Origin of the sequence: Rhodococcus sp. Z13 (genome assembly GCF_025837095.1) — a bacterium.
GTDB classification, from domain to species: domain Bacteria; phylum Actinomycetota; class Actinomycetes; order Mycobacteriales; family Mycobacteriaceae; genus Rhodococcus; species Rhodococcus sacchari.
On the sequence record NZ_CP107551.1, the window covers coordinates 2,239,264 to 2,296,552 of the forward strand.

51 protein-coding genes, 2 tRNA genes and 1 pseudogene (2 of these 54 running past the window's edge) are annotated in these 57,289 nt (G+C 70.7%); 21 read left to right on the top strand and 33 right to left on the bottom strand.

Annotated elements, in window-relative coordinates:
• Positions 1-1,136, bottom strand: the 5' portion of a protein-coding gene (locus tag OED52_RS10265; RefSeq protein ID WP_264154519.1) for an SDR family NAD(P)-dependent oxidoreductase. Its footprint begins 334 nt before the window's first position; the window shows 1,136 of its 1,470 coding nt (coding positions 1-1,136); its start codon is at positions 1,134-1,136; its stop codon lies off the left edge, out of view.
• A gap of 89 nt (positions 1,137-1,225) precedes the next feature.
• Here OED52_RS10265 and OED52_RS10270 point away from each other — a divergent pair, with 89 nt between their 5' ends.
• Positions 1,226-1,459: a PLDc N-terminal domain-containing protein gene (locus OED52_RS10270; protein WP_264154520.1), complete on the top strand. Its 234-nt coding sequence runs from the start codon at positions 1,226-1,228 to the stop codon at positions 1,457-1,459.
• A 59-nt stretch (positions 1,460-1,518) separates the two neighbouring features.
• Here the strand turns inward: OED52_RS10270 and OED52_RS10275 are convergent.
• Positions 1,519-1,604 (bottom strand) — tRNA-Leu (locus OED52_RS10275).
• A 275-nt stretch (positions 1,605-1,879) separates the two neighbouring features.
• A tRNA-Leu gene (locus OED52_RS10280) sits at positions 1,880-1,965 on the bottom strand.
• Between the two features lie 131 nt (positions 1,966-2,096).
• Here OED52_RS10280 and OED52_RS10285 point away from each other — a divergent pair.
• Complete coding sequence (locus tag OED52_RS10285; RefSeq protein WP_264154521.1) at positions 2,097-3,449, top strand: M20/M25/M40 family metallo-hydrolase; 1,353 nt, start codon at positions 2,097-2,099, stop codon at positions 3,447-3,449.
• Positions 3,450-3,472: 23 nt separating this feature from the next.
• Positions 3,473-4,015 carry a YbhB/YbcL family Raf kinase inhibitor-like protein gene (locus OED52_RS10290; protein ID WP_264154522.1) on the top strand — a complete coding sequence of 181 codons (543 nt, stop codon included), beginning with the start codon at positions 3,473-3,475 and terminating at the stop codon, positions 4,013-4,015.
• A 67-nt stretch (positions 4,016-4,082) separates the two neighbouring features.
• On the opposite strand, the gene OED52_RS10295 is transcribed toward OED52_RS10290, so the two are convergent.
• The 8 genes from OED52_RS10295 to OED52_RS10330 all read right to left on the bottom strand — a co-directional run bounded on the left by OED52_RS10295 (position 4,083) and on the right by OED52_RS10330 (position 11,327).
• Positions 4,083-5,153: a quinone-dependent dihydroorotate dehydrogenase gene (locus OED52_RS10295; protein ID WP_264154523.1), complete on the bottom strand. Its 1,071-nt coding sequence runs from the start codon at positions 5,151-5,153 to the stop codon at positions 4,083-4,085.
• Between the two features lie 58 nt (positions 5,154-5,211).
• Positions 5,212-5,466, bottom strand: a complete 255-nt coding sequence (locus OED52_RS10300) for a DUF5703 family protein (protein ID WP_264154524.1) — start codon at positions 5,464-5,466, stop codon at positions 5,212-5,214.
• Positions 5,466-6,473: an NHL repeat-containing protein gene (locus tag OED52_RS10305; protein ID WP_264154646.1), complete on the bottom strand. Its 1,008-nt coding sequence runs from the start codon at positions 6,471-6,473 to the stop codon at positions 5,466-5,468. The genes OED52_RS10300 and OED52_RS10305 overlap by 1 nt, the downstream gene beginning before the upstream one ends.
• A 138-nt stretch (positions 6,474-6,611) precedes the next feature.
• Entirely contained in the window at positions 6,612-7,490 is an 879-nt protein-coding gene (locus OED52_RS10310) for a heme ABC transporter ATP-binding protein (RefSeq protein WP_413247760.1), read from the bottom strand.
• Entirely contained in the window at positions 7,481-8,575 is a 1,095-nt protein-coding gene (locus tag OED52_RS10315; RefSeq protein ID WP_264154525.1) for a FecCD family ABC transporter permease, read from the bottom strand. The genes OED52_RS10310 and OED52_RS10315 overlap by 10 nt, the downstream gene beginning before the upstream one ends.
• A 7-nt stretch (positions 8,576-8,582) precedes the next feature.
• Positions 8,583-9,629, bottom strand: coding sequence for a heme/hemin ABC transporter substrate-binding protein (locus OED52_RS10320; RefSeq protein WP_264154526.1), 1,047 nt, complete (start codon positions 9,627-9,629; stop codon positions 8,583-8,585).
• A gap of 3 nt (positions 9,630-9,632) precedes the next feature.
• Positions 9,633-10,298, bottom strand: coding sequence for a biliverdin-producing heme oxygenase (locus tag OED52_RS10325; protein WP_264154527.1), 666 nt, complete (start codon positions 10,296-10,298; stop codon positions 9,633-9,635).
• Positions 10,299-10,388: 90 nt separating this feature from the next.
• Positions 10,389-11,327 (bottom strand): aldo/keto reductase, encoded by a 939-nt coding sequence (locus OED52_RS10330; RefSeq protein WP_264154528.1) that lies wholly within the window; start codon positions 11,325-11,327, stop codon positions 10,389-10,391.
• Positions 11,328-11,552: 225 nt separating this feature from the next.
• Between OED52_RS10330 and OED52_RS10335 the strand changes: the two genes are divergently transcribed.
• From OED52_RS10335 to mshC, 5 genes are read left to right on the top strand one after another with little or no spacing between them, the layout of a single operon-like run.
• Entirely contained in the window at positions 11,553-12,386 is an 834-nt protein-coding gene (locus OED52_RS10335) for an undecaprenyl-diphosphate phosphatase (protein WP_264154648.1), read from the top strand.
• Positions 12,387-12,422: 36 nt separating this feature from the next.
• Complete coding sequence (locus OED52_RS10340) at positions 12,423-13,151, top strand: histidine phosphatase family protein (RefSeq protein WP_264154529.1); 729 nt, start codon at positions 12,423-12,425, stop codon at positions 13,149-13,151.
• A 45-nt stretch (positions 13,152-13,196) separates the two neighbouring features.
• Positions 13,197-13,787: a DUF3090 domain-containing protein gene (locus OED52_RS10345; RefSeq protein ID WP_264154530.1), complete on the top strand. Its 591-nt coding sequence runs from the start codon at positions 13,197-13,199 to the stop codon at positions 13,785-13,787.
• Between the two features lie 4 nt (positions 13,788-13,791).
• Positions 13,792-14,586 carry an SCO1664 family protein gene (locus OED52_RS10350; protein WP_264154649.1) on the top strand — a complete coding sequence of 265 codons (795 nt, stop codon included), beginning with the start codon at positions 13,792-13,794 and terminating at the stop codon, positions 14,584-14,586.
• Positions 14,587-14,641: 55 nt separating this feature from the next.
• Positions 14,642-15,883: a cysteine--1-D-myo-inosityl 2-amino-2-deoxy-alpha-D-glucopyranoside ligase gene (mshC, locus tag OED52_RS10355; RefSeq protein WP_264154531.1), complete on the top strand. Its 1,242-nt coding sequence runs from the start codon at positions 14,642-14,644 to the stop codon at positions 15,881-15,883.
• Positions 15,884-15,963: 80 nt separating this feature from the next.
• Here mshC and OED52_RS10360 read toward each other — a convergent pair whose 3' ends face one another.
• The 3 genes from OED52_RS10360 to OED52_RS10370 all read right to left on the bottom strand — a co-directional run bounded on the left by OED52_RS10360 (position 15,964) and on the right by OED52_RS10370 (position 19,404).
• Positions 15,964-16,674, bottom strand: a complete 711-nt coding sequence (locus OED52_RS10360; RefSeq protein ID WP_264154532.1) for a hypothetical protein — start codon at positions 16,672-16,674, stop codon at positions 15,964-15,966.
• 266 nt (positions 16,675-16,940) lie between these two features.
• Positions 16,941-17,795, bottom strand: coding sequence for a helix-turn-helix domain-containing protein (locus OED52_RS10365; protein WP_264154533.1), 855 nt, complete (start codon positions 17,793-17,795; stop codon positions 16,941-16,943).
• A gap of 373 nt (positions 17,796-18,168) precedes the next feature.
• Positions 18,169-19,404 (bottom strand): MFS transporter, encoded by a 1,236-nt coding sequence (locus OED52_RS10370; protein ID WP_264154534.1) that lies wholly within the window; start codon positions 19,402-19,404, stop codon positions 18,169-18,171.
• Positions 19,405-19,598: 194 nt separating this feature from the next.
• Between OED52_RS10370 and OED52_RS10375 the strand changes: the two are divergent.
• The 6 genes and pseudogenes from OED52_RS10375 to OED52_RS10400 form a co-directional block, all read left to right on the top strand.
• A pseudogene (locus tag OED52_RS10375) lies at positions 19,599-19,820 on the top strand (transposase); the annotation flags it as partial.
• Positions 19,760-20,932 carry an IS1380 family transposase gene (locus OED52_RS10380; RefSeq protein WP_264154650.1) on the top strand — a complete coding sequence of 391 codons (1,173 nt, stop codon included), beginning with the start codon at positions 19,760-19,762 and terminating at the stop codon, positions 20,930-20,932. The pseudogene OED52_RS10375 and the gene OED52_RS10380, both read left to right, overlap by 61 nt.
• Before the next feature lie 752 nt (positions 20,933-21,684).
• Complete coding sequence (locus OED52_RS10385; RefSeq protein ID WP_145690968.1) at positions 21,685-22,488, top strand: IS5 family transposase; 804 nt, start codon at positions 21,685-21,687, stop codon at positions 22,486-22,488.
• Between the two features lie 124 nt (positions 22,489-22,612).
• On the top strand, positions 22,613-23,275 hold the full coding sequence (locus tag OED52_RS10390) for an enoyl-CoA hydratase-related protein (RefSeq protein WP_264154535.1): 663 nt from the start codon (positions 22,613-22,615) through the stop codon (positions 23,273-23,275).
• On the top strand, positions 23,272-23,931 hold the full coding sequence (locus tag OED52_RS10395; RefSeq protein WP_264154536.1) for a TetR/AcrR family transcriptional regulator: 660 nt from the start codon (positions 23,272-23,274) through the stop codon (positions 23,929-23,931). The genes OED52_RS10390 and OED52_RS10395 overlap by 4 nt, the downstream gene beginning before the upstream one ends.
• Positions 23,932-23,995: 64 nt before the next feature.
• Positions 23,996-24,445: a hypothetical protein gene (locus tag OED52_RS10400; RefSeq protein WP_264154537.1), complete on the top strand. Its 450-nt coding sequence runs from the start codon at positions 23,996-23,998 to the stop codon at positions 24,443-24,445.
• Between the two features lie 16 nt (positions 24,446-24,461).
• On the opposite strand, the gene OED52_RS10405 is transcribed toward OED52_RS10400, so the two are convergent.
• Positions 24,462-25,931 (bottom strand): Mur ligase family protein, encoded by a 1,470-nt coding sequence (locus OED52_RS10405; RefSeq protein ID WP_264154538.1) that lies wholly within the window; start codon positions 25,929-25,931, stop codon positions 24,462-24,464.
• 120 nt (positions 25,932-26,051) lie between these two features.
• Here OED52_RS10405 and OED52_RS10410 point away from each other — a divergent pair, with 120 nt between their 5' ends.
• Positions 26,052-27,560, top strand: coding sequence for a protein adenylyltransferase SelO (locus tag OED52_RS10410; protein WP_264154539.1), 1,509 nt, complete (start codon positions 26,052-26,054; stop codon positions 27,558-27,560).
• Between the two features lie 3 nt (positions 27,561-27,563).
• Here the strand turns inward: OED52_RS10410 and OED52_RS10415 are convergent, their stop codons facing one another.
• A complete protein-coding gene (locus tag OED52_RS10415; protein ID WP_264150841.1) occupies positions 27,564-28,004 on the bottom strand; it encodes a VOC family protein in 441 nt (146 codons plus the stop codon).
• Positions 28,005-28,174: 170 nt separating this feature from the next.
• Here OED52_RS10415 and OED52_RS10420 point away from each other — a divergent pair, with 170 nt between their 5' ends.
• Genes OED52_RS10420 through OED52_RS10430 form a run of 3 tightly spaced genes read left to right on the top strand, consistent with a single transcriptional unit; the run spans position 28,175 to position 32,957 of the window.
• Positions 28,175-29,419 carry an ABC transporter substrate-binding protein gene (locus OED52_RS10420; protein WP_264150842.1) on the top strand — a complete coding sequence of 415 codons (1,245 nt, stop codon included), beginning with the start codon at positions 28,175-28,177 and terminating at the stop codon, positions 29,417-29,419.
• A 29-nt stretch (positions 29,420-29,448) separates the two neighbouring features.
• Positions 29,449-32,229, top strand: coding sequence for a branched-chain amino acid ABC transporter permease/ATP-binding protein (locus OED52_RS10425; RefSeq protein WP_264150843.1), 2,781 nt, complete (start codon positions 29,449-29,451; stop codon positions 32,227-32,229).
• Complete coding sequence (locus OED52_RS10430; protein ID WP_264150844.1) at positions 32,226-32,957, top strand: ABC transporter ATP-binding protein; 732 nt, start codon at positions 32,226-32,228, stop codon at positions 32,955-32,957. Before OED52_RS10425 ends, OED52_RS10430 begins: the two co-directional genes overlap by 4 nt.
• A 37-nt stretch (positions 32,958-32,994) precedes the next feature.
• Here the strand turns inward: OED52_RS10430 and OED52_RS10435 are convergent, their stop codons facing one another.
• The 13 genes from OED52_RS10435 to OED52_RS10495 form a co-directional block, all read right to left on the bottom strand.
• Positions 32,995-34,290 (bottom strand): acyl-CoA dehydrogenase family protein, encoded by a 1,296-nt coding sequence (locus tag OED52_RS10435; RefSeq protein WP_264150845.1) that lies wholly within the window; start codon positions 34,288-34,290, stop codon positions 32,995-32,997.
• Between the two features lie 33 nt (positions 34,291-34,323).
• Positions 34,324-35,376 (bottom strand): phosphotransferase family protein, encoded by a 1,053-nt coding sequence (locus OED52_RS10440; RefSeq protein WP_264150846.1) that lies wholly within the window; start codon positions 35,374-35,376, stop codon positions 34,324-34,326.
• 96 nt (positions 35,377-35,472) lie between these two features.
• Positions 35,473-37,332 (bottom strand): GAF domain-containing protein, encoded by a 1,860-nt coding sequence (locus OED52_RS10445; RefSeq protein WP_264150847.1) that lies wholly within the window; start codon positions 37,330-37,332, stop codon positions 35,473-35,475.
• A gap of 79 nt (positions 37,333-37,411) precedes the next feature.
• Complete coding sequence (locus OED52_RS10450) at positions 37,412-38,656, bottom strand: bifunctional 3,4-dihydroxy-2-butanone-4-phosphate synthase/GTP cyclohydrolase II (RefSeq protein ID WP_264150848.1); 1,245 nt, start codon at positions 38,654-38,656, stop codon at positions 37,412-37,414.
• A 5-nt stretch (positions 38,657-38,661) separates the two neighbouring features.
• Positions 38,662-39,156, bottom strand: coding sequence for a flavin reductase family protein (locus tag OED52_RS10455; RefSeq protein WP_264154651.1), 495 nt, complete (start codon positions 39,154-39,156; stop codon positions 38,662-38,664).
• A 63-nt stretch (positions 39,157-39,219) separates the two neighbouring features.
• Positions 39,220-40,317 (bottom strand): LLM class flavin-dependent oxidoreductase, encoded by a 1,098-nt coding sequence (locus tag OED52_RS10460; protein ID WP_264150849.1) that lies wholly within the window; start codon positions 40,315-40,317, stop codon positions 39,220-39,222.
• Positions 40,318-40,362: 45 nt separating this feature from the next.
• Positions 40,363-40,785 (bottom strand): nuclear transport factor 2 family protein, encoded by a 423-nt coding sequence (locus OED52_RS10465; RefSeq protein ID WP_264150850.1) that lies wholly within the window; start codon positions 40,783-40,785, stop codon positions 40,363-40,365.
• Positions 40,786-40,929: 144 nt separating this feature from the next.
• The gene (locus OED52_RS10470; RefSeq protein ID WP_264150851.1) at positions 40,930-41,655 is read right to left on the bottom strand and encodes an SDR family NAD(P)-dependent oxidoreductase; all 726 of its coding nucleotides are present in this window, start codon (positions 41,653-41,655) and stop codon (positions 40,930-40,932) included.
• Complete coding sequence (locus OED52_RS10475) at positions 41,652-43,607, bottom strand: LLM class flavin-dependent oxidoreductase (protein ID WP_264150852.1); 1,956 nt, start codon at positions 43,605-43,607, stop codon at positions 41,652-41,654. The genes OED52_RS10470 and OED52_RS10475 overlap by 4 nt, the downstream gene beginning before the upstream one ends.
• A 76-nt stretch (positions 43,608-43,683) precedes the next feature.
• Positions 43,684-45,321 (bottom strand): long-chain fatty acid--CoA ligase, encoded by a 1,638-nt coding sequence (locus tag OED52_RS10480; protein WP_264150853.1) that lies wholly within the window; start codon positions 45,319-45,321, stop codon positions 43,684-43,686.
• Positions 45,318-46,358, bottom strand: coding sequence for an LLM class flavin-dependent oxidoreductase (locus OED52_RS10485; RefSeq protein WP_264150854.1), 1,041 nt, complete (start codon positions 46,356-46,358; stop codon positions 45,318-45,320). The genes OED52_RS10480 and OED52_RS10485 overlap by 4 nt, the downstream gene beginning before the upstream one ends.
• Before the next feature lie 126 nt (positions 46,359-46,484).
• Positions 46,485-47,237, bottom strand: coding sequence for an SDR family NAD(P)-dependent oxidoreductase (locus OED52_RS10490; RefSeq protein WP_264150855.1), 753 nt, complete (start codon positions 47,235-47,237; stop codon positions 46,485-46,487).
• Positions 47,238-47,412: 175 nt separating this feature from the next.
• Complete coding sequence (locus OED52_RS10495) at positions 47,413-48,318, bottom strand: phosphatidylinositol mannoside acyltransferase (RefSeq protein ID WP_264150857.1); 906 nt, start codon at positions 48,316-48,318, stop codon at positions 47,413-47,415.
• Positions 48,319-48,377: 59 nt separating this feature from the next.
• Here OED52_RS10495 and OED52_RS10500 point away from each other — a divergent pair, with 59 nt between their 5' ends.
• A complete protein-coding gene (locus tag OED52_RS10500) occupies positions 48,378-48,854 on the top strand; it encodes a hotdog fold domain-containing protein (RefSeq protein WP_264150858.1) in 477 nt (158 codons plus the stop codon).
• Positions 48,855-48,858: 4 nt separating this feature from the next.
• On the opposite strand, the gene OED52_RS10505 is transcribed toward OED52_RS10500, so the two are convergent.
• From OED52_RS10505 to OED52_RS10520, 4 genes are all read right to left on the bottom strand, one after another.
• Entirely contained in the window at positions 48,859-49,182 is a 324-nt protein-coding gene (locus tag OED52_RS10505) for a type II toxin-antitoxin system Phd/YefM family antitoxin (protein WP_264150859.1), read from the bottom strand.
• Positions 49,183-49,278: 96 nt separating this feature from the next.
• Positions 49,279-53,445, bottom strand: coding sequence for a TIGR02680 family protein (locus OED52_RS10510; RefSeq protein WP_264150860.1), 4,167 nt, complete (start codon positions 53,443-53,445; stop codon positions 49,279-49,281).
• Positions 53,442-54,845, bottom strand: a complete 1,404-nt coding sequence (locus OED52_RS10515; protein WP_264150861.1) for a TIGR02678 family protein — start codon at positions 54,843-54,845, stop codon at positions 53,442-53,444. The genes OED52_RS10510 and OED52_RS10515 overlap by 4 nt, the downstream gene beginning before the upstream one ends.
• Complete coding sequence (locus OED52_RS10520; RefSeq protein ID WP_318841925.1) at positions 54,842-56,296, bottom strand: TIGR02677 family protein; 1,455 nt, start codon at positions 56,294-56,296, stop codon at positions 54,842-54,844. The genes OED52_RS10515 and OED52_RS10520 overlap by 4 nt, the downstream gene beginning before the upstream one ends.
• Positions 56,297-56,469: 173 nt before the next feature.
• On the opposite strand from OED52_RS10520, the gene OED52_RS10525 reads away from it, so the two are divergent.
• Both OED52_RS10525 and OED52_RS10530 read left to right on the top strand, forming a co-directional pair.
• A complete protein-coding gene (locus OED52_RS10525; RefSeq protein WP_264150863.1) occupies positions 56,470-56,943 on the top strand; it encodes a hypothetical protein in 474 nt (157 codons plus the stop codon).
• A gap of 37 nt (positions 56,944-56,980) precedes the next feature.
• Positions 56,981-57,289, top strand: partial view of a PucR family transcriptional regulator gene (locus OED52_RS10530; protein WP_264150864.1) — the beginning only. 1,095 nt of this gene lie beyond the right edge of the window; 309 of the gene's 1,404 nt are visible here — the first part of the coding sequence; the start codon lies at positions 56,981-56,983; the stop codon falls past the right edge of the window.

Genomic DNA, 57,289 nt, shown 5'->3' on the forward strand with positions numbered 1-57,289 from the left:
TTGACGACGTACTTGCGGCGCGCCGGGGACGCGGCGAGCACCGGCCGCAGCCGGTTGACCAGGATGAACGGTGCCACCGAGTTGCACAGCTGCACCTCGAGCAGTTCGAGGGGCTCGACCTCGCCGACCGTCTGCACCCAGCTGTTGGTGTCCACCAGATCGGGCAGCAGCCCACCGGCGTCGACGGCCACCCCGGCGGCGATCCGCTCGGGCGTGGCCGACCCGGCGACCATCGCCAGGGAGGTCAGCGACTGCGCCGTCAGTTCCGCGGGCAGCGATCCCGCCAGCGCGGCGGGATGCGCGTCGGACGGCTTGCCGAAGGTGAGCACCTCCGGGCGCGGACCCGCGGGCAACGGATCGGCCTCGGCCTCGGCGAGCGCCGAATAGGCGCCGGGGGAGCGGCGCACCGTCTGGGCGGCGTTGTTGATGAGGATGTCGAGCGGGCCCTGCGCGGCGACGTCGTCGGCGAGCGCCACCACCTGTGCGGGATCACGCAGGTCGATGCCGATGATCCGCAGCCGGTGCAGCCAGTCGGCGCTGTCCTCGAGGGCGGAGAACCGGCGGATCGCGTCATTCGGGAAACGGGTGGTGATGGTGGTGTGGGCGCCGTCGCGCAGCAGCCGCAACGCGATGTACATGCCGATCTTCGCGCGGCCGCCGGTGAGCAGGGCGCGCTTGCCCCGCAGGTCGGCGCGGGCGTCGCGCTTGGCGTGGTTCTCCTCCGCGCAGGACGGGCACAGCTGGTGGTAGAAGGCGTCCACCTGGGTGTACTTGTCCTTGCACACGTAGCAGTGCCGCGGACGCAACAGGGTGCCGGCGCTGGCCCCGCGGACGGTCGACACCAGCGGCAGCCCCGCGGTCTCGTCGTCGATGCGGGTGGGGGAGGCGGTGGCGGTGGCGGACAGCACTTCCCGGTCGGCGGCGACCCGCTGCTTGCGGGCCTCGTTGCGCCGCAGCCGCTTGAACTTCTTGAACATGTGGCCGACGGCGCGCTGGACGGTGATCGCATCCGGATGGTCGGCGTCGAGGCCGGCGGCCTGGTCGAGCACCCGCAGGCAGGTGGCGAGATCGTCGGGATCGATACGGGTGACGGTTGCGGTCTCGGCCGCGTGCGGGGTGTCGCTGTGGAGGTTCATCTGCCTTTTCCGGTGTGGTGCTGTATCCCCGATCGTATCGGGCATGATGAGCGTGTTCGTACGCCCCTGAGCTGTATGGAGGAACACAGATGGCGAGTCCGCGCCTGCCCCGCAAGAAGAAGTTCTCCGAGATGAGCCGCCCCCAGCAGGTGTTCGTGGTCGTGCTCGCCGTCGTGCAGATCACGCTCGCCTCGGCTGCCTGGATCGATCTCGCGAAGCGCCCGGCCGACAAGGTCAACGGCAGCAAGGCGCGCTGGGCGCTGACGATCGCGGTGAACTTCGTCGGACCCATCCGGTACTTCCGTTCCGGCCGGCGCGACTGAGCCCCGACGAACAGAAGGCCCCGAACCGGAATCCGGTTCGGGGCCTTCGTGTTTCGGAGTGTCCGAGGGGGGACTTGAACCCCCACGTCCGTTAATAGGACACTAGCACCTCAAGCTAGCGCGTCTGCCATTCCGCCACTCGGACCGACGCCCGCACGGGGCATGTCGGTAGAACCCGCTCCCGCGGGCGCTGAGAAAACAGTAGCGCATGGGGCGCCTGATTCCCAAAACGCCACTTCAACCCCAGTTTCGGGGCCCGGCCGTCCACCCGCACCCCGTGGATCCACGCGTCTGTTCGTCGTCCGCTGCGCCCATCGCCGCAACGGACGACGAGAATCGGAGCGACCGCCGCCGGAACGAGAAACGACGAAGGCCCCGAACCAGAAGTTCGGGGCCTTCGTCGTCTGTCTCGACTCAGAGTGTCCGAGGGGGGACTTGAACCCCCACGTCCGTTAATAGGACACTAGCACCTCAAGCTAGCGCGTCTGCCATTCCGCCACTCGGACCGAAGCCGTTCCCGCTCTCGCGGGCGCTGTGAAAGAGTAACCCACCGCGCCGCCGGACCCAAATCGCTGTCCTCACCTGCGGTGATCCGAACTCTCGTAGGCGTCGGGCGGGCGGTGGTAGACATACGGCCATGGCCATACACACCAGCGCCCACCAGCCGTCCCGGGCCGAGGAGGAGGTCGTCGACCTCGTCTCCCGCCTCATCCGCTTCGACACCTCGAACACCGGCGAACCCGACACCACCCGCGGTGAACGCGAGTGCGCCGAGTGGGTCGCCTCCCTGCTCGAGGAGGTCGGCTACGAGACCACCTACGTCGAATCCGGGGCGCCCGGCCGCGGCAACGTCTTCGCGCGCCTGCCCGGCGCCGACCCGCACCGCGGGGCGCTCATGCTCCACGGCCACCTCGACGTCGTGCCCGCCGAGGCCGCCGACTGGAGCGTGCACCCCTTCTCCGGCGCCGTCGAGAACGGCTACGTGTGGGGTCGCGGCGCGGTGGACATGAAGGACATGGTCGGCATGATGATCGCCGTCGCCCGGTACTTCAAGGCCGAGAACATCGTGCCGCCCCGCGATCTGGTGTTCGCCTTCGTCGCCGACGAGGAGGCCGGCGGCAGGTACGGCTCGCAGTGGCTGGTGGAGAACCGCCCCGACCTGTTCGAGGGCGTCACCGAGGCCGTCGGCGAGGTCGGCGGGTTCTCCCTGACCGTGCCCCGCCCCGACGGCACCGAACGGCGCCTGTACATGGTCGAGACCGCCGAGAAGGGCATGGGCTGGATGCGGTTGACCGCCACCGGCGTGGCCGGGCACGGCTCGTTCCTGCACGAGGACAACGCCGTCACCGTCCTGTCCCGCGCCGTCGCCCGCCTCGGCGCCCACACCTTCCCGCTCGTCGTCAACGATTCCGTCGCCGAGTTCCTCGCCGTGGTGAGCGAGGAGACCGGACTCGACTTCGATCCGGCCTCGCCCGACCTCGACGGTGCCCTCGCCAAACTCGGGTCGATCGCCCGCATCGTCGGCGCGACCCTGCGCGACACCGCCAACCCCACGATGCTCGACGCCGGCTACAAGGCCAACGTCATCCCGCGCACCGCCCACGCCGTCGTCGACTGCCGCATCCTGCCCGGCCGGCTCGCCGAGTTCGAACGCACCGTGGACGAGCTGATCGGCCCGAACGTCACCCGCGAGTGGATCACCAGCCTCGACTCCTACGAGACCACCTTCGACGGCGATCTCGTGGACGCGATGAACGCGGCGATCCTCGCGCACGATCCCATCGGCCGCACCGTGCCCTACATGCTCTCCGCCGGCACCGACGCCAAGGCGTTCGCCAAGCTCGGCATCCGCTGCTTCGGTTTCGCGCCGCTGCAGCTGCCGCCCGAACTGGACTTCGCGGCCCTGTTCCACGGTGTCGACGAGCGGGTGCCCGTCTCGGCGCTGCGCTTCGGCACCCGTGTCATGGAACACTTCCTCCTGCACGCCTAGAAACGAATCACGGAAGGACCGGAATGGCTTTCGATTACGACCCGTACAGCTTCCTGCCCGAGCTGCCCACCTTCGAGGTCACCAGCACCGACTTCGCCGACGGCGAGGAGTGGAAGCTGCCCCAGGCCAGCGGCGCGTTCGGGATCCCCGGCGGCGGCGACGTCTCCCCGCAGCTGTCCTGGTCCGGCTTCCCCGCCGAGACCAAGAGCTTCGTGGTGACGATCTTCGACCCGGACGCCCCCACCGCCTCCGGGTTCTGGCACTGGGCCGTGGCGAACATCCCGGCGAGCGTCACCGAACTGCCCGCCGGTGCCGGCACCCCCGGCTCGGACGCACTGCCCGAGGGCACGGTGACCCTGCGTCACGACGGCGGTGACTTCGGGTTCATCGGCGCCGCCCCGCCGGCCGGCCACGGCCACCACCGCTACATCGTCGCGGTGCACGCCCTCGACGTCGAGAAGCTCGACGGGGTCACCCCGGACTCCACCCCGGCCTTCCTCGGCTTCAACGTCTTCGGACACGCCATCGCGCGCGGCCTGCTCACCGGCACCTACGAGGTCCGCTGACACACCGTCGCACGACGACGAACGGGGCCCGGGTCGCACAGACCCGGGCCCCGTTGCGTGGGAACGATCAGACGCGCGCGGCGGCACCCACCGCGTCGGCGATGGACCGGTAGCCCTGCGCCCGCAGCTTGCGGGCGATACCGCGGTTGATGCGACGCGCCCAGAACGGGCCGCCGTAGATGAACCCGGTGTAGCCCTGCACCAGCGACGCGCCGGCGAGGATGCGCTCGTAGGCCTGCTCCGGCGTCTCGATGCCACCGACGGAGACCAGCACGAGCCGGTCACCGACCCGCGCGCGCAGGCGCCGCAGCACCTCGAGGGAACGTTCGGCCACCGGCGCACCCGACAGGCCGCCGGCCCCGATCTCGTCGATGCGGCTGCGCGGGGTCTTCAGCCCGTCGCGGCGGATGGTGGTGTTGGTCGCGACGATGCCCGCCAGCTCCAGCTCCAGGGCGAGGTCGGCCACCGCGTCGACGTCCTCGTCGGACAGGTCGGGGGCGATCTTCACCAGCACCGGCACGGTGACGGTGTCGAGCACCGCCTGCAGGATCGGGCGCAGCGACTCGACGGCCTGCAGGTCGCGCAGCCCCGGGGTGTTGGGGGAGGAGACGTTGACGACGACGAAGTCGGCCAGCGGGCCGAGCAGCCGGGCGCTCTCGGTGTAGTCCTCGGCGGCCTGCTCCGCGGGCACGATCTTGGTCTTGCCGATGTTCGCGCCGATCGGCACGGTGCGCCGGCGCTGCCGCAGCCGGTTGGCGGCCTCCCCGGCACCGTGGTTGTTGAAACCCATCCGGTTCACGATCGCGCGGTCCTCGGGGAGCCGGAACAGGCGCGGGGCCGGGTTGCCGGGCTGTGCCTGCGCGGTGACGGTGCCGACCTCGGCGAAGCCGAAGCCGAGCGGCCCCCACGCGTCGACGCCGGTGGCGTCCTTGTCGAAACCGGCGGCCAGACCGACCGGGCCGGGGAACTCCACACCGAAGACGGTGTTGCGGAGGATCGGGTCGTCGGTGACGAGGACCTTCGCCACCAGCGCCCGGATCGGCCCGAAGCGGGTCACCCAGCGCATCGCGAGGAACGCCAGGTGGTGGGCTCGTTCCGGCGGCAACAGGAACATGAGCCGCAGAAGAAAGCGATACACGAACTACTCCCTGCAAGCCCGGACCGGGGTGGTCCGGGATCTGGTCATCGACGGTGTGTCAGCGAACGGTGGGTTCGGGGACGTGATGGGCGGTCTTGCGGCGGCGCAGCAGCACCCGCCGGCTCCCGTCCGGATACAACCGCACCCGGGTGAGTTCCCAACCGTGGAACTCGGCGGAGATCGCCAGGCGCATCGAGGCACTCACCCGGGACACGTCCCGGGGCAGCTTCAACGGCACGTACTCGTATTCGTCGTTGCTGGTGTCCCAACCGACCGGCAGCCGGGTGAGCCGTCCGATTCGCTCGTTCGCCATCACTGTCCTTCGATCGGGATCCGTTGCAGTCCGTCACCGGTCGCCGAGGCGATCACCAGTGCCGCATCGTCCGGGTCGACGGCGATCGAGTTCGGTTGCCGCACCGTGGCGAAGCGGTGGCGTTCCTGCGGGATCCCGGTCGACAGATCGTAGCCCACGACCTCGTTGCTGCCGGTCAAGGTTACCCACACCAGATCGCGTGTTCCGTCGTATGTCACAGCGTAGGGCGCAGGTCCGACGGGATAACGCTGCCGCAGCATGATCGTGTCGAGCGTGTAGACGAGCAGCTCCCCGTCGGTGGTGTCGGTGACGGTCACACGTCCGAACGGATCGGTGACCAGCTGGGTGGCGCCGTCCCCGGCGCGCAGCGCGGCGCCGAGCCGCCGGTCGTCGAGGTCGAGTTCGGTCAGCGAGGTCTGGCGCCGGTCGAGGACGGCGACCCCGTCGTCGGTGACGGCGAACGCGTCGGCGGAGGCGAGCCCGCCGATGGAACCGGTCCGGTCTCCGGTGGCGGGGTCGACGAGGAGGACCCGGCCGTCGTCGGTGCCGACGAGCCACGTCCCGTCCTGCAGCACCGCCACCGACACGGCGGTGGCGTCGACGAGGACCTCCTCGACCCTCCCGTCCGCGACGTCGACGCGGGCGACGAAGCCGGCGGCGGGGGCGAGGACGGTGCCGGCGGGACCGGGTGCGAGGGTCGTAGCGGTGCTCGGCAGGTCCACGGTGCGCGGGGTGGCGGTGGCGTCGTCGAACAGCAGCACCTGCGCGCCGTCGAGGCTCAGCGCAGCGAGGGTGCCGGTGCCGGGCTCGACGACCAGGCTCGCGATAGCCGTGTCCAGCGGCCGCACGTCACCGGCGGGAGCGGGACCGACCTCGGGGGCGGCGGCGGGGGTGGCGGGTTCGATGGTCTGCAGGCCCTCGGAGCCGTTCTCCGACGAGCATCCGGTCAGTGCGGCCAACGCGATCGCGCTCACCATCGTGGCCGCTCGGATCCCGGCTCTGCCCATCGTCATCGCTCCTCGTGACTCGCTCGACTCGCGTTCCGGACACTTCCGGCGTCCGGCACGCCACCCTCCCAGTGTTGCCGATGCCCGGCCGCGGCGGGGCAGGGGGTTCGCCGCCGCCGCGCGGATGTGACCTGCCGCTCAGCCCGCCGTGGTGGGCGCACTGTGAGGACTGCGCCGGGGCAGCACCAGTGGGGTACCGGTTTCCGGATGGGCGGTGACGGTGACCGGATACTGGTAGACCCGGCCGAGCAGGTCCTCGGTGAGCACCTCGGTGGGGGAGCCGTCGGCGACGATGCGGCCCTGTTCGAGCACGCAGATCCGGTCGGCGTAGGCGGCGGCGAGCCCGAGATCGTGCAGCACCACCACCACGGCGTGCCCGTCGTCGGCGCGGCGGCGCACGACCTGCATGACCGCCTCCTGGTGGCCGAGGTCGAGGGCGGCGGTCGGTTCGTCGAGCAGCAGCGTCTCGGTGTCCTGCGCGAGCACCCGGGCCAGGGCCACGCGGGCGCGTTCGCCGCCGGACAGCGCCGGGAACGGCCGGTCGGCGAGGTGGGTGACATCGCAGGTCGCGAATGCTTCGGCGACGAGACGTTCGTCGTCGTCCTGCCGGGGGGTGCGGTCCCAGGCGGCCCGGCCCATCTGCACGACCTGCCGGGCGGTGAAGGGGAAGCCGACGGTGTGCTGCTGCGGCAGCACGGCGCGGCGGCGGGCCAGCGCGAGCGACGACCAGCCGTCCAGCGGCCGCCCCTCGATCTCCACGCTGCCGCCGCTGAGCGGATGGTCCCCGGACAGCGCGGCGAGCACGGTGGACTTGCCGGCGCCGTTGGGGCCGACGAGGGCGACGACCTCACCGGTGCGGACCGCGAAGTCGACGCCGTGGAGGATCTCGCGGTCGCCGCGCCGCAACCGCAGACCGGTGCCGCGCATGGTCACGGTCCCCGGCGCGGAGCGGGAGGGGAGGTCGTCGCGGCCGGGCAGACGGGGGACGGGCAGGCGGGGGAGCAGGTTCACGCCCAGCCTCCCTGCCGGGCCCGGGTGCGGCGCAGCATGAGGAAGAAGACCGGTCCGCCGATGAGCGCGGTGATCATGCCCAGCGGCAGGTCGGCGTTCTCGACGAGGGTGCGGGCGCCGAGGTCGGCGGCGAGCAGCACCACGGCCCCGGCGAGCACGCTGGCCCACACGAGGGTGCGGTGCGCCGGACCGAGCGCCAGCCGCATCAGGTGCGGCACGACCAGGCCGACGAACATGATGATGCCGGTGAACGCGGTGGCGCCGCTGACCAGCACCGCCACCGCGAGGATCGCCAGCTGCCGGACGCGTTCGACGTCGACACCCAGGTGCCGGGCGACGCTCTCCCCGAGGGCGAGCAGGTCGAGTTTCGGGGCGAGCAGCGCCGAGACGACCACCCCGGCCAGGGTGAGCGGCGCGACCACGGCGACGATGTTCCAGGTGGCGCCGCCGAGGCTGCCGAGCTGCCAGAACACGATCTGGTCGCGGGCGGCGGGGCTGGCGACGAAGGTGAACAGCGCGATCAGACCCCCGGCGACGGCGTTGACCGCGACACCGGTGAGGATCACGGTGACCACCTCGGTGCGGCCGTTGGACCGCGACAGCGCGTAGACCATCACGGTGGTGAGCAGACCCGACAGCAGCGCCGCCCCGGCGAGCGCCCAGCCGGCGGTGAACACCCCGCCGAGCACGATCACCGCGGACGCGCCGACCGCGGCGCCGGAGGACACCCCGATGACACCGGGTTCGGCGAGGGGATTGGCAAAGATGCCCTGCAGCAGCGCACCGGCGCAGCCGAGGGCGGCGCCGACGAGCATCGCCAGGACCACGCGGGGGAAGCGCACCTCCCACAGCGTCACCTCCCCGGCGGGGTGCGCGGGCAGCGGACCGAGGTCCAGGCCCATGCGGTGCAGCAGGCTGCCGACCACCTCGGCGGGACCGGTGGGCACCTGCCCGAGGCAGGCGGACACGATCGCCAGCACGACCAGGACGGCGACCAGCAGGACGAACACGACGGTGGTGCGTCCGGCACCGGCCTTCTTCAGAGCTCTGTCGGGAAGGCCGGTGGACTCGGTGACCTCGTTCACGGACATGCCGCGATCACGACTCGTCGGCCGGATAGAAGGCCTCCACCAGGGCGGCGAGGACCCTGCCCGACTGCGGGCCGAAGCTCAGCAGGATCGAATCGTCCATGTCCACGATGGTGCCGGTCTTCCCGGCCGGTGTCTGCGCCACACCCGGCAACCGGGCCATGCCCTCGGCGCCGCCGACGGACTCGAGGCTGTGGGTCATCACGAGGATGATGTCCGGCGACGACGCGATCATCGCCTCACTGGTGATGGGCACGAACTCCGAGTCCAGGCCCGCGAGGACACCGGCGTCGCGACCCCCGGCGGCGGCGATCAGGGCGTCCGCGCCGGAACCGGGACCGCCGAGCATCTTGATCGCCGAGCCGCGCAGGTAGAGGAAGGCGACGGTCGGTTCCGGGTGCTCGGCCGGGATCGAGTCCTTCGCCGCATCGATCTCGGCAAGGGTGCGGTCGGCGAGGGCCCTGCCCTCCTCGGGGACCCCGAGGGCTGCAGCGACCGACTCGATGTCGGCCGCGACCGTGTCGAGGGAACGTTCCGGGTCGACGAAGACCACGGGCACCCCCGCCGCGCGGATCTGCTCCTGCACGGCCAGCGGCCCGATGGAGGTGTCGGTGAGCACCACGGTGGGGTTCAGGTCGAGAATCGCCTCGGCGTTGAGCCCGTGCCCGCCCGGGGTGACGTTGGGGACGTCCTCGATGGCGGGGAACGACGGGGTGGAGCGGCCGACGAGGTTGTCGCCGAGACCGAGCGCGTAGACGGTCTGGGCGAGGGTGCCGGAGCGGTCGGCCGCGACGATCCGGGACACATCGGTGATCGTGGTCTCGACGCCGTCGGCCCCGCGGACGGTGGCCGGCAGTGCCGGTTCCGGGTCGGTGGTGATCGGTTCGGGTTCGGCGTCGACGACGGCGGTACGCGGTCCGGTGACGACCTCGGTCTCGACGGTCTCCCCACCGGTGGAGGGGCTGCTGCACGCACCGACGACGGCGACGGTGAGCACCGCGAGCAGCGCGGTCAGCAGACGGGCGGCGGAACGCGTCGGTGCTTCGGGGCCGGCCATCGGTCAGGCCTGCACCCGGTAGCGGTCGATGTCGCGGGCGAGATCGGCGAACAACGCGCCGTTGAGCCCGTACACGAGGATCGCCTCGTCGATGACCGCCTGCTGCTGGCCGGCGTCGAGCGGGGCGGCGTCGAGCTTGGCGCGGTAGTCGTCCTTGAACGGCTTGGTCTTGGGGATGTCGTCGAAGATGTAGAAGCGCAGGCCGTCGCGTTCGTAGCCGTAGGCACGTTCGAGCATGCGCCGGATGATCTGACCGCCGGACAGGTCGCCGAGATAGCGCAGATAGTGGTGGGCGAGGAACGCCTCGGGGGAGGTCGCGGCGACCGTTTCGAGCCGGTCGACGTAGGCGACGGTGGCCGGCAGCGGGGCGATGCGCGTCCGCCAGTCCGGGCCGATCAGGAAGTCGAGATCGGCCTCGAGTGCCGCGGTACGCAGCAGCTCGTCGCTGAGGAACGGGCCGACGATCGGGTCGTCGGTGTAGCCGCGGCCGATCCGTTCGAGGCTGTCGTAGACGAACCAGGTCTGGGCGATGAGCTCGGCGTGGGCCTCGGTCGACAGCTTGCCGCCGAGCAGTTCCGAGACGAACACCGAGTTCTCGGTGGCGCTGTGCGCCGCCTGCGTCTCCAACCGGATGCGTTCGGCGAATCCGACGACTTCGGTTGCGGTCATCGACCGACCTCCCTCACGTAGCACCTGCCCGAATCTAACATCGCAGGCTAGCCTAACCTTCGCGATCCGGACGGTCAGGAGTCCCGAGAACTACGCACTCACGTCGTCGAGAGCCGCGGCGATCGCCGGCGGCAACGCCAATTCCTCGGCGACGAGCACCCCGGTGAGCTGCGCGAGATCCCGCGCCCCCACGAGCGTCGACGCGACGTGCGGCCGGTCGCGCACCCACGCCAGCGCCACCGCCAGCGGGGACGTGCCGAGGCCGTCGGCGGCGGTGACCACCGCGTCGACCACCCGCACCGCCGACTCGGTGAGATAGCGGCGCACCTCCTCGGTGTGCACGTCGTCGGCGCCGCGCGAATCCGCGGGCATGCCCGACCGGTACTTGCCGGTGAGCACCCCGCCGGCGAGCGGCACCGCGGCGAACACGCCGATGCCGTGGTGCGCGGCCGCCGGGATCAGTTCCTCCTCGACACCGCGGGCGAGCAGCGAGTACTCGACCTGGGTGCTCACCAACGGCGCCGGACGCCGGGCCGCGGCGGCGGCGGTCGCGAGCTGCCAGCCCAGATAGCCGCGCACACCCACATAGCGGACGCGTCCGCTGGTGACCGCGAACTCGAGCGCGTCCATCACCTCGTCGACCGGGGTGTGCGGATCCCAGGTCGCGACCTGCCACACGTCCAGGTGATCGGTGCCGAGCTCACGCAGCGTCGCGTCGAGCTGATTGAGCAGACCCGAGCGGGAGCAGTCCACGCGCCGCGAGCCGAGGGTGGTGGTGTCGATGCCGGAGCTGCCCGACAGCACCAGCTGGTCGCGGGGCACCACGTCGTCGAGCAGTTCGGCGAGGATCCGCTGGGCCACGCCGTCCCCGTAGGCGGGGGAGGTGTCGACGAGCGTTCCTCCTGCATCCACGAACGCCGACAACTGGGCCGCGGCCTCGTCGCCGTCGGTTCCCCGTCCCCACGTCAAGGTGCCCAGACCGAGCCGTGACACCCGCAGTCCGCTCGCACCTACAGTCCTGTATTCCATAACCGCCCGCGTTTCCTCCCGACAGGATGGAGCCCGGCGGCATCCGGCCGCCGGCTCCGTGTAAGCACCCTAATGCGCCGGGGGCGGGCGATGCCGTTCCGGCGCGCCGCATTCGTTACCACCACGTAGCCTTCGCGGGGTGAGAACCGCATCGCGATTCCGGTGTCGCCCACCCGATCCGTCCGTGATCGCCGCCGGGGAGGGCGCGGCGTGACCGGCGAGTCGATGAGCTGGGTCCAGACCATCGTCCTCGGCATCGTGCAGGGCCTGACCGAGTTCCTGCCGATCTCCTCGTCCGGGCACCTGCGCATCGTCTCCGAGATCTTCTTCGGGGAAGACGCCGGTGCCTCCTTCACCGCGGTGACCCAGCTCGGTACCGAGGCCGCGGTGCTGGTCTTCTTCGCCGCCGACATCTCGCGCATCCTGCGCGCTTGGTTCCGCGGGCTGCTGCACCGTGAGCACCGCACCGACCACGACTACAGGATGGGCTGGTACGTCATCCTCGGCACCATTCCCATCGGTGTCCTCGGGGTGCTGTTCAAGGACGACATCCGCACCGTCGCCCGCAATCTGTGGCTCGTCGCCACCATGCTCATCGTGTTCTCGCTCGTCATCGCCGCCGCCGAGTACTTCGGAAGACAGCGCCGCGGCGTCGAGCAGCTCACGTTGAAGGACGGCCTGATCATGGGGTCGGCGCAGGCGCTGGCGCTGATCCCCGGCGTGTCCCGCTCCGGCGGCACCATCTCCGCCGGCCTGTTCCTCGGCCTGACCCGCGAGGCCGCCGCGCGCTATTCGTTCCTGCTGGCCGTCCCCGCCGTCGTCGCGTCGGGCCTGTTCAGCCTGCCCGACGCCTTCGAACCGGTGGGGGAGGGGCTGAACGCCTCCGGTGCCCAGCTGCTGGTGGCCACGGTGATCGCGTTCGCCGTCGGCTACGCGGCGATCGCGTGGCTGTTGCGGTTCGTCGTCGACCATTCGATGTACTGGTTCGTCGGTTACCGGGTGATCCTCGGCGCCGTCGTGCTCGCCCTGCTGGCCACCGGCGTGGTCTCGGCCACCTGACCCGCCGACCGTCCGGTGTGCCTCTAGTCTGGGCACATGACGGTCATCCTGCTGCGACACGGGCGATCGACGGCGAACACCTCGCACGTCCTCGCCGGTCGCACCCCCGGTGTCGAACTCGACGAGGTCGGCCACGTCCAGGCGAAGAATCTCGTGGCGCGGTTCGCCGGGCTCGAGATCGCCGAGATCGTGCGCTCGCCGCTGCTGCGCTGCCGCCAGACGGTCCAGCCGCTGGCCACCGACCGCGGTCTCGAACCGGTGATCGACGAGCGGCTCGCCGAGGTCGACTACGGGCAGTGGACCGGCCGGGAACTGAAGGACCTCGTCAAGGAACCGCTGTGGTCGGTGGTGCAGCAGCACGCCTCCGGCGCGGTCTTCCCCGGCGGAGAGGGACTGGCGCAGGTGCAGTCGCGGGCCGTCGCCGCGATCCGCGAACACGACCGGCGCCTGCACGAGCAGCACGGCAGGGACGTGGTGTGGGTGGCGTGCAGCCACGGCGACGTCATCAAGTCGGTCCTCGCCGACGCGCTCGCCACCCATCTCGACGGGTTCCAGCGCATCGTCGCCGAGCCCGCCTCGATCAGCGTCGTCCGGTACACCGACGTCCGCCCGTTCGTGCTGCGGGTGAACGACACGGGTTCGGACCTGTCGGGCCTCGCCGGCCCGGCGGCCCCGAAATCCGTACCCGGAGGAGAGGTCCCCGGCGCGGTCACCGAACCGGACGGCAAGGCGGCCACCGATGGGTCGGGGTCGACGCGCGGATAATGACAGTGGACCGGCATGGCAGAGTGAGGGACTCGAGGAGGTGCGATGGCCCGCGCGATACACGTGTTTCGGACACCCGACCGGTTCGTAGCCGGCACCGTCGGTGAACCGGGCGACCGGGTGTTCTACCTGCAGGCCGTTCACGAGTCCCGAGTGGTGAGCGTGCTGCTGGAGAAGCAGCAGGTGCAGATCCTGGCCGACCGCATGGGGTTGCTGCTCGAAGAGGTGCAGCGCCGGTTCGGCACCGAGATCCCCGACGACCCGGAGATCGACGTCAGCCCGCTGGTGACCCCCATCGACGCGGAGTTCCGTGTCGGCACCATGGGGCTCGGCTGGGACGCCGACTCCGCCTCGGTGGTCGTGGAACTGCTCGCCGTCACCGAGGGTGAACTGGACGAGTCGGTGGTGCTCGACGACACCGAGGAGGGCCCCGACGCGGTGCGGGTGTTCCTCACCCCGGCGCAGGCCCGCGAGTTCGCGGCCCGCTCCGAACTGGTGGTCGCGGCCGGGCGCACCCCGTGCCCGCTGTGCGGCGAACCCATCGGCCGCAGCGGACACATCTGCATCCGCACCAACGGTTACCTGCGCACCCCGGGCTTCGACCCGACCTCGTGGTTCCGTGAGGAAGAAAGCTGACCACGTGACGGGCCCGGACGTGCGGACCGTCCTGTCCGACGGCGACCTCGAGATCGTCGGGCAGGTCGTGCATGCGAGCAACGCGACCCTGGTGTGCGACGCGCGCCTCGACGACACCGTCGTGCGCTGCGTCTACAAGCCCGTGCGCGGGGAGCGGCCGCTGTGGGACTTCCCCGACGGCACCCTCGCCGGCCGGGAGGTCGCGTCCTATCTCATCTCCGAGGCGCTGGGCTGGGACGCGATTCCGCTGACGGTGCTGCGCGACGGCCCCTACGGCACCGGCATGGTGCAGCGCTGGATCGACACCCGCGAACCCGGTGACGGCCTCGAACTGGTGGACCTGTGCCCGGTCGACGCGGTCACCGAGGGCTGGCTGCCCATCCTGCGGGCCCGCGACTACGAAGGCGCCGAGGTGGTGCTCGTGCACGCCGACGACCCGCGGTTGCGGCGCCTGGCCGTCCTCGACGTCGTGCTCAACAACGCCGACCGCAAGGGCGGGCACGTCCTCGAATCCCTCGACGGGCACGTCTACGGTGTCGACCACGGCATCTGCCTGCACCAGCAGGACAAACTGCGCACCGTGCTGTGGGGCTGGAGCGGCGACCCGGTGGACCCGACGCTGCTCACCGACCTCGACAAGCTGCTGCGGCACTTCGACGGCGGTTTCGCCGAACAGCTGCACGAACACATCACCGAAGCCGAGGTCGACGCGCTGCGCCGCCGCATCGTGCGATTGCTCGACGAGCCGGTCATGCCGCAGCCGCGCGGCGACCGGCGCATCCCCTGGCCTGCCTTCTGACCGGTGGCCGGGTGCCCGCGTGGCGCCGCTCCCCGGCTCTATTAGGCTCGTATCCATGCAATCTTGGTCCGACGTCGCGATCCCGTCCGTCCCCGGTCAGGGGCCTCCGCTGCGGTTGTACGACACCGCGGACCGTGCCGTGCGCCCGGTCACGCCGGGCGCCACCGCCACCATGTACGTGTGCGGCATCACCCCCTACGACGCCACCCATCTCGGCCACGCCGCCACCTATCTGACCTTCGACCTGGTGAACCGCATCTGGCGCGATGCCGGCCACGACGTCCACTACGTCCAGAACGTCACCGACGTCGACGACCCGCTGTTCGAACGCGCCGAGCGCGACGGTGAGGACTGGGTCGTCCTCGGCATGCGCGAGACCGCCCTGTTCCGCGAGGACATGGAGGCGCTGCGAGTGCTGCCGCCGCGCGACTACATCGGTGCCGTCGAATCGGTGAACGAGGTCGTCGAGCTCGTCGAGAAGCTCGTCGCCTCCGGCGCGGCCTACGTCGTCGACGACCCCGAGTACCCGGATGTCTACTTCCGGACCGACGCGACCGAGCAGTTCGGCTACGAGTCCGGCTACGACCACGAGACGATGATGCGGTTCTTCGCCGAGCGCGGTGGCGACCCGGACCGTCCCGGTAAGCGCAACCCCCTCGACGCGCTGCTGTGGCGCGCGCAGCGCCCAGGTGAGCCGGCCTGGCCCTCGCCGTTCGGTGACGGCCGCCCCGGCTGGCACATCGAGTGCGCCGCGATCGCCCTCAACCGCATCGGCTCGGGCTTCGACGTGCAGGGTGGCGGCAGCGACCTGATCTTCCCGCACCACGAGTTCTCCGCCGCGCACGCCGAGGCCGTGACCGGCGACCGACGTTTCGCCCGCCACTACGTGCACACCGGCATGATCGGCCTCGACGGCGAGAAGATGTCGAAGTCGCGCGGCAACCTGGTGTTCGTGTCCAAGTTGCGCGGCGAGGGTGTCGAGCCCGCCGCGATCCGCCTGGGCCTGCTGTCGGGGCACTACCGTGTCGACCGGGCCTGGACGAACGATGTGCTCGAAGCCGCCCAGGCCCGCCTGGCGCTGTGGAAGCAGGCCGCGGCCCTGCCGTCGGCGGCGTCGGCGGAGGACGTGGTGGCGCGGCTGCGTCAGCACCTCGCCGACGACCTCGACACCCCCAAGGCCCTCGACGCCCTCGACGCGTGGGCGACCTTCGCCGTCGAGCGGGGCGGGGACGACGCGGGCGCGCCGGGTCTGTTCGCCGACGCGGTCGACGCCCTGCTGGGTGTGAATCTGCGCTGAATTCGATTCTGAGTGCGCACTTTTCGTCGCCGCGTGTCGCGACGAGAAGTGCGCACTCGTTCGTCTGTGATGAACGTCGGTCAGACGGAGTTGTTCCAGATCAAGTGGAAGGGCGGTCCGGCGCTGTAAAGGAAGAACTGCGTTAACCATTCGAGGATGTCGCATGGAAGTTGCGACGGATCTTCGAGGAGTGCACGCTGCATCTCTTCGATGGACACGACGGAGTCTGGCAGGGACGCCCGGGCGACGAGGCCTCGATCTTTGTCGGGCCAAGCAGGGTGTTCGGAGTCTGCGAGCAGGATTCCGATACGGTCGACGATGCGTGGCCATTCCGGCATCCCTTTGTGATGCGCACCGGTCCGAAGTGCCTGGAAGACGAGATAGCTCTGCAGCGCGTCGTCGACGCAGGTGTGCTCGTCTAGGTGAATCAGAAGATTGGTGTGTCTTCGTACGTGTTTGGTGTAGTTGCCTAGCTGGCCGTACCCAAGCTCCCTCAAGGCCCGTCCACCTGAACAAGCCCAGGGCCGCTTCCGATCCAAGAGATGCTTCTCGAAATCGAGAAGACCATATGCACGTTCCTGTGACGACAAGGCGCGCACAGCATGAACGTGCAAGGCGGTCGACTCGGCGAACATCATCGTGTCGGTCGGTCCGCGCTTACTGCCATGCATCGCCTCGACTGGACCGTTTCGCCACACATTCTCGACTAAACCAACGGCCATAGCGCTGAGCAGAGCTTCGTCTCCGATGATGTTTGCTTCGCGGCAGGAGACTTCGTGCTGACTGGTCAATGTTCGCAAGGCTACGCAGAGTTGCGGGTCCCCTCCGCATCCAGAAGCCATCGGACGACCTCCTTCACGTTGTGCCGCGAGTCCTCATTGCCGACCGAACGGCAGTTGGTCGGCCGCGCGGGTATTCGGCACGCGGCAAGACTATTGCGGTCCACTGCCATTTGGGCTCGAGAAACAGTTGTTGAGGCTGGGGAACGATGCGGAATGCTCGGACACTGTTGGCGTCATTCGGATATGGATCGCGCCCTGACGAAGGACGGTTGGAGCTAAGCGCTGCGTGCATACGGAGTGAGCTCGGACTGGGCTCGGCGGCATGGGCAGCGGACCGCGCGCCCCAGATCGTCGTCGGGGAGCCAGCCGTACTCGTCGCACTTTCCGCAGGTGGGTGGGCGTTTCGGTCTCGGTGGCTGCAGTGCCTGCCAGGTGGGAATCCATGCGGCTGCCGAACGGGCGGGGTCGTACGGCCGGTGCCGTTCGAGCGCCGCGCGCACGAGTGCGTCGACACCGTGCACGTCCACGGAGTGCGCGACCATCGACGCCTTCTGCGCGGTGAGGGTGTCGAAGCGGGCGGTGAGCCCGGCCCGGCGGCACGCCGCGGCCAGCTTCTCGAGCTCAGGATGCTGCTGCTTCTGTGCCGGTCTCGCGGCCGGTACGGGGTGTAGCGAGCCCGGCGCGGCAGGTTCATTTCTTGGTTCGAGGGCGGTTCGGGTGACATCGGTGTCACCCCGTGGGTGCTCATCCGTCACCCCGTCAGGGGCCGGTTCGTCACCCCGTAAACCGGAACGGGGTGACGGTCCGCCGCCCCGCGTCATCGTCAGGTCGTAGCAGGTGGGGCGGCGGTCCTCGCGGGGGATCGTGGCGGCGACCCGCTGCTGGTCACCGCGCGAGATCAACCCGAGCTCGGCGAGCGCGGCGAGACACCGCTGCACCTGCCGTTCGCTCATCCGGGCGTAGCGGGCGAGGGTGCGTACCGACGGATATGCGCTTCTCCCGTGCCGCGAGGCGTGATTCGCCAGACCGATCAGCACCACCGTCAGGGCCGGCGCCGACGGCATGCCCGGTGGAGTGGGGGAGGGGATCTCGGCGCGCTCCAGGACCCAGGTGATCGCCTCGATGCTCATGGCGTCACCTGCGCATGAGTAAGCTGTGGCATGTTCGACTCCCTAGTTAGTCGGACACCCGGCCCGTCGCGATGGCCGTCGCGGCGGGCCTTCGTGTTCAGTTTTCTCTCGATGGTGTTCGCACACGTGTTCGGTTACGTGTGATCGATGATCTTCGCATCGAGAATCGTGGGCGTCAATGACTCTCCGACACGGGCTACGTCGAGCTCGAGGCCGCCACGTGCTCCCGCGCGAGCGGGGACGAGTCCGAGTCGCCGATGATCGCAAACTTCTTGGCGGGGATGAGACCGGCCACGGCTCCGAACTGGTGTCTCGCCGGTCGACCGCGGACGGTGCGGCGGTCCAGGGCCGACGGCTCACTTCACCGTGCGGGTCACGCGGGCTTTCGCACGTGCTGCGCGAATACCCGCGCCCCGACCAGCAGCGAGACGACGACGAGTCCGGCGGCCAGGGGGGTGAGCGCCCCGTAACCGAACTTCGCGGCGAGGACGGAGGGCACGGTCGCCCCGAGGATGGCGCCGGCGGCCACGGCACTGTTGAACAGTCCCATCGCGGAACCCTGACCGTCCAGCGTGAGGTCAGCGGCCATCATCGTCGCGCCGATGTAATCGAAGGGATAGCCGAAGGCGACGAGCACGAGACCGGCGATGCCGATCCACGAGGCCCCCGGCGGCTGCCAGATCCAGGCACCGGTCATCGCGAGAAGACCGGCAAGGGTGATCACCAGACCGAGGCGGAGCACCCAGCCGCAGCCGTGCCGCTTGGCGAGCTCGCCGCAGATGGGGTACAGGCACGCGCCGAGGGCCGAGGCGACGAGATAGCAGGTCGCCGTGCGTGAGGCCGAGACGTCGAAGGCATCCTTCATCACCAGCGGCATCACGTTCAGGAAGGTCTGCACCGCGGTCATGGCGAGGAACCAGGAGAGCAGAAAGCGGCCGAACGGGCCCTGCAGTTCGCGGCGGAGGCCACCGGAGGCGGGAGCTGCGGCGGCATCGGCCGCGACCGCGTCCTCGGGCTGTGCGGGGTTCAGATGGGGGAGGCGGAGTCTGCCCAACCATGTTCCGAGCAGAATGACGCCACCGGCGACGAGCCAGCCCGTGTGCACGTGGCGTTCGGCGAAGACGGCGCCGATGGCCAGACCCGACACCTGGCCGATGCCGAACACCAGGCGGAACCATCCGATCCGCTCGTCCCACTCGGATGCCGGATGACCTTCGACGATGAACACGCTGCCGAGGGTCTGCACGGCGCCGGCGGAAGCGCCGGCGAGCACGGCCGAGACACACCAGCCGAGCAGGTTGGTCGACAGACCGAATCCGATGGCTGCGGCCCCCATCACCGGAAACGAGCCGAGGAAGGTGAGGCGCTGTGTTCCGGTGCGGTCGGCGATCCTGCCGATGACGGGAGCGAAGAGCTGGCCGGTGAAGAACGCGGCGAGCACCGTGGCGACCGCGGCGGCTCCGTGCGAGGTGACGGTCAGTGGGATCAGCAGCGGCACGATGCCGTTGACGAGAAGCCCGGCGAGAGCGTAGGCGCTGAACCAGGGTTCGAGGCTTCGGAGCATGCCCACGCGGGTGGGCTGCGCAGTGGTCTGGGCGTCGCTCGGCACGGATCCCTCCCTATCCTCGGGCATTCATGCCGATTGAGCGGAAACCCGTGTCAATCACGAAGAATGATGCTCTGAGCTGGGATAATTCGACTTGCGAAGGTTGAATCAGTCCCAGTTCGAGGAGCACCATTCCGGTGAGCAAGTCTACGTCCCCCTATCCCCACCTGTCCGCATCAGCCACCGGAACCGGCCTCGTGTCGCATGCCGGAGCCGTCCTGCTGCTGCGCACCGCGGAGAAAACCGGACTTGCCACGGCATTGACGACCGAACTCGCACCGTATCGAAAGCCGTTGACCCGACACGATCCCGGCAAGATCGTCCTCGACCTCGCGGTATCCCTCGCACTCGGTGGGGACTGCCTCGCCGACATCGCACAACTGCGCGCTCACCCCGAACTGTTCGGTGCGGTGGCCTCCGACCCGACCGTCTCCCGCCTGATCAGCAGGTTGGCCGCCGACACCGACACCGCACTGGCCGCGATCGACCGGACCGCGCCACCGCCCGCTCCCACGCCTGGGCCGCTGCCGGCACATCGGCTCCCGACCATGCCATCGACGAAGCGCATCCGCTGGTCCTCGACATCGATGCCACCCTGGTCACCGCGCATTCCGAGAAGGAACAGGCCGCCCCGACGTTCAAGCGAGGGTTCGGTTTCCATCCGTTGTGCGCGTTCGTCGACCACGGCACCGGCGGTACCGGTGAACCCGTCGCGATGCTGCTGCGGCCGGGTAACTCGGGATCGAACACCGCCTCCGATCACATCACCGTGGTGCAGGACGCACTCGCACAGTTGCCGCTCGACCCGGCATACCGGGTCGGGAAGAAGGTACTGGTCCGTATCGACGGCGCCGGCGGTACCCACCACCTGATCGAGTACCTCACCAAGCGTCGCCTATCGTACTCGATCGGATTCGGGTTGACCGACGCCCACGCCGACGCGATCGATCTGGTTCCGGAACAGGCATGGACCCCGGCCTACGACGCCGACGGGCAGGTCCGCGACGGTGCCTGGATCACCGAGATCACCGACCTACTCGACCTGTCCACCTGGCCGAAAGGCATGCGGGTGATCGTCCGGAAGGAGCGCCCACACCCCGGTGCGCAGTTGCGGTTCACCGACCGCGACGGCCTACGCCTGACCGCGTTCGTGACGAACACCCGCCGCGGTCAGCTGCCAGATCTGGAGTTGCGGCATCGGCGACGGGCTCGGTGCGAGGACCGGATCCGGGCAGCGAAAGCCACCGGCTTGCAGAATCTTCCGTTGCACGGTTTCGACCAGAACCGCATCTGGTTGGCGCTCGTGCAACTGGCATGCGAGCTGCTCGCGTGGATGCAGATGCTCGCCTTGACCGAGGTTCCAGCGCGGCGGTGGGAACCGAAACGGCTGCGGCTGCGGTTGCTGTCGATCGCCGGGAAGATCGCCCGGCATGCCCGCCGTGTTCGTCTGCGACTGGCTGCGACAGCTCCGGATGTCGATCTTCTCGTGGCCAGCCTGAACCGGCTCGCAGCGCTACCTGCGCCTGCGTGACCTGCATGTACCAGTTTCATCGAGACGAAAGGACACGATTTCCGGGGCCGTGGACCCCGACGCCACCCGACCGTGTCGGGCAGTCGACCGTGGATGCACGCCGGATCCACGGTTTCCACACCCAATCCGAGACCGCTCAGGCCGGCACGCGGTCCGCGCGAAAGATTGAGGCTATTCCTTTTCGGTTCATCGCGTATTCGGCGTGATTCGGGTGATTTTCACACGAATTCTCGGACGGGGTGATCCGATGCGTCGGTGTGAAGGGGTGTGGAAATCTCGCCGGAGCTGACGAGAAAGCCTTCGGTGTGGCATAGGAAAGTAGTCTGTCGAACTCCCCGCTGCTCGACGGTTCCGTGGGGGATCTTCGGGAAGTATTCCACGACAAGGTGTTCCGGATCGCGATCCGGGTGTGCTGGTGTCTACCTCTGTGTCCGGTCTTCGGTGGTGGGGGCCAGCGGAATTAATCCGCATTTTTCACCCGATTGTCGGAGTGGATTGGATATCGGGGTCACGTGATGTTCGGTAAGGGGTGCAACCGCTACCGTCCTTGCCATTCGCTGCGGCAATTGCGATAGCGGATGGCAAGAACGCGAGCGGATTGCCGGAGAGGGAAATCCCCCATTGAGGTTTTCTCACCAGAGAGTCACCGACGACAGCAAAGACATCCGAACGGTGTGGCGTGAAAAGAGGACGTGGGGTCCTGCCTGGTAGGGATTGTTTCGAGCAAGAAGCAACCCGGAGCAGGACCCCACGTGATTACCTATCGTGCCACGCTCGACGTGCCCGAGCACACCCTGACCTTCGTCGCCCGTATCCTCGCTGCCCACCGCCGCAGGACCGATCGCCGGCCGTGGCAGCGGGCCGCGACCGTCTACGTCCAGGCTCTGATGGTGCTGCGGTGGTTCCGCGACGGCACCGACGTCGCCACCCTGGCGCGCGATGCCCGCATCTCGCAGGCCACCGCCTACCGGTATCTCCACGAAGGTATCGACGTGATCGCTGCGCACGCCCCGGACCTGCACGACGTGCTCGAACGTGGGATCGAGTCCGGCTGGGAGCATGTCTGTCTCGACGGCACCCTCATCGCCTCGACTCGCTGCCGGGAGCGTTCCGAGTCCGGGCACGACGTGTGGTACTCGGGTAAACATCGCCGCCACGGCGGCAACGTCCAGGTCCTGACCGATCCGACCGGCTACCCGATCTGGGTGTCCGAGGTTGCCCCCGGTTCGGTGCACGACCTCACCGCTGCTCGTCGGGGCGGGATCCTCGGCGCCCTCTACCACGCTGCCGCCGGCGGGATGCCCACCCTCGCCGACAAGGGGTACACCGGTGCCGGGATCGGCGTCCACGTCCCGACGAAAGGCCGTGATCTCGATATCGGCACTCGTTGCCGCAACACGCTGCTGTCTGCGATGCGTGCTCCGGCCGAACGCGCGAACGCGCTGCTGAAGACCCGGTGGAAGGCGCTGCAGCGAATCAGTCTATGTCCGTGGAGGATCGGCTCGATCGCTGCTGCGGCTCTCGTTCTTCTTCACCTGCAAGCACCGGCCTGGTGAGAAAACCTCATTGTGCCCGAGGCTGCAGGTTCCCGCAGGTAGTTATTTCAGAGCACGTGCTCTGTTAATATTCCGCGCATGTCCGCCCTCGACGGCGGCCCGACCTACGAAGGGACGACCCGACATGCCAACGATCACCCGCGACGGTGCGATCTGGACGCTGAATCTCGGCGACGACGAGAACCGCTTCGGTCCCGCCTGGCTCGACGAGGTCGAGAAGGTGCTCGACGACGTCGAGGCCGCCACCGAGCCGGTCGTGCTCGTCACCATCGGCGACGGCAAGTTCTACTCCAACGGCCTCGACCTCGAATGGGTCAGTGGGCACATGGACCAGTTCGCGACCTACGCCGAACGCGTGCAGGCCCTGCTCGCGCGCGTGCTCACCCTGCCCGTGCCGACGGTCGCGGCGGTCAACGGTCACGCCTTCGGGGCCGGCGCCATGCTCGCCCTCGCCCACGACTTCCGTGTCATGCGCGACGACCGGGGTTTCTTCTGCTTCCCCGAGGTCGACATCCGCATCCCGTTCACACCGGGCATGTCGGCGCTGCTCATGACCAAGCTGACGCCGCAGACGGCCGTCAAGTCGATGACCACCGGGCACCGCTACGGCGGCCCGGAGGCGCTGCAGGGCGGGCTCGTCGACGCCACCGCGTCCCTCGACGACCTGCACTCGGCCGCAACCGAACTCGTGCGGCCGCTGGCCGGCAAGGATCGTGGCACCCTCGCCACCATCAAGAAGACCATGTTCGCCGAGGTCGTCGAGGCACTGACCCGGAAGATCGGATGACGACACCCGAGCACGACCGGCCCGCGACGCGCACGGGACGCGCCGTGGGCCGGCCCCGCCGGCACGACCGCGGCGCACTGCTCGACCACGCGCGTGACCTGTGGGTCGAACGCGGCACGGCCGGGGTCACGATCCGGGCGCTGAGCAGCGCGTCGGGGGTGTCGAACGGCGCCATCTACAACGCATTCACCTCCCGCGACGGGCTGCTCGCGGCGGTGTGGACGCGCGAGGCCGCGCACTTCCTCGACTTCCAGTACGCCGCCGTCGACCGTGCCCGCGCCGAGGACGGCAGCGCCGCCGACACGGTGGTCGCCGCCGCCCTCGCTCCCGCGCGCTACGCGGCGTCGAACGAGCGGGCCGCGCACCTGCTGCTCGCCGTGAGGCCCGACGACCTCGTCACCCCCGAACTCACCGACGAGCAGCGACACGAACTCCTGGAACTCAGGAAAGTGCTGGGGGAGTTGATCGTTCGGCTCGCCGACGCGCAATGGGGTCGACGGGACCGGAACGCGGTCACCCTGATCCGGTACTGCATCGTAGAACTCCCCGGAGCCCTGTTGCTGCGGGGTGGGGGTCTGCTCGACCCGGTGGCGCACCACGCGCTCGAGCACGCCGTGCGCGGCATCGTCTCGGCACCTCCACCGCCCCGTGGCTGACGGGACCCACTCGCGGAGCCGGAATGGGTACTGTGTCCCCTTCCTCCATCGAAAGGACCGATTCATGTCGATTCGCCGACGGGTCGCTCTCGCGGCCTCCGCCGTCGCCGTCGCTGCCGGTGCCGCCGTGGCGACCACCGGAACGGCCGCCGCCACCCCGGTACCCGTGCTCCAGCTGCTCGGAACCGCGCTGGTGCCGATCCCGACGGGGCAGTGCCACGGCAGCATCGAGGTCGCCTACGAGCACGTGCCGGGCCGCCCGGACCTGGCCGAGGCCGTCTTCACCCCGACCGGCACCTGGGGAGCGATCCCGGACTGCGAGGTCCCGGTGCAGTTCGCGTGGATCAACGGGGTCTTCCCCTTCACCCACGGACACCAGGTGACCGTCGCGAACGGCCGCACCACCACGATCATCGACCCGGGTGCGGGCGTGAGCCTGCTGGTCTCCCTCCCGACCCAGGCTCCGGGCACGCCGGGCTGGGGCACCAGCGGCTACATGTGGCTCCAGCCCTGACATCCCGATAGGTCACTCACGAGCGAGCGGCGCGCGCCGCGGCATGTCGTCGCAGCGCGCGCCGCAGTTCGTCCCGGTCGTCGAACGCCCGCACCGTCTCTCCGGCGACCAGACGCGGCTCGCAACCCCGCCCCGCGGCGACGATCACGTCCCCGGGCCCGGCGCAGGACGCCGCGATCTCGAACGCGCGACGCCGGTCGGCCTCGACGATCACCCGCGCACCGTTCGCAGCGAAGGCGCCCTCGGCCACCGCCTCCCGGAGAACGTGCGGGTCCTCGGAGAGCGGACTGTCGTCGGTGACCACCACGACGTCCGCGTAGGTCGCCGCGGTGTGACCGAGCGGGAAGCGCTTGCCGGGATCGCGTTCCCCGGTCGCGCTGATCACCAGGATCAGCCGCCGCTCCGGGGCGAGCGACCGCAGGAACGGCAACAGTTCGTGTTGTCCGGCCGTGTTGTGCATGTAGTCCACCAGGGCGAGAACGTCCCGGCCGGACTCGACCCGCTCGAGCCTGCCGGGTACCCCCGCCAACGTCTCCAGGCCCGCCGCGGCCCGCACCACGTCGCCGCCGGCGGCGACGATCGAGGTCAGCGCCGTCAGCGCATTGGCGACCTGGTGCGGGCCGAGCAGCGACAGCCGCACCGGCGCGGATCCGACCGGTGTGTGCACGGTGAACGCGGTGCCGGCCAGATCGCACCGGATCGCGTCGGCATACACGTCGGCACTCGGATCCCGCATCGAGTGCGTCCACACCGGCACGTTCACCGCCGCGCGCAGGCGCCGTCCGTACTCGTCGTCGACGTTCACCACCGCGGCCCGTGTGCGCTCCGCGGTGAACAACGCCGCCTTGGCCGCGAAATACCGTTCCATCGTGCCGTGGAAATCGAGATGATCCCGCGCGAGATTGGTGAAGGCGACGGTACGGAAGCGCACCCCGTCGACGCGGTGCTGGCTGACGGCGTGCGACGACACCTCCATCGTCACCGCCCCCACCCCCTGGTCGCGGAACCCGGCGAGGGTGCGCTGCACCACCGCGGCCTCCGGGGTGGTGCGCGTGGCCGGGCAGGCGCCCGCCGGACCCCGGACGACGACCCCGCCGATCAGACCGGTGACGAGCCCGGTCGCGGCGAGCGCGGCGTCGAGCAGGTAGGTCGCGCTCGTCTTGCCGTTGGTGCCGGTGACCCCGTACACCGGCAGCTCCTGCGAGGGATGGCCGAAGATCCAGGACGCCAGGGCACCCACCCGCTCGCGTGGCCGGTCGACGAGCAGCGTGGGGAGCCGGCGCGACGGCCGGTCGCTGAGTACGGCGACCGCGCCGCGCGCGGCGGCCTCCTCCTCGAAGTCCAGGCCGTGGAACCGGCGTCCGGGCAGCGCGACGTAGAGATCTCCGGGCTGCACTGTCCGGGAGTCGTCGCCGATCCCGGTGATCACGTGGTCGTGCCCCTCGGTCGGCTCGGCCCGCAGGTCGTCGCCGAGGTGTTCGGCCACGTCGCCGAGCCGGATCCGGGGGGCGGCGCTGCGAGGACCATCCGGGGCAGAGGACACGGGGGCGGATACCCGGTCGGTGCGGAAACGATGCTCGCCGCGCGTGGTCGCTACCCTCGTGGGATGGCAACGACCCCGGAGTCCACGGCGAGCACGAACACGGCGGTGCCCGGCCTCGAGAGCACTTTCGCCGACGCCCTCGCCGACCTGACGGTGGCGTGGCAGGGCGCCGAGGTGCCCGAACCGCGGCTGCTCGTCCTCAACGCGCCGCTCGCCGCGGAGCTGGGACTCGACGCCGAGACGCTGCGGACCGAGGACGGGATCGCCGTCCTCGCCGGCGCGCAGATCCCGGCCGGGGCCAGGCCCGTGGCCATGGCCTATGCCGGTCACCAGTTCGGTGGTTATGCCCCGCTGCTCGGCGACGGCCGGGCCCTGCTGCTCGGTGAGCTCGTCACCGGTGACGGCCGCCGAGTGGATCTGCACCTCAAGGGCTCGGGACCGACCCCGTTCTCGCGCGGCGGCGACGGGTTCGCCGTCGTCGGGCCGATGCTGCGCGAGTATCTCGTCAGCGAGGCGATGTACGCGCTGGGGATCCCCACCACGCGGTCGCTGTCGGTGGTCGCGACGGGCCGCGCCGTGCGGCGCAACGGTCTCGAACCCGGCGCGGTGCTGGCGCGGGTGGCGTCCAGTCACCTGCGGGTGGGCACCTTCGAACTCGCCGCCCGGTACAACGGACTGCTGCAGCCGCTCGCCGACCACGCCATCGCCCGTCACTATCCGCACTTGGCGGACCTGCCGGAGACCGGTGAGGGCAACCGCTACCGCGCGTTCTTCGAGGCCGTGGTCGAGGCGCAGGCGTCGCTGGTGGCGCGGTGGATGCTCGTCGGGTTCGTCCACGGCGTGATGAACACCGACAACACGACGATCTCGGGAGAGACCATCGACTACGGCCCCTGCGCCTTCCTCGACGCCTTCGACCCGGCCGCGGTGTTCAGTTCGATCGACAACTCGGGGCGCTACGCCTACGGCAACCAGCCCGGCGTGCTGCAGTGGAATCTCGCCCGTTTCGCGGAAACCCTGCTGCCGCTGGTCGATCCGACCCCGGACGACGCGATCGCCGCGGTCACCGAGATCCTGCACAGCTTCGACGCTCGCTACGAGCGGCACTACGTGGCCGGTATGGCCGCCAAACTCGGCTTCACGCACGGAGCCATCGACCGAACCCTGATCGACGAGCTGCTCACACTCCTGGCCGAACACCGCGCCGACTGGACCGGCACCTTCCGGGCGCTCGCCGACGACCTGCGCGGCGACACCACCGCTCTCGACGCGTTGGTGCCGCGCGCGGCGCTCGCGCCGTGGCTCGAACGCTGGCGCAACACCCTTGCGGCGCAAGGACGCAGCGCGGCCGACGCCGCCGACGCGATGGACCGCGCCAACCCGCTGTACATCCCGCGCAACCACCGCGTCGAGGAAGCCCTCACCGCCGCCCACGCCGGGGACCTCGGGCCGTTCGAGGCCCTGCTCGATGCCGTCACCCATCCGTTCGAGCGACGCACCGATCGCGCGCCCTATGCCGAACCGGCCCCGCGGGAGTTCGCGGAGACCTTCCGCACCTTCTGCGGCACCTGACGTTCAGCCGCGCTGTTCGAACAGCGACACGATGATCCCGTCGGGCCCGCGCACGTAGGCCATCCGCACGCTGCCCCGGTACTCGCCGATCCCGCCGACGAGGCCGTAGCCGTCCGCGGCGACCGCCTCCACCGCCGCCTGCAGGTCGGCGACCTCGAACGAGACGTTGCGCAGGCCGAGTTCGTTGGGCATCGCCGCCGGGGACCCGGGCAGGGGAGCGGGGGTGACGAAGCGGGAGAGCTCGAGCCGGTCGCTGCCGTCCGGGGTGCGCAGCATGACGAGCTCGCAGCGGGTTCCGGGCAGGCCGCAGACGGTCGACGGGAACTCGCCGTCCACCGCGCCGGTGCCCTCCACCTCGAGTCCCAGCGTCACGAAGAACGCCGTCGCCGCGTCGAGGTCGGAGACGGTGAGGCCGACGTGGTCGAACCGTCGGATGTGTGCCATGACGCGCCGTCCTCTCCGGGGAGTGTTCGACCCCATCGTACTTCACCTAGATAACCAAGTGATCCTGTTGACATATGTTGGACCCACCTTTACGCTCAGCCCACTCGGTGTGAGGTACATCACGTCGAGTTCCGTTCCGAGGCGTGTGGCTCCAACGAGGGAGTGGACCCATGTCCCAGAAATCCAGTTCAGGCAGCGCTTTCCGACGTCGTGCCCGCATCGGGGTGTACCTCGCGACCTCCGCGCTCCTGGTCGGAACCGCCTGCAGCAACGCGGACGACACCGCGGAGGCCGACACCGTCGAAGCCCCGAGCAGCGCGTTCCCCGACAACCCCGCCACCGGCACCCCCGTGAAGATCGGGGTGATCAATCCGGAAGGCGGGCCGGCGATCTCCATGCCGAACAACCGCCGCGCCGCCGAAGCCGCCGCCGAGTACGCCAACGCGCACCTCGGTGGCATCGCCGGGCACCCGATCGAGGTCGTCACCTGCGCCGCCAAGGAGGATCCCGCCTCCAACCAGGACTGCGCGAACCAGATGGTCGAACAGGGGGTCGCCGCGGTCGTCGTCCCCTCCTCCGGCAACGGCGCGGTGATGGTGCCGATCATCACCGGCGCGGGCATCCCCTACGTGACCCCCTCGGGCACCACCCCGGTCGAGCTCACCACCCCCTCGGCCTACGCCCTCAACAGCGGCTTCCCCGGGTCGCTCGCGTCCATGGCCGCCTACTCCGCCCAGCAGGGCTACAAGAAGGTCGCCGCCTTCGTCATCGACACCGGCGCCGTGATCGCCTCCACCGAAGCGCTCGGCGACGCCACCTTCGGCGCCGCCGGCGTCGAATTGCAGCTCGCACCCGTCACCCCGGGCACTCCCGATGCGACCCCGCAGGTCAGCGCCGGGGTGGCCGACGACGTCGACGCCGTCGCCATCGTCGGCGACGCCACCATGTGCACCTCGGTGCTCAAGGCCATCGGCACCCTCGGCGCCGGTCAGGAGAAGATGGTCATCCAGCCGTGCCTGGACCCGTCGGTGGTCGACGCCGTCGGCACCACCCTCGACGGTGCCACCGCCTTCCTCGGCGCCGACATCGACTCCGACGGACCCGAAGCCGTGCTCTACCGGGCGGTGATGGAGCAGTACGCCCCCGATGTCGACATCAACGGCTTCACCTTCACCGGCTACCAGGCCATGCTCGGCCTGATCCGCGCGGCCCAGGGCGTCGAGGGCGACCCGACCCCGCAGGCCATCGACGCCGCGATCCGCACCGCCGTGGACGTGCCCATGCCCGCCGCCGACGACATCACCTTCACCTGCAACGGCACGGCGATGCCCGGCATGCCCTCGGTGTGCGCGAACAAGGGCATCGTCGCGACCGTCGAGGACGGCAAGGCCGTCGACCCGAAGGTCGGCGAGTGACGACCGGTCCCGACGAGAACGAGTGAACGATGTCCGATCACCTGGTCTTCCTGGCACTCGGGCTGGGCAACGGCGCCGTCTACGCGGCGCTGGGCCTGGCGCTGGTCATGACCTTCCGCAGCTCCGGTGTGGTCAACTTCGCGACCGGCGCGATCGCTCTGTACGTGGCGTACACCTACGGGTTCCTCCGCAAGGGTGAGCTGCTCAGCCCGATCCCCGGGACCCCGACCACGATCGACCTGGGCGGCCCGTGGGGATTCCTCCCCGCCCTGGCGCTGTCCCTGCTCATCGCCGCCGCGCTCGGCGCGCTCCTCTACGGGCTGGTCTTCCGGCCCGTGAGGAGCGCGCCTCCGGTGGCCAAGGCCGTGGTGTCCATCGGGGTCATGCTGGTGGTGCAGGCGCTGCTCGCCCTGCGGGTCGGCACCACCCCGGTGTCGGTCAAACCGATCCTGCCCACCGGCGCGCTCGAGGTGGGCGGCACCCGCATCCCGCAGGACCGCCTGTGGTTCGCGGTGCTGATCGTCGCGCTGACGGTCGTGCTGGTGCTGCTGTTCCGCCACACCCGGTTCGGGCTGGCGACCCGCGCCGCAGCGGAGTCGGAGAAGGGTGCCCTGGTCACCGGCCTGTCACCCGACCGCATCGCCCTCGGCAACTGGGCGCTGAGCACCGCGGTCGCCGGTCTCGGCGGCATCCTCATCGCCCCGATCGTGCCGCTGGTCCCGGTGTCCTACTCGTTGTTCGTCATTCCCGCCCTCGCCGCGGCGCTGGTCGGCAACTTCACGGCGATGGGCGTGACCGTCGCCGCCGGCTTCGCCATCGGCATGCTGCAGTCGGAGATGACGCACCTGCAGGCCACCGTGTCCTGGTTCCCCGGTTCCGGCATGGCCGAACTGGTGCCGCTCGCCCTGATCCTCGGCTTCCTCGTGGTGCGTGGCAAGCCCCTGCCCACCCGCGGCTCGATCGTCAGGTCCTCGCTGGGCAAGGCGCCGCGACCGCGGAACATCCTGGTGCCCACCCTGATCGGCATCGTCGTGGCGACCGTCGCGCTGCTGGTGACCTCCGGCAGCTACCGCGGCGCCGTGATCGTCAGCCTCGTGCTCGCGGTCATCGGCCTGTCCCAGGTGGTCGTCACCGGTTTCGCCGGGCAGATCTCGCTGGCCCAGCTGCCGCTGGCCGGGGTCGGGGCGTTCACCCTCAGCCGCCTGACGGTGGATCTGGGCATCCCGTTCCCGATCGCCCCGCTCCTCGCGGCGCTGGCCGCCATGGTGATCGGCGTGGTCGTCGGCCTGCCCGCCCTGCGCATCCGCGGCCTGCCGGTCACCGTGGTGACCCTCGCGCTGGCGGTGTTCCTCGAGTTCGTGTGGTTCCGCAACACCGACCTCAACGGTGGCATGCAGGGCGCCCGCGTGGAACCGCCCTCGCTGTTCGGTCTCGACCTGTCCATCGGGGCGGGCGCGGACTATCCGCGCCTCGCCTTCGGGTTCCTGTGCCTGGTGACGCTCGTGGTCGTCGCGGTGGCGATCGCGCGACTGCGCACCGGCCGGCTCGGCGCGGCGATGCTCGCCGTGCGCGCCGACGAACGCGCCGCGGCTGCCTCGGGCATCAACGTCGCCCGCACCAAGCTGCTGGCCTTCGCGATCGGGGCGTTCGTCGCCGGACTCGGCGGTGCGCTGATGGCCTACCAGCAGACGATCGTGACTGCGGAGTCGTACTCCACCATGGGCGGCATCGCGATGTTCGCGATGATCTACATCGCCGGGGTCACGCTCGTCAGCGGCGGCGTCCTCTCCGGGGTGCTCGGCGCCGGCGGCCTGATGTTCGTCCTGCTCGACCGGCTGCTCGGCTTCGCCGACTTCTACGCCATCATCGGCGGGGTGCTGCTGACCCTCACGGTGATCGGCTACCCCGAGGGCATCGCGGGCAGCACCGCCGAACGCCTGCAACGCCTGCGGGCCCGGCTGCCGAAGAAGACCCGCGCCGCCGTCCCGGCGCCGGCGGGCACCGCCGAGGAACCGGCCCGGCCGGACACCGACGCGGAACTGACGACGCTGCTCGCCCACGACGTCCCCGAGGGCACGGTGGTGCTCACCGCCGAGGGGGTGAGCGTCACCCACGGGGCGATCACCGCACTGGCCGACGTCTCGCTCGAGGTCCGGGTCGGGGAGATCGTCGGGCTCATCGGCCCGAACGGTGCCGGCAAGACCACCTGCATCGACGCCCTGAGCGGATTCGCGGACGCGACCGGCACCGTCACCCTCGGCGACCACCGCATCGACGGGCTGGTGCCGCACCGTCGCAGCCGCCTCGGGCTCAGCCGCACCTTCCAGGACATGTCCCTCTACGAAGATCTCTCGGTGCGGGAGAACGTCGAGGTCGGCACGTTCACCGCCGGTCGCGGCGACCGCGCCGACGCCCACGACCTCGACACGCTGTTCCGGATCCTCGACCTGCACGACCGCGCCGACGAACCGGTCGGCGAGCTGTCGCAGGGGCGCAAGCAACTCGTCTCGGTCGCCCGCGCCCTCGCGGGCCGGCCTCGCGTGGTGCTGCTCGACGAACCGGCCGCCGGCCTCGACAGCACCGAAAGTCGTTGGCTGGGCGATAAATTGCGGTCCGTGCGCGACGCCGGGGTCACGATCGTGCTCGTCGACCACGACATGGATCTGGTGCTGGACCTGTGCGACCGGATCGTGGTGCTCGACCTCGGCCGGATCATCGCGACCGGCCGGCCCGACGAGATCCGCACCGACCCGGCGGTGATCGCGGCGTATCTCGGTGCCGCGCGGGAGAAGACGGAGGCAAGCCTGTGACCGCGACGCTGACCTGCACCGGACTGTCGGCCGGCTACCGACGCGGGCACGCCTGCGTCCGGGACGTGAGCTTCGCGCTCGAACCCGGCCGGGTGATGGCGTTGCTCGGCCCGAACGGCGCCGGGAAGACGACGCTGCTGCTCACCCTCGCCGGGCTGCTGAGCCCGCTCGGCGGCCGCCTCGACCTCGACGGCGCCCCGATCCGCACCGGCAACGCGCGCCTGGCGTCGCGCGCCGGGATCGTGCTCGTGCCCGACGACCGGTCCCTGTTCACGGGGCTGACGGTGACCGAGAACCTGCGGCTGGCCCGCCGCAAGGGCGGCCCCACCGTCGCCGAGGTGATCGACTACTTCCCGCGGCTCGGAGAGCGCAGGTCGATCGCGGCGGGCAGGCTCTCCGGCGGCGAGCAACAGGTGCTCGCCCTGGGACGGGCGTTCATGCAGGCGCCGAAGGTGCTGCTCGTCGACGAGCTGAGCATGGGTCTGGCGCCCGTGGTCGTCGAATCCCTGCTGCCGATCGTGCGGTCGTTCGCCGACGACCGCGGCACCGCCGTCGTGCTGGTCGAGCAGCACGTGCACCTGGCACTGGCCACGGCGGACGTGGCGACCGTGCTGCGGCACGGCGAGGTGACCACCACCGGGCCCGCCGCGGAACTGGCCGCGGACCCGGAGCGGCTCGAACAGGCCTATCTCGGGTCCGCGGCCGGGGCGGGCACCGCGGTGTTCTGAACACCGTGTTCCCACACCGCGGTGTTCCGAACCGGGCTCAGACGGAGGCGAGAATCTCGTCGAACAGCGCGGCGTAGCGTTCCTGCGCCGCGCGCCGGCGGGTGGGCACGTGCTCGCTCGGCACGTTGCCGGCGGGTGGGGTGTAGTCGCGCAGCACCAGCTTGGCGACGGTGTCGCGGTGCACCTCGTCCGGCCCGTCGTACAGGCGCGCGGCGCGCGCCGCCCGGTACATGAAGTCCAGCGGCAGGTCGGAGCTGTACCCGAGGGAACCGTGGGTCTGCACGGCTCGGTCGATGACGTCGTGCAGGATCTTCGCGCCGTAGTACTTGATCATGGCGATCTCCTTGCGGGCCGCCTTGGTGCCCTGGGTGTCGATCACCCACGCCGCCTGCAGCGTCATCAGCCGCAGCGCCTGCATCTCGGCGGCGGAGTCGGCGATCCAGTTGCGCACGGTCTGCTTGTCGCCGAGGACGCCGCCGTGCGCGAACCGGTAGGTGGCGCGCTCGCACATCATGTCGAAGGCCCGGTTGGCCTGGCCGATCCACCGCATGCAGTGGTGGATGCGGCCCGGCCCGAGCCGCTTCTGCGCGATCAGGAAGCCGTCGCCGGGATTGCCGAGCAGCGCGTCGTCCCCGACCCGCACGTCGCGGAAGACCACCTCGCAGTGCGAGCCGTAGGTGTTCTCCCGCGGCGACGGGTTCTCCATCGATGCGATGTCGCGCACCACCTCGAGTCCCGGGGCGTCGATGGGGACGATGAACTGCGAGGTGCGGCGGTGGCGTTCGGCGTCGGGGTCGGTGACGGCGACGACGATGACGAAATCGGCGGTGGCGGCGTTGGAGATGAACCACTTGGCGCCGTTGATCACCCAGCCGTCACCGTCGCGGACGGCGGTGGTGGTCAGGTTCGTGGGATCGGCCCCCGCGTTGTCGGGTTCGGTCAGCGCGAACGCCGAGTACATCTCGCCGGCGAGCAACGGATCGAGCCAGCGGCGCTTCTGCTCGCCGGTGCCGGCCGCGGCGAGGATCTCCGCGTTCCCGGAGTCCGGTGCCTGACAGCCGAACACGAGCGGTCCGTAGGGGCTGGAGCCGAGGATCTCGTGCATGAGACCGAGCTTGACCTGCCCGTAGCCCTGGCCTCCGAGTTCGGGGTCGAGATGCGCGGCCCACAGTTGCTGCTTCTTGACCTCCTGCTGCAGCGGCGCGATGGCCGCGCGCAGTTGCGGCCAGGACAGGTCGAGGGTTTCGAGCGGGCGGATCTCGTCGTGGACGAAGCCTGTCATCCAGTCGAGTTTCTGCTGGAACTCGGGTTCGGTGGAGAAGTCCCATGCCATGTCGTCGTACCTCCGGGGTGTGCGGGAGCGGGGTCAGTCGATCGAGCGCAGGGTGCGGTCGAACAGGAGCAGGGCGTAGCGGTGCAGGCGGTCGCCGATGTCGGTGGGAGCCTGCCCGGAGCGGGAGCGGGCGTAGGTGCCCTCGAGGATGATGCCGAGCTTGAACCCGGCGAGCGCGGTGTACCAGTCGATGGCGGAGAGGTCGCGGTCGCTGTTGTCGGCGTACCGGGCGACGAGTTCGGCGCGGCTCGGCAGGCCCCCGGCCGCGGCGAGGCGGCTCTCGAGCAGGTCGGGTTCGCCGTCGGCGTCCGGCCACATCGCCAGCATCCAGCCCAGATCGAGCAGCGGGTCGCCGACGGTGGCCATCTCCCAGTCGACCATCGCTGCGACCGTCGGGGCGACGCGGTCGAACATGACGTTGGCGACGTGGTAGTCGCCGTGCAGGAGACCGGGGGCGCCCTGCGGCGGCCGGTTGTCGTCGAGCCAGGACGCGATCTGCTCGACCTGCGGCAGCAGCACCGTCGGATAGCCGGGCAGCCGCGTGAAGGATTCGAGTTCGCCCAGCCAGCGGCCCACCTGCCGTTCCAGGAATCCCTCGGGGCGGCCGAACTCGGCCAGTCCGAGCGCCGCCGGGTCGAGGCGCGCCAGTTCGGTGAGCGCGTCGACCATGCTCAGGCCCATGCGGTGGCGCAGGGCCGGGTCGGCGGCGTGGGCGGGGGTGAGGGTCTCGGCGGCGTTGTAGCCGTCCACGGCGTGCATCAGATAGAACACCGCGCCGAGCACGTCCGGGTCCTCGCAGCCGGCGACGAAGGTCGGGTGAGGCACCGCGGTCCCGGACAGTGCGCGCAGCAGCGTCATCTCGCGTTGCATCATCCGGTTCGATTGGGGGCGAAGGTGTTTCGGTCCTCGTCGGAGCACGTACCGGACGCCGGAGCGTTCGAAGCCGATCATGATGTTCTGGGTTCCGCCGCCGATGGGGGAGACCGCGGTCGGTTCGCCGGAGCCGAGGCCCTGGGTGTCCATCCAGTCCCGCACGGCGGTGAGATCGACCCCGAGGAGGTTGCTGGGTGTGGTGTCGGTCGGCATGATTCGAACGTATCGGCCGACACCCTCGGGGACACCGCGCTTTTCGGGACCGATTGTGGATTCCTACAACGCCCGGTGGGCCGGGATCGGCGCCGGTCAGCGGGCCGAGAACTCGAGGATCTGGAAGGCCAGGCGCGCCGAGAGCAGCGCGTCGAGACTGCTCGGGTCCAGCCCGGTCAGCTCCTTGATCTTGCCCATCCGGTAGCGGACGGTGTTCTCGTGCACGTCCAGCGCCACCGCGGCGCCCTGCACCCGGCCCTCCGCGGCCACGAAGGCCCGCCAGGTCTCGAGCAGCACCCCGTCGTCGGCGGCGCGCACGGTGTGCACGTACTCGTGGGCGAACCGCACGGCCTCCTTGACCCGCCCGGAGCTGACCACCACCCGCAGCAACCCGAGTTCGGTGACGTCGAGGACGTCGTCGAATCGGTCGAAGGAGTGGGCGATCTCGGCGACCTCCCGCATCTCGCGGGCGGCGTGCGGGAAGTCGGCGACCTCCCGGCACACCCCGGAGACGACGGTGGCGCCGGTGGCCAGATCGGGTTGCAGCGACGCGCGCACCTGCCGCACCTTCTCTCGCACCGCCGCCAGCTCGTCGGCCGAGCCGCCCTCGCGCAGCGGCACCAGCACGATGATGTGGCCGGGCAGTTTCACCGCGGCGGGCTCGTCGATGCCGAGGATCTCCCGGAACCGGCGGGTGACCAGGCGCTGCGCCGCCGAGGCGGTCAGGCGGGGGTTCGCGGACAGGGTGAAGCGCACCAGCACGTGCGGGTTGGTCAGGTCGATGCCGAACTGCGGGCCGCGGCGGATCAGGTGCTCCTTGTCGCGGGTGTTGCGCAGCAGGTCGGACAGGTAGTCGTCGCGGGCCTGCCCCTGCGTCTCGATCTGCCGGCGTTCGGAGAGGATCTGCAGCGACAGCACGGTCGCGCCGTGCTCGGCGATGTTCGCGTCGACCGCCTCGAGCGACCGGCCGACCTCGACGATGCCGAGATAACCGTTGGGGCGGCCCTCGATGACGAGCCGGCACATCAGGTGCCGGCGGCCGAGCCCGACCGACAGGGTCGGTGGCACCACCGCCGAGGGCCGTTCCGGGCTGAGACCGGCGAGTTCGGCCTTCACCGACGGCATGCCGCGGATCTTCTCGGAGATCACCGGCGGCCGGTCGAGGCCGAGCGCGGCGGGTGCGGACCAGGCCAGCACCCGGAAGTCCTCGTCGTAGAGCACAGCGGGTTTGCCGGACAGGTCCGACAGCAACGCCACGACGGTGTGGATGTCGGCGCCCTCGAGCACCGCGTTGGTGAGCTTGCGGTGCACGTCGGCGAGATAGGCGAGGGTGTTGCGGCTGCGGGCGATCTCCGAGGCCTGGGTGCGCAACCGCACGTTGAGCATCGCCTGGCTGATGAACAGCGCACTGAGCTGCGCGAACATCTCGGCGATCTCGATGTCCTCCTGGGTGTAGGCGTGGTCGCCGTCGCGGTCGTCGACGAACAGCAGCCCGATGACCTCGCCGTCGAACACCAGCGGCACACCGAGCATGGCCCGCACCTGCCAGTGCTCCATGGTGCGCCGGTGCGGCCGCGGGTCGTTGCGCACGTCCTCGATGAGCACCGGGCGGGCGGTGTCGATGATCTCCCGGCTGAACCGGTCGCCCTCGATCCCGGATTCCTGCCGCTTGACGGCCTCGGTGATGTCGCCCTGCTCGGCGCAGTGCCCGGCGGCGCCGCGGAAACGGCCGTCGGGACGCTTGAGGTAGAGGGAGGAGCGGCAGACCCCGATCACCTCGCACAGCTTCACGCACACCGCGCGCAGCAGTTCCTCGAGGTCGGTGTCCTTGATCGCCTCGCCGGTGATCTCGGCGAAGGCGGTGATGACGTCGCGTTCGCGGTGGCGGGGGACGGTGGCCGTGCCCGGAGGGTGGAGCGGGGTGGTCGCGGTTCCGGTGCTCGGCAGCAGGGTCATGCCGTCCTCTCGCCTCCTCGTCGTGGTCGCGGTCACTCGGCATCCACGAGGTTGTGCAACATCACAAAGTAGTCGATGTTCAGGTCGCGATCACATCCGGAAGCGGCGTGTCGAGCACGTGCCCCATGCGGTCCCGCTTGGCGCGCAGGTAGCGCAGGTTGTGGGTGGTGACGGCGGTCGGCAGCGACACCCGGCCGACGATCTCGATCGAGTAGCCCTCCAGCCCGCCGAGTTTGCTCGGGTTGTTGGTGATCAGCCGCATGCGCCGCACCCCCAGATCGGCGAGGATCCGGGCGCCGACGCCGTAGCTGCGCGAGTCGTCCGGCAGCCCGAGTGCGCGGTTGGCGTCGACGGTGTCGAGGCCCTGTTCCTGCAGCGAGTAGGCGCGGATCTTGTGGGCGAGGCCGATGCCGCGGCCCTCGTGGCCGCGCAGGTAGACCAGCACCCCGCAGCCCTCGCGGGCGATCTCGGCGAGGGCCCGTTCGAGCTGGGCGCCGCAGTCGCAGCGCAGCGAGCCGAGGATGTCGCCGGTGAGGCATTCGCTGTGCACCCGCACCAGCACCCCCTCGCGGCTGCGGCCGGCGGCGGCGACGTCGCCCATCACCAGCGCGAGGTGCTCGCTGCCGTCGAGCACCGACCGGAACGCCACCGCCCGGAACATGCCGAACTCGGTGGGCATCTGTGCCTCGGCGACGTACTCGACGAACGGCTCGGTCGCGGCCCGGTAGCGCACCAGATCGGCGATGCGCAGCAGCGGCAACCCGTGGGCGGCGGCGAACGCGGTCAGGTCGTCGCCGCGGCGCATCGAGCCGTCCTCGGCGACGATCTCGCCGATCACCCCCACCTCGCCGGCGCCGGCCAGGCGCAGCAGGTCCACGGCGGCCTCGGTGTGCCCGGCTCGGGCGAGCACCCCGCCCTCGCGGGCGCGCAGAGGGAAGACGTGGCCCGGGCGGCGCAGATCGGTGGGGGCGGTGGCCTCGTCGGCGAGCGCCCGGACCGTGGCGGCGCGGTCGGCGGCGCTGACCCCGGTGCCGGTGGAGACGTGGTCGACGCTCACGGTGAAGGCGGTGCCGTGCGCGTCGGTGTTGTGCTCGACCATCAGCGGCAGGCCGAGGGCGTCGGCGCGGTGCGCCGGCATGGGTGCGCAGACGATGCCGGTGGTGTGGCGCACGAGGAACGCCATCTGCTCGGCGGTGATCGTCGACGCGGCGGCGACGAGGTCGCCCTCGTTCTCGCGGTCGTCGTCGTCGACCACGACGACCAGTCCGCCCGCGGCGAGGGTCTCGACCGCGAGTTCGACCTGCTGGGCCGGGGTGCGGGGCATGGCCACTACTCCTGTTCTGCGCTGTGGGTGCCGAAGGTGCGCCGGTGATAGGTCAGCGGCGGACGGTCGTGGCGATCGGCCTCGGCGACGTGGCCGAGGACCACCACGTGGTCGCCGCCGTCGACGAGGTCGGCGACGGTGCACGCCACCCAGCCGGGCGCGCCGGTGATGCGCGGGGCGCCCGCCGACAGCGACCAGGCGACGCCGGCGAACTTGTCGGGACCCTTGCGGGCGAAGGTCAGTGCCAGGCCGTCCTGGCCGTGGCCGAGGATGTTGACCCCGAACCGTCCCTGTCCGCGCACGACGGTGAGCAGGTCCGATCCGCGGTCGAGGGCGACGAGCACCATCGGAGGATCCATCGACAGCGACGCGAAGGCGCTGACGGTGGTGCCGTGCGGGCGGTCGCCGTCGAGTGCGGTCACCACCGTGACGGGGGTGCACACGCCGGCCATCACGTCCCGGAACACGGTGGTGAGGTCTTCGGTGAGCGGGGTGTTCATCATGTCCTCCGACGGGATGGAACGGGCGGTGCCCGGGTGGGCCGGGCACCGCCCGGGTCGGGATCAGGCGCCGGCCGGGACCTTCGCCTTCATCTTGTGCAGCTCGGGAACGACCTTCTCGCCGAACAGCTTCAGCGACTTCTCGGCCTGGTCGATCGGCAGGCCACCGAACGCGAAGGCGGCGTTGACGAAGACGTCACCGACCATCTCGTGCCGGGCCGCGTACTTCTCGACGATCTGCTCGGGGGTGCCGTAGATGTTGGCCTCGACGTAGGCGTCGGCCGCGGCCTCCATGCCGGCCTCGCGGATCATGTCGGCGCCGGCCTGGTAGGTCTCGTAGCCGCGGGTGTTGCGCCAGTGCTCGCCGGCGAAGTCGTAGTGCTTGATCACCGACAGGAAGTAGCGGGCGGTGTGCTCGTAGGCGAGGCGGCGGGCCTCCTCGGCGTCCTCGTGGCAGATGACGAAGTCCTGCACGACCGGCGGCAGCGGTTCGGTGTTCCACCGTTCCCGGTACAGATCGCGCCAGCGGTTGATCGCCTCGGCGTGCTTGGCGAACTCGTACTGCACGAAGGTCATCATGCGTACCCCGAGATCGGCGATGACCGGCACCGAGTCGGGGGACATGGCGGCACCGAACAGGCGGTCGCGGGTCCACTCGTAGGCCGGGTTCGGGGCGGGCCGGATCTCCACGCGGGCCTGCTTGTAGAACTCGCCGTCGGGGTTGTCCACGATGCCGGTGCGCAGGCCCTCGATGGTGAGGTTGGCGGCCTCGACGAACCGGCCGCGGGCCTCGTCCATGGGGATGCCGAAGGCCTCGTACTCCATCTTCGCCAGGCCGCGGCCCATGCCGTAGAGGGCGCGGCCGCCGGACATCATGTCGAGCATCGTCAGCTTCTCGACGACGCGGACCGGGTCGTTCCACGGCAGGATCACCGCGCCGGTGCCGAGTTTGATCGTCGAGGTGCGGCCCGCGATGTAGGACATGATCTGCAGGTTGTCCGGGCACATCGAGTAGTCGTCGAAGTGGTGTTCGGCGGACCAGACGGCGTCGAAGCCGTACTTCTCCGCGTCGACGCCCATCTCGAGTTCGCGGAGGAAGACCTCCTGGTCGCTGACGTTCTCGTGGTAGTTCTGGAAGACCAGCAGCATTCCGACGTCCATGGACGTATCTCCTTGTATGAGTGGGGGGTTCGGGCGAGAGGGGGATCAGCCGAGGAAGACGGCTCGGGTGTGTTCGGTATCGAGGTACTCCTTGACCGACTGGATCTGCCCGTCGCGGACCTCGAAGACGAAGTGGTAGAGGTTGTTGTAGACGCGGCCGTTCCTCATCTCGGAGTACGACTCGGTCTCCACCGCGACGCGGTCGCCCTCGGCGGTCCACGCCAGCGGGGTCAGCCGGATCGCGCCGGTCTTCGTCCCCGTCGACAGACCGGAGAGCATCGCGCGGAACTCTTCCTTGTTCTTGGTGCCGGAGATGCCCTCGATGGTGCCGGCGACCCACCAGGTGGCGGTGGGGGCGAGATAGCCCATGATCGCCTCGACGTCGCCGGTGGAGAAGACCTCCATGAATTCCGCGACGAGCTTCTTGTTGGCCGCTTCGAGGCTTCCGGCACTCGCGATGTTGTCCATGCGAACTCCTTCCGGAGGGGATTGGACGAAAAGTGCAGCGGGGGAACGTATTCGATGCTGCTGGGATCGACACTAGCCGGGAAGTCTGTGGCGTGGGTCACGCGAGTTCTCCGGCGGTTGTAGGGCGCTACAACGACCCGGGGGTCAACGGCGGGAGCTGAACGAGCTCATCAGCCCGCCGTCGGTGGCCACCACCGACCCGGTCATGTACGGCGAGTCCGCGACACCCACGACGACCTGCGCGATCTCCTCGGGAAGACCGGTGCGGCCCATGGGGATCGCCGCGAGGATCCGTTCGCGGGCCCGCCCCGTCAGGGCGGAGGTCATGTCGGTGTCCACGAAACCGGGGATCACCAGGTTCACCCGGATCTGCCGCGGCGCGAGCTCGACGGCGAGCACCTGGGTCAGCCCGTGCAGACCGGCCTTCGCCGCCCCGTAGGCCACATCTCCGGGAAAGCCCCGGAATCCGACCACCGCACCGACATTGATGATCGCCGACCCGGCGTCGAGTCGCGGCGCGACGTTGCGGGCCAGCTCGAACGCGCCGGAGAGGTTGGTGCCGATCACCTCGTCCCAGTGCGCCCGCGACAGGTCGCCGATGCGGCCGCCGCGATGCACCCCGGCGGCGTTGACCACCACGTCGAGCGAACCGAACCGTTCGAAGACGATGTCGACACCGCGGGCGAGCGAGTCCGGATCGGCGATGTCGGTGTGGATCTCGACCACCCGGTCCGGATGGGTCCACTGCGCACTGGCGGGTTTGCGGGCGAACACCGCGACCCGGTCGCCGCGGGCGGTCGCCTGCTCGACGACCGCCCGGCCGATCCCGCGCGACCCGCCGGTGACCAGCCAGTTCTTCGCCTCGGTCATCGCTTCAGGAATCCCGTCAGCGCGGCGAGATAGCGATCGCGGTCCTCGAGGAACGGTGCGTGCCCGACCCCGGTGAACTCGACCAGTTCGGCGCGGGCGTTGACGCCGCGCACGGCCTCGGCCGCGGAGAACGGCACGAAGGCGTCGGCGGTGCCGTGCAGCAGCAGGATCGGCACCTCGAGCGCGGCCATCTCCTTGCGCAGGTCCACCGTCGCGAGGTCGCGCAGCGAGTCGTCGCCGCGCGGACCCATCGCCATGAACATGTCCCAGATCGACTCCAGCACGGCCTCACCGGGATTCTCCGCGCACACCGCCGCGGCGACCCCGCGGAAGGTCTCGGCACGGTTCGCGGCCACGGCCGCGAGGGTGCCCTCGACGTCGTCGACCGACCCGCCGTGCGGCCAGTCGTCGGTGGCGGTGTAGCGCGGCGACGCGCCGCCGGTGAGCACCAGTCCCGACGCCCGGTCGCCGAGCTGGGCGGCGGCGACGGTGGCGACGGCCCCGCCGAGCGACCAGCCGTTGATCACCGGCCGGTCGAGCCCGAGATGGTCGACGAGACGCACGACGTCCTCACCGAGCGCGGCGATCGACACGTCCTCGAAGTCCTTGTCGGAGCGGCCGCAGCAACGCAGGTCGAGGGTGATCACCTCGTGGCCGGCGGCGAGCAGCGCCGGCAGGGTGGTGTCCCAGGCGCGGGCGTTGGCGCCCCAGCCGTGCACCAGCACGATCGGCCGGCCGCTGCCGCGGTGGTGTTCGAAGTAGATGCTGCGGTCGTTCTCGACGGGCAGATATCCCATGGTGTCCTCCTGAACGAGTAGGGAAGGGGGCAAGGAAGTGGTCTGGGGGGCCGGATGCTCCCGCAGGGCCCGCGGCACCACGGGGGCGCGGTCGCGGAAGCGTGGCATGACGTGCTCGGCGAACAACTCCATCGATCGCAGCACCTTGTCGTGCTCGAGGCCGCCGAAGCGCATCCAGCAGATCAGGTGCTGCAGCCCGGTCTCGTCGTGCAGCGCGTCGAGCTGCCGGATCAGGCCGTCGGGGTCGCCGACGTAGACGACCCCGCCGTCGCGCAGTCCCTCGACGGTGATGCCGCCGGCCTCGTCGGTGGCCGAGACCAGTTCGGCGTAGCGCTCGTAGGTCGGCGGCACGTCCTCACCCTGCGGCACCGCCGACAGCGCGGCGTCGAAGTACCAGGTCAACGCCTCGCGGGCGTTGTCCACCGCGGCCTGCTCGGTGTCGGCGAGGTGGATCTGCCAGTTCATCGGGAAATCCAGTTCCAGGATGTCGCGGCCCAGATCCCGCAACCGGCGCTTGGCGTCGACGACGAAGCCGTTCAGTTCGGGCATCGTCATCAGGGTCGGGGTGACGAGCATGTTGTAACCCTGGTCGGCGGCGAGATCGAGGGTCTCGGGGCTGATCGAGGCGATGTAGATCGGCGGGGTGGGGCGCTGCACCGGGGTGGGGCGGCAGTCGACGTCCTCGAGGTCGAAGTGCTTGCCGTGGTACGAGAACGGTTGTCCGGCCGGCTTGCTCCACAGTCCGCGCACGATCTCGAGGGCCTCGGTGAACATGTCCCGGCTCTCGCCCTGCAGGTCGCCGACACCCATGTTGCGGAACTCCTGGGGCTGGTAGCCGCGGCCGACCCCGAAGTCGAGGCGCCCGCCGGAGAGCACGTCGACCATCGCGTAGTCCTCGGCGATGCGCACCGGCCAGTCGAAGGTCAGGTTGCTCACCGCGATCCCGATGCGCATGCGCCGGGTGCGTTGCGCGATCGCGGCCGCGGCGACCTGCGGGGAGGGCATCGACCCGTAGTCGCTGCCGTGGTGTTCGGCGAGCCACACCTCGTCGAAGCCCAGTTCCTCGGCGTATTCGATCTGTTCGAGCATCTCGCGGTAGGCCCGCGGGAAGTCGCGGTCGGGGCATTCGAGGACGTAGAAGATGCCGAACTTCACGGGCGCTTCCTCCTGACGACGACGAATGCCCCTGTGGGTGGGGCGGTGTGGCACCGACGCTAGGACGTGAGCCGCGTCACGTGGTCGAGCTCGCCGACGCCGTCTTGTGGGGATCCACAAACAGCCCGGCGCCGGCCCGGCTGCGCAGCGTCTTCTTGTCGAGCTTGCCGACGCTGGTGCGCGGCAACGCGTCCACCACCACGACCCGTTCGGGCACCCACCAGCGCGGCACCCGCTCGGCCAGCGCCGCCCGGACCTGCTCCGGGTCGAGGGACGCGCCGGCCGCGGGCACGACGAACGCCAGCGGCCGTTCCTGCCAGCGTTCGTGCGGCACCGCGATCACCGCGGCCTCGGCGACCTGCGGGATCGTCGTCAGAGCCTGTTCGAGGGCGACGGAGCTGATCCACTCGCCGCCGCTCTTGATCAGGTCCTTGGCCCGGTCCACGATCGTCAGATAACCCTCGGGGTCGATGGTCGCGATGTCGCCGGTGCGCAGCCAGCCGTCGGTGAACGCTTCGGGATGTTCGTCGCGGAAGTAGCGTTCGGCCACCCACGGTCCGCGCATGAGCAGTTCCCCGCGGTCGACACCGTTGTGGGGAACTACAGCGCCGTCGTCGTCGACGAGCTTCCAGTGCAGGCCGGGCAGCAACCGGCCCTGCCGGCGGATGTACTCGTAGCGGCGCTGCGGGTCGTCGTCGGCCGCGCGCGGTGGCCGCGCGAAGGTGCCCATCGGGGACAGCTCGGTCATGCCCCAGCCCTGATAGGCGCGCACGCCGAGGTCCTCCTCGATGCTGCGGATCAGCTCGGGGGTGGGGGTGGAGCCGCCGAGCACCAGCGCCCGTAGGCAGGTCAGGTCGATGCCCTCGGCGAGGGCGTGGCGCACCAGGTCCACCGCGACGGTGGGCACCATGCCGGTGTAGGTGACCTGCTCGGCCGCCAGGATCGCCGCGAGGTCGGGCACCGCCGGGTGCGGTCCGGGCAGTACCTGGTTCGCGCCGGTCATCAACGCGGCGAAGGGGATTCCCCAGGCGTTGGCGTGGAACATCGGCACGATGTGGCAGACGGTGTCGCGTTCGCTGATCGCGTGCCCGTCGGCCAGGCACGCGGTGAAGGTGTGCAGGTACAGGGCGCGATGCGAATAGCCCACACCCTTGGGGGATCCGGTGGTGCCCGAGGTGTAGCACAGGGCGGCCAGGTCGTTCTCGTCGCGCGGCACCGGTGCCGGCAGCGGGGAGGCCGCGGCGATCAGTTCGTCCTGCGAACGCAGGCCGGGGGCCTCGCCGTCGGTGGTGAGCACCGTCGTGCCGGGCCGGCGCGTCCGGGCGGTGTCGAGCAGGTGCAGCAACGACGAGTCGGCGAAGATCACCCGGTCGTCGGCGTGGTCGACGATGTAGGCGATCTCGTCGGCCTCGAGCCGCAGGTTGAGGGTGTGCAGCACCGCCCCGGCCAGGGGGGCGGCCAGGTACAGCTCGAGATGACGGTGGTGGTTCCACGCCAGGGTGGCGACCCGGTCGCCGGGCCGCACCCCGAGGTCGACCAGTGCCTGCGCCAGGCGCAGCACCCGGTCGGCGTACTCGCCGTAGCTGTACTCGTGGACCTTCTCGCCGTCGCGGTAGTCGGTGATCGTCTTCGCGGCGAAGAAATCCCGGGCGCGGTAGAGGAAGTCGGTGATGAGCAGCGGGGAGGCCGAGCCGGTGGCCGGCACCGGGGTCATGCGCTCACCTCCTGCCGGGCGGCGGCGACCGCCGCACGCACCTGCGGGATCACCTTCGAGGTGAGCAGCTCGATGCGGGCCGAGCCGCTCTCGACCGGCTCGCCCGGCAGCTGCGCCCAGAAGTGCACGTCCTTGATCTGCGGCCGCTCGCACAGCAGAGTGGTCAGTTCCGTCACGGCGGTGTCGGTGTCCCACAGCACGAACGAGCCGGCGTCGAGCAGATCCTGCGGGGTCGCGAAGGTGGGGGTGGACTCGGCCGGGCCGAAGGCGCCCATCTCGATGTAGCCGTTGATCTGGTAGAGCGCGTGCTCGCCGATGCGGGCCCACTCGCGTTCGGGATCCTCGGCGACGATCGCCCACTGCCCGGCGTAGATGCGGCCCTCCTCCCGGGAGCGGCCCGCCCGCTCGAGCGCGTCGAGATAGGCCTCGTGGTGGGTGTTCTGGGTGCTGAGGAAACCGTCGGCGATGCGCGCCACCCGTTCGATGGCCGGTTCGGCCATCGCTCCGACGAGCAGCTGCGGGGTGGATTCCGGGTGGGGGGTGACCGGCAGGGCCGGGAAGTCGTAACGCTTGCCGTGGAATTCGGCGGGCGCCCCCGACCACGCCCGCCGAATCACCTCGACACCCTCCTCGAGGAGGCTGGGGCGGTGCCGCAGCGACCGTCCGAAGGCGTCGAACTCCGGTTGCCAATATCCCTGGCCCACACCGAGATCGAACCGTCCTCCGGTGAGCAGCGACAGGGTCGCGGCGTCCTCGGCGAGACGGATCGGATTGTGCAGCGGGGAGACGATGAGGTTGGTGCCGATGCGCAACGAGCGGGTGCGGGCCCCGATCGCGCCGGCCAGCACGAACGGCGACGGGGTGTACCCGTCGGCCATGAAGTGGTGTTCGGTGAGCCACACCGAGTCGATGCCGCGGCTCTCGGCCCAGGCGATCTGTTCGAGGCTCTCCTCGTAGAAACGGGTGAAGGTGCGCGGCCACCGCGCGGGATTCCGGAAGTCGTACCACAGGCCGAAGGTGCAGGATTGATCGGTCACGGAGGGTCTCCTCGATCGTGGTTGCATCGGGCACGCACTATGTCGTGGGTCACAGGATGGGATGCCGGTCCCGGTGGGGGAAGGCACCGGGACCGGCGGGATTGTCGAAGGATCCAAACGGGACGGTCAGAAATTGCCCTTGGCGGCCCAGCCGCCGTCGACCGGGTAGATCTCGCCGGTGAGGAAGCTGCCCTCACGCATGAGATAGGCGACCATCGAGGCGATCTCCTCCGGCAGACCCAGGCGCCGCACGATGTGCGCGTTGGCGTTGGCCTCGCGCATCTCGTCGGTGATGTCCGCCAGGATCGGGGTGTCGATGGTGCCCGGGCAGATCGCGTTGATGAGGATGTTGTGCGGGCCGTACTCGAAGGCGGCCTGCTTGGTCAGCGACACCACCCCGCCCTTCGCCGCCGAATAGGAGGCGAGATTGGGCAGGCCGCGCAGCGCCGCCATCGAGGAGATGTTCACGATGCGGCCGCCGCCGCGCTCGATCATGCCGGGGATGACGGCCTGCATGCCGAGCCAGACACCCTTGAGATCGGTATCGATGACGTTGTCCCAGGCCTCCTCGGTGAGCCCGACGACGCTGTCCTCGCTGAGCATGTTGACCACACCGGCGACGTTGGCGAGCAGGTCGACGCGTCCGTGCCGGTCGACGACCTCGCGGACCGTGTCGGCCCAGCTGCTGCGGACCCGCACGTCGAGTTCGTGGGCCTCGGCCTTGCCGCCGAGCTGCGCGATCGCGTCGACGGTGGCCGAGGCGTCCTGGATGTCGGCGGCGATGACGGTGGCGCCCTCGGAGGCGAGGCGCGTGGCGGTGGCCTGCCCGATGCCCTGGGCGGCGCCGGTGACGATGGCGATCTTTCCGTTCAGCGTCATAGTGTGCTCTCTTCTCGTGGGGGAGAGGGGATCGTGCGGTGCGGAATCGTTCGTGCGCAGACGATTTCGGTGGGCGATCGTCGGATCTCGCCGGAGGCCGTGGGGTCTGCGCCGTCCACACCATACGAACCCGGTGTGGCGCAGCGCACACTTTTCTCCGGTGCGCTTTGGAGGCCTACACAACCGGTGGTCGGTGCGCGGCGCGGCGCGCCTGCACGTCCGCGGTCCACAGCGGCTGCAGCATGTGCCAGTCCGCCGGGTGCGCGGCGATACCCGCGGCGAACCGGTCGGCCAGGCGCTGCGTCGTGGCCCGCACCCCGCCGTCGGTGTCGATCGGGGCGCCGACGTCGACACCCCACCCGTCGGGGGTGAACCAGCAGTGCACCGGCAGCAGCGGCGCGCCGGTGCCGAGCGCCAGGCGGGCCGGACCCGACGGCATGCAGGTGGGCTCGCCGAAGAAGGTGACGGGCACCCCGGAGCCGGTGAGATCGCGTTCGCCGAGCAGACCGACGACGCGGCCCTGGCGCAGTCTTTCGGTGAGCAGATCGAAGGGTGGGGCGGTGCCGCCGGTGAGCGGGACGATCTCGAACCCGAGCTGCTCCCGGAAGCGGACGAAGCGCCGGAACAGCGACTCCGGATCGAGGCGCTCCGCCACGACCGTCGGCCGCCCGATGCGCCGCACCACCCACACCCCGGCCAGATCCCAGTTGCCGCTGTGCGGCAGCGCGAGGATCACCCCGCGCCCGCCGGCGACCGCGGCGTGGATGTGCTCGATGCCGGTCGCGGCGGCCTCGATGCGGTCGGCGAGCCACCCGGGATCCATCGCGGGCAGCCGGAACGCCTCGCACCAGTAACGCGCGTAGGAGCGCAGGCCGGCCCGCACGAGATCGTCGGGTACCTGCTGCGGGGCGGTGCCGAGCACCCGCGCGAGATTGCGGCGCAACTGGACCGGTCCGCCGTCGCGGGCTGCGCGGTCGGCGGCGCGGTCGAACAGGCCCAGGGCCCACCGCTCGGGCAGGGTGCGCACCAGTCGCCAGCCCGCCGCGTAGCCGAGGTCGGCGACGCGGGCTCTCACGTCCACTACCCGAGTGTCGCGCGGGAACGCCCGAGCCGTAACCTACTCCAAAGTAAGATCGGGGGATGGACTCCGCGACGCCGACCTACCGCACCTGGTCGAAGCTGCCCCGCAACGGACTCGGCTCGGCCCTGTTCTCCCTCGGCATGTGCCTGCGCGTGCCCTATTTCGGCACCGTGCTGCCCCGCGTCACCGAGCTCGAACCCGGCCACTGCGAGGTCCGCGCCCCGAAATGGTGGGGCGTGCACAACCACCTCGGCACCTTTCACGCCATCGCCGCGTGCAATCTCGCCGAGATCGCGATGGGCATGCTCGCCGAGGCCACCGTGCCCACCACCCACCGGTGGATCCCGAAGGCCATGACCACGCAGTACCTCGCCAAGGCCCGCACCGGCCTGCGGGCCGTCGCCGAACTCGACGAGCTGCCGGACTTCACCACGATCACCGAGGGCGCCGACCTGGTGGTGCCGGTGCGCCTCCACGACACCGCCGGCAACGAGGTGGTCCGCGCCGACATCACGATCCGGGTCACCCCACGCTGAACCGTCAGCGCAGCTTCTTGCGCTTCTTGCGTTTCTTCCGCTTCGTGCGGGTGCGGGTGCGGGGCGCGCGGATCTCCGCGGTCGCCTCGGCGGCCTCCTGCGCCGCGGCCTCGAGCAGGGTCCGCTGCATCTCCCGGCGCAGACTGTCCATCAGCTCGGGGGAGCGCAGCAGGAAGGTCGCTTCCCGCAGCGCGGCGTAGTGTGCCGTGGAGATCAGCACGGCCGACCCGCGCTTCCCGACGATCTCGACCGCGACCGTCTCCTCGTTGACCTCCCGAACCAGGTCTCCCAACCGCTTGCGTGCGGACTTCACCGTGGTTGATGGCACTCGTGTCGACTCCGTTCGCCTTCCTCGACAGACTCGCGCATCCTCCCATCACCACGCCCGAAACGGGCGCGGACACGACGAACGATCGACAACGGGTCAGACGAACTCGAGCGCCCCCTCCACCGGTGCGAGGACCCGCCGCGTACCCGGCGACCCCAGCGCGGTCGCCAGATCCGAACCGTCGTGCTCGGCCAGCAACTCCCCCCCGGACCAGACCAGCAACGTCGCGGCGACGGTGTGCTCGGCGACCGAGTGCGACAGGTCGTAGTGCGCACAGCCCGGCACGCCGTCGTAGGTGATCCACAGGTCGAAACCGGTCATGAACAGGTCTAGATCGAACTGCACACACAGGCTCAGCAGCTCGCTGCGGCCCGTATCGTCGACACCGGCGAACGCCTCGTCGAGCGCCAGCAGCCGCGGGGCGTGCGGGTCGGCCGAATCGAGCATCACGTGCGCCGCCGCGAACAACGGCAGGTGCAGCGACACCGACTGCTCGCCACCGGACAGCGCCGAGTGCCGCGCCGGGGTCAGCCGGTCCTCGCTGCCGTCCCCGCTGATCAGCGAGAACGAGAACACCCGCCACCGCCGGTAGTCGAGGGTCGCGGCGAGGATCTCCGGATACGACCGCTCCGGGTGCGCCGCCCGCTCGGCGCGGATCCGCGCCGCGAAGTGCGCCCGGATCCCGGCGAGATCCTCCGCCGACAACGCCGACGCATCGCGGTCGAGCAGCTTGCACACCGCCCGCGCCGGCTCGTCGAGATGATCGGCGAGCACCCAGTGCACCCCGATCGTGTTGCCCGACGACATGCGCCGCTTGCGCATCTCCGACCCCATCCGGGCGATGAGATCGCGGGCGTCGGCGGTGCGCTCGTGGATCTGCTGCGCCAGCCCGGTCAGCAACGCGTCCTCGAGGATGCGCCGCTCCGAATCGGTCAGCAGCGCCTCCTGCTCCCGGCGCGCCTGGGCGATCCGCGTGGCGAACTGCGCGACCGACGTGTAGCCCTGCTCGTCCTGCACCTGCACGATCGTCAACCCGTCGGGCGCGTCCCAGCACAGCCGGTAGTCGCCGCCGCGGGCCAGTTCCGACTCGAAGTCCTGCAACGCCGACGCCAGCGCCGAACTCGTCGACTTGCGGGTCGACTCGCTCGCCGCCACCGACTCCGTCGCCGCCCGCAGCGCCCCGAACAACGCGGCCACCTCCGACGGCAGCACCTCGACCGGGGCGTCCTCGGCGGAGGCCTGCCGGATCCGGTAGAGCACCTGCTCGGCGTCGAGCCACGCCGCGGCGCTCGCCGGCCAGCCGTGCTCGGCCTCGACCCCGAGCAGGGTGAGCAGATCGCGGCGCGCGAACGGCGCCAGCGTCTCCGCGTCGCGACGCGCCTCCACCAGCGTCGACTGCAACGCCTGCTCCGCGGCGGCGTGCGCGGCATCGGCCTTGCCGATCCGCTCGAGGGCCTTCTCGTAGGTCTTGCGGGCCTCCCGCTCGGCCGTCTTCGCCGCCTCGATCCGGGCGCGGGCCTCCTCGAGCTGTGCGTCGAGCTCGTCGGCGCTCGCCCCGATCGACTCGCGCAGGGTCTCGAGCTCCTGCTGCCGCTGCGCGAGCAGCTCGGCGGCCTCCGCGGCCTGCTCCGAGGCCACCTCCGCGGCGGCGCGGGCCTCGTCCACGCGGGCCGCGAGGTCACGCATCCGATCCTCGGCGGTCGCGCAGTCGCGCAGCGCCCGCACCAGCGCCTGCCCCTGCGACCGGAAGTGCCGCACCGTCGCCTCGAGCGAGTCGAGGTCGGCGGCGACGAACGGCGCCCGGTGCCGCGCCGCGGTCGCCCGCAGCTGCTGGTCCTTGCCCGCGACGTCCGCGATCGCCTGATCGAGGTCGCGGTCGGCGGCCGCCGCGGACTCCTGCGCGGTGCGCAGCGCACCCGCGCACTCGGCGACCTTCCGCAGCGCCGCGAGCACCGCACCCGTGCGGGGCAGCGCCTTCACCGCCCGGTCCACGGCACCGAGCCGGTCCCCGATCCCACGGTCCTGCTCACGCAGCGCCTCCACCCGCGCCCGGGCATCGGCGATCTCCGCCTCGAGCTCGGCGATGCGCCGCTGCCGCCGCCGCGCCCGCGCCGTCGCCCCGATGAACTCCGCCTGCTCCTTCACATGCCGGCCGACCTGCACACCCTGCCGGAACCGGCCGTGCACATCCACCGCCACCGCAGCCCCCGGCTCCGGGCCGACGGTCAACGCGATCGACGCCAGCACATCCGCGACCCGCGACTCCGGCACCGTCGTATCCGCTTCCGGGACGAGCACATCCGCGAGGGTCGGGCCGGACGGACGCCGCTCGGCCGGCAGCGCGACCAGCAGCTGCTCCGAGTCGAGCTCCGGCAGCTTCCCGTCGCCGCCGACGAGCCACCCGTCGAGCAGGTTCGCCGCCTGCAACGCCGCCTCGATCCCCGCGGCGTCCTCGGCGGAAACGTCGTCGCGGAAGCGCACCAGCTGCCACAGCGGCGCCCCGACCAGCTCCGCGCGGCTGCCCACCCGCGCCGGGAAGGGCGGGGGCGCGTCGTCGTGCTCGGCGGCGACCGCGGCGCGTTCGGCCTCGAGCTCCCCGATCCGCACCCCGAGCGCGTCGATCTCGGTGCCGATCGAGCGGCGCCGGAACCGCAGCTCCTCCACCACCGGGCCGGTGTGGTCGGCGAGCACCGCCGCCGGGCTCGCGGCGTCGTCCTCGCCGACCGCGGCGACCGCCGCGTCCAGCGCATCGAACAACGGCGTCGACAGACCCACCGCCGCGAAGGTGTCGGTGTGCTCGGTCCACCAGCGCCGCAACTCGTTCGCGGCCTCGGTACGCGAGAGCTCCACCACGGTCTCCGCGGCCTCGACCGCCGCCTGCGCGGTGTCGCGCTGGGTGCGGTGCCGGCCCGCCGCCGCCTCCGCCCGCGCCCGGGCGATCGACGCGTGGTCCACCTCGGACAGCGCGCGGCGCACCGCCCGCACGTCCACCTCGCGTTCCTCGGCGGCCGCATCGATCCGGGTGAGCAGCGTGTCGATGCGCGCCCCCTCCTCGACCCCGTGCCAGTCGATGCCGGCGTCCTCGGCGGCGGCCTGCACCGCGTCCTCGCAGCGACGCCGCGTGGCCGTCGCGACCGCCACCGACTCGCCGGCCCGCTCGTACTCGGTGAGCCGGTCCGCGACCGCCGCCTGCGCCCGCGTCGCCGCGGCGGCCTGCCCGGCGGTGGTCTGCTCCAGATTCCGCACCGCGGAGGTCAGATCGTCGAGCTGCCGTTTGCTCTGGTAGGCGGTCGAGCCCTGCAGCGCCGCCTGGGTGGCGCGGGCCTGCTCGAAGTCCCGCTCCACGGCCGCGAGCCGCTCCTCGGCCTCGGCCCGGGCGGCGGCCGCCTGCTCCTGCTCGCCGGCGGCGCGCCGCAACTCCTGCACCGCGGTGCCGACGGCATCGAGCCGCTCGGCGACCTTGTCGACCTTGGCGCGGGCCTGCTGGCCCACATAGCGGGTGTAGACGGAGACGAACCGCTGCGCGGCGTCGTCGGCGGCGGCCAGCGACTCGAGCGCCCGCGCCACCTCCTCCATGTCGGAGAACGACCGGGCGGCCTCCACGACGAGCTCGTCGTCGAGCGGGCGCAGACCGTCGGTGAGCGCCTGCGACAGGCCCTTCGGGTCGAGGTTCTTCGCCAGCTGCGGGCGCCGCAGCGTGAGGATCAGGTTGATCAGCTGGTCGTACCGCTGCGCACCCAGCCCGAACATGCGGGCGTCGATCGCGGCGCGGTAGTCCACCGGCCGGTCCGTGATCGCATCGTCGCCGATCCGGTCGGCGAGCTGCTTGCGGGTCAGTGGCCGGTCCTCGTCGTCGAGCAGCGAGAAGTCGATCCCCACCCGGCCGTCGACGACGAAATGCCAGCGGGTCACCTTGTCGCTGCCGCGCGTGGCGCGCATGCCGATACCCACCGTCACCGCCTCGGGATCGTCGCGGCGGCCGCGGCAGAACTCCATCCACACATAGGAGTGCGCGCTGTCCTGCCCGCGATAGAGCAGGTTCGACCGCATGGTGCGTTCCTCACCGGCGAACGGGTTCAGCCGCCGCGGCTCGATGCGCCCGTCCAGCACGAACGGGTACAGCACCTCGAGCGCCTTGGTCTTGCCCGAGCCGTTGGGGCCGCGCAGCACCAACCGGCCGTCGGCGAAGGAGAACTCCTGGTCGCGGTAGTCCCACAGGTTGATGATCCCGGCACGCGTGGGGCGGAATCGGGCGCTGCTCATGACATCTCCGTCGTGATCGGATCGGTGGGATCGGATCGGGGGCCGGCCGCCGCGGCCGGGGCGGGGGTGTCGGGGAACAGATCGATCTGCGGATCCTTCTCCCGCACACTCACCGTCGCCCCGCGGTACCGCGCGATCGCCGGCAGGGCCAGCACCCCGCCCGGCACCCGCGCGACCAGCCGTAGCCTGTCCAACAGCTCGATCGCAGCGTCGGCGAGCCCGGCCGGATCGGCCTGCCACTGCGCGGCGAAGGTGCGGCCGTAGGCGTCGACCAGCCGGCCGATGGTGCCCGCCAGCCAGGCGTCGTCGAGCAGGGGACAGCGGTCCGGGGTGCGGGTCGACTCCGGAGCGTCCTCCGGCGCCGGCGCCCCCGCCGCGAGCGGCGCGAACACCGTCGCCCGCGGGATCGCCGCATCCACCGCCGCGACCAGCGCATCGTGTCGGTCGCCGGGCAGCGGCCGCCGCTCCGGGGCCGCGGCATCCGGATCCAGCACCCGGTCGCAGATCTCCACCGCCAGCAGCAACGCGACCTGCGCGACCGTGCCGGTGCTCGGGAACCGCACGTCCGACAACCGGCCCGCGGTGTCCACCAGCGCCACACCCTCCGCGCGCCGCTCGCACACCAGCCCGGTCAGCAGTTCCACCTCGTCGGTGGTGCGCGGCAACGCCAGCTGCAGCGCCTCCTCGTCGTCGAGCTCGTCGGCGTAGACGACGGGACGCTGCACCAGCGCGCGGCGCACCCGCCGCCGGATCTCGGCGGTGTCCGTGCGCGGCACACCGGGCCCGGTGAGCAGCCCGCGCACCGAGTCGAGATGCTGCAGGGCCCGCGACGGCCGGAACAGCGCGGTCACCACCGCCCGGTCGATGTCGAACAACGCCTCACCGCTGCCGGGATCGTGGGCCCAGCCGTCGGTGTCGCCGTCGGCGAGGGTGATCGCGCCGCGCGTCGCCAGCCAGGTCACCGCGTCGACGAAGGCGTACCGGTCGGCGGCACGTTCGGTGTCCAGTTCGACCCCCTCGACGCGGCTGGCCTCGGAGGCGACGTGCTCGGCCAGCTCCGACAGGGTGATCTGGCTGCTGCCGCGGCCGAGCGCGGCCAGCACCAGGGCGAGATAGGCGTAACGGCGCCGGTCGAACGGCCGGTCGGTGGTGGTGACGGTGCCGGCTCCGGCGTCGAGGCGGTCGACGACGGTGAACAGCCGGGCGGTGGTCTCGGTGACCTCGAGGCGATAACCGAACACCGTGAGCAGGTCCTCGCGCAGCTCGGTGGCCCACCGGCGCACCAGCGACAGCGCCGTCCGGTCCGGATAGCTCCTGGTGATCAGATGGTGGTTGAGCACCAGCCGGGCGGCCCGCTGATAGGAGTCGAGGTCGACCGACGGGATCGTGCGGGCCCTCACTGCACCTCCACCGCCAGACCGTCCAGATACAGCCGGCCGCGGGCCGTGCGCACCACCGTCGACTCGCCGCTCGGCCGCAGCGTGATCTTCACCCCGTTCTGGGTGGCGGTGGTGCCGTCGCCGCGCACCCGCCCGGACACCGGCACCCGCGCCGACAACGCCGCATCCAGCAGGCCGAGCAGCACGTCGACCTCCGGCTCGGACAGCTCCCGTTCCCGCACGCCCCCGGCGGCGAGGGACTTCGCCGCGGCGGCGCGGCGCCGCTGCTTCTCGAGCTGGGCCTCCCGCAGACGCCGCACGCTCGCGTCGTTGCGCTGCACCTTGCCCGGCGCACCGGCCGCGGGCCGGCGCCCGGTCTCGGCGAGGGTGCGGGCGATCTCCACCGGTGGCGCCTCCCACCACGAGCGGGTGACCGGCACCACGTCGGCGTCCTCGTGCGGCACCGAGAAGTGCCGGGGCCGGCCGAGATCGAAGACCGCGTCGAACAGGGCGTGCGCGGCGTCCTCGCTGGGGGCCTGCGCGAACCAGCCCGCCAGATGCCGCAGCTGCGACTCGCGGCTGACCCCGCCGCGCCGCTGCTCGGTGAGCCGCCGCAGCAGCGACAGCACCGCCGAGATGGCGTTGATCGTCGCGCCGCGCAGCCGCTCCGCCTCGCTCGGCGCGGCGCCGACCCCGACGAACCAGCGTTCGACGCCGAGCCAGCGGGCCCGCCAGTCGGCCTCGCGTTCCTCCACCGGCAGCAGCACCCGCTCGTCGTGCTGCGCCGCCAGCACCGGCAACCTGTCCGCGCCGGTGGCGTGCACCCGCTCCAGGGCGGCGGCGAGCTTCGGGGCGTAGCGGGCCAGATCGGAGCTGAACTCGCGCATGTGCGTCAGCAGCGCGTCCTTCTGCGCGAGGAACGCCTCCGGGGTGACCTCGGTGGTGCGCACCAGGTCGCCGAGCACCAGATAGAAGCGGGCCGCGCGCTCGGCCATGTCCGACAGCGTCGCATCGAGGCGGCTGAGCTTGCGGTAGACGAGCTCACCGTCGCCGGCGGCGTTCGCCTCGGCGAGTTCGATGAGGTCGGCGAGCAGATCCGCCAGCGCCAGCCGCGACAGCGACACGTCCTCGCCCCGGGCGGACAACACGTCCTCCACCGCCCGGAACGCCCGGTAGCCGGGCTGGGTGAACTGGTAGACGTAGTGGCGGTTGCGGTACTCGGCGAGGGTCGCCGCGCGGGTGCCGTCGTAGCTGCGTTCGAGCACCCCCCACAGGTGCAGCTGCTCGAGCAGCGCGGGGATGTCCGCGGCGGCCGGCACGTCCTCGTCCTCGGGGGCGAGGCGCGCGAGCAGGGTGTGGACGTCGCCGGCGTGCAGCAGCACCGTGTAGTTGCCGCGCGCCTGGTCGAACGCCCGCAGCACCCACAGATAGTGGGTGCGTTTCTCCGCCGTCGCGAACGAGAACAACCGCAGGCGATCGTCCCGCGCGATCGGGTCCTCCACCGCCCCGATCCGGGCTCGACCTGTTTCGCTCACCGTGACAGGTTAGGCGGAGCGCACCCCCGACTCCGACAACACCCGCGTGAGTGTCGGCACGTGGGGTTAGCCTGAACTGCATCAGTACAGCAGGGGAGGGGTAGGAGCCGATGGACGAATCCGGTGCCGGATCGGGCACCGCGAGCTGGGACGGAATGGTGGAGTGGCTCGTCGAGTCCCTCACCGGCAGACCCACGGGCTTCGTGCTCGACGTGGGGCCGTCCGACTACGCCCCGTCCGAGGACGATCCCGACGACGTCGTGTGCGCGCAGGTACACGTCCTCGACGACGGGGTGCTGCTGTTGCGCCGCTCCCGCACCGAACTCGACCAGCTGCTGCTCGCCGACCACTCACCGGCCGGTCTGGTGCTCGACCACTGGCACACCGACACCTTCTTCCCGGACTGCACCGACGGCTACCTGTTCAGCCGCGACGTGCGGTTGATCGCCGAGGCGTGCGTGGCGTGGTTCCGGATGGACCCGAGTATCGACACCACCGAACAGCTGGGCTGCAGCTACCGTTTCCCGGACGCGCTGCCGCGCGGGGTCCTCGAGGAGACCGATGCCGACGACCGGCGCCCCTGATCCCCGGCCCGGCCCGTAGCGGTTCGCCGAGGCGACGGTGACCGAGCACGAGGCCGACACACCCCCGCGCCGCCGCGGCGCGGGCCGGGGAACCCGTGCCCTGGTCAGGGCGGTCGCCGAGCTCGCGGCCACCCACCACGCCGAGATCTCGCAACGCATGTTCGCCCGCATCGCAGGGGAGATCGACGCGATGACCACCGACCGGCCCACCCGCGACGCCCTCGAACGCGCCGCGGCCGACGGGGTCACCGCCGTCACCGAGTTCCTGCGCGACGATCGTCCCGAGATCGAGATCCCCGCAGCGTCGTTCGCGCTGGTGCGCACCCTCGCCCGGCAGGGCTTCCCG

What these genes read in the sequence shown, in the direction of transcription:
- OED52_RS10270 (WP_264154520.1), top strand. Translation starts at nt 1,226, where the DNA reads ATGGCGAGTCCGCGCCTGCCCCGCAAGAAGAAGTTCTCCGAGATGAGC.
- OED52_RS10285 (WP_264154521.1), top strand. Translation starts at nt 2,097, where the DNA reads ATGGCCATACACACCAGCGCCCACCAGCCGTCCCGGGCCGAGGAGGAG.
- OED52_RS10290 (WP_264154522.1), top strand. Translation starts at nt 3,473, where the DNA reads ATGGCTTTCGATTACGACCCGTACAGCTTCCTGCCCGAGCTGCCCACC.
- OED52_RS10300 (WP_264154524.1), bottom strand. Translation starts at nt 5,466, where the DNA reads ATGGCGAACGAGCGAATCGGACGGCTCACCCGGCTGCCGGTCGGTTGG.
- OED52_RS10305 (WP_264154646.1), bottom strand. Translation starts at nt 6,473, where the DNA reads ATGGGCAGAGCCGGGATCCGAGCGGCCACGATGGTGAGCGCGATCGCG.
- OED52_RS10315 (WP_264154525.1), bottom strand. Translation starts at nt 8,575, where the DNA reads ATGTCCGTGAACGAGGTCACCGAGTCCACCGGCCTTCCCGACAGAGCT.
- OED52_RS10320 (WP_264154526.1), bottom strand. Translation starts at nt 9,629, where the DNA reads ATGGCCGGCCCCGAAGCACCGACGCGTTCCGCCGCCCGTCTGCTGACC.
- OED52_RS10325 (WP_264154527.1), bottom strand. Translation starts at nt 10,298, where the DNA reads ATGACCGCAACCGAAGTCGTCGGATTCGCCGAACGCATCCGGTTGGAG.
- OED52_RS10330 (WP_264154528.1), bottom strand. Translation starts at nt 11,327, where the DNA reads ATGGAATACAGGACTGTAGGTGCGAGCGGACTGCGGGTGTCACGGCTC.
- OED52_RS10335 (WP_264154648.1), top strand. Translation starts at nt 11,553, where the DNA reads ATGAGCTGGGTCCAGACCATCGTCCTCGGCATCGTGCAGGGCCTGACC.
- OED52_RS10340 (WP_264154529.1), top strand. Translation starts at nt 12,423, where the DNA reads ATGACGGTCATCCTGCTGCGACACGGGCGATCGACGGCGAACACCTCG.
- OED52_RS10345 (WP_264154530.1), top strand. Translation starts at nt 13,197, where the DNA reads ATGGCCCGCGCGATACACGTGTTTCGGACACCCGACCGGTTCGTAGCC.
- mshC (WP_264154531.1), top strand. Translation starts at nt 14,642, where the DNA reads ATGCAATCTTGGTCCGACGTCGCGATCCCGTCCGTCCCCGGTCAGGGG.
- OED52_RS10365 (WP_264154533.1), bottom strand. Translation starts at nt 17,795, where the DNA reads ATGAGCATCGAGGCGATCACCTGGGTCCTGGAGCGCGCCGAGATCCCC.
- OED52_RS10390 (WP_264154535.1), top strand. Translation starts at nt 22,613, where the DNA reads ATGCCAACGATCACCCGCGACGGTGCGATCTGGACGCTGAATCTCGGC.
- OED52_RS10395 (WP_264154536.1), top strand. Translation starts at nt 23,272, where the DNA reads ATGACGACACCCGAGCACGACCGGCCCGCGACGCGCACGGGACGCGCC.
- OED52_RS10400 (WP_264154537.1), top strand. Translation starts at nt 23,996, where the DNA reads ATGTCGATTCGCCGACGGGTCGCTCTCGCGGCCTCCGCCGTCGCCGTC.
- OED52_RS10410 (WP_264154539.1), top strand. Translation starts at nt 26,052, where the DNA reads ATGGCAACGACCCCGGAGTCCACGGCGAGCACGAACACGGCGGTGCCC.
- OED52_RS10415 (WP_264150841.1), bottom strand. Translation starts at nt 28,004, where the DNA reads ATGGCACACATCCGACGGTTCGACCACGTCGGCCTCACCGTCTCCGAC.
- OED52_RS10420 (WP_264150842.1), top strand. Translation starts at nt 28,175, where the DNA reads ATGTCCCAGAAATCCAGTTCAGGCAGCGCTTTCCGACGTCGTGCCCGC.
- OED52_RS10425 (WP_264150843.1), top strand. Translation starts at nt 29,449, where the DNA reads ATGTCCGATCACCTGGTCTTCCTGGCACTCGGGCTGGGCAACGGCGCC.
- OED52_RS10435 (WP_264150845.1), bottom strand. Translation starts at nt 34,290, where the DNA reads ATGGCATGGGACTTCTCCACCGAACCCGAGTTCCAGCAGAAACTCGAC.
- OED52_RS10440 (WP_264150846.1), bottom strand. Translation starts at nt 35,376, where the DNA reads ATGCCGACCGACACCACACCCAGCAACCTCCTCGGGGTCGATCTCACC.
- OED52_RS10445 (WP_264150847.1), bottom strand. Translation starts at nt 37,332, where the DNA reads ATGACCCTGCTGCCGAGCACCGGAACCGCGACCACCCCGCTCCACCCT.
- OED52_RS10450 (WP_264150848.1), bottom strand. Translation starts at nt 38,656, where the DNA reads ATGCCCCGCACCCCGGCCCAGCAGGTCGAACTCGCGGTCGAGACCCTC.
- OED52_RS10455 (WP_264154651.1), bottom strand. Translation starts at nt 39,156, where the DNA reads ATGAACACCCCGCTCACCGAAGACCTCACCACCGTGTTCCGGGACGTG.
- OED52_RS10460 (WP_264150849.1), bottom strand. Translation starts at nt 40,317, where the DNA reads ATGGACGTCGGAATGCTGCTGGTCTTCCAGAACTACCACGAGAACGTC.
- OED52_RS10465 (WP_264150850.1), bottom strand. Translation starts at nt 40,785, where the DNA reads ATGGACAACATCGCGAGTGCCGGAAGCCTCGAAGCGGCCAACAAGAAG.
- OED52_RS10470 (WP_264150851.1), bottom strand. Translation starts at nt 41,655, where the DNA reads ATGACCGAGGCGAAGAACTGGCTGGTCACCGGCGGGTCGCGCGGGATC.
- OED52_RS10480 (WP_264150853.1), bottom strand. Translation starts at nt 45,321, where the DNA reads ATGACCCCGGTGCCGGCCACCGGCTCGGCCTCCCCGCTGCTCATCACC.
- OED52_RS10490 (WP_264150855.1), bottom strand. Translation starts at nt 47,237, where the DNA reads ATGACGCTGAACGGAAAGATCGCCATCGTCACCGGCGCCGCCCAGGGC.
- OED52_RS10500 (WP_264150858.1), top strand. Translation starts at nt 48,378, where the DNA reads ATGGACTCCGCGACGCCGACCTACCGCACCTGGTCGAAGCTGCCCCGC.
- OED52_RS10510 (WP_264150860.1), bottom strand. Translation starts at nt 53,445, where the DNA reads ATGAGCAGCGCCCGATTCCGCCCCACGCGTGCCGGGATCATCAACCTG.
- OED52_RS10525 (WP_264150863.1), top strand. Translation starts at nt 56,470, where the DNA reads ATGGACGAATCCGGTGCCGGATCGGGCACCGCGAGCTGGGACGGAATG.